47 protein-coding genes (1 of these 47 running past the window's edge) are annotated in these 57671 nt (G+C 66.1%); 32 read left to right on the top strand and 15 right to left on the bottom strand.

Translation table 11 applies throughout. The features are described 5' to 3' along the window. Positions 1–2696: the 3' portion of a TonB-dependent receptor plug domain-containing protein gene (locus PO768_RS04390; protein WP_272645067.1), read on the top strand. Its footprint begins 88 nt before the window's first position; 2696 of the gene's 2784 nt are visible here — the last part of the coding sequence; the start codon falls outside the window, past its left edge; the stop codon is at positions 2694–2696. Beyond that, positions 2696–4816 (top strand): prolyl oligopeptidase family serine peptidase, encoded by a 2121-nt coding sequence (locus PO768_RS04385; protein ID WP_272645066.1) that lies wholly within the window; start codon positions 2696–2698, stop codon positions 4814–4816. The genes PO768_RS04390 and PO768_RS04385 overlap by 1 nt, the downstream gene beginning before the upstream one ends. Before the next feature lie 32 nt (positions 4817–4848). Here PO768_RS04385 and PO768_RS04380 read toward each other — a convergent pair whose 3' ends face one another. Continuing rightward, on the bottom strand, positions 4849–5793 hold the full coding sequence (locus tag PO768_RS04380) for a 4-hydroxyproline epimerase (protein WP_272645065.1): 945 nt from the start codon (positions 5791–5793) through the stop codon (positions 4849–4851). A 106-nt stretch (positions 5794–5899) separates the two neighbouring features. Between PO768_RS04380 and PO768_RS04375 the strand changes: the two genes are divergently transcribed. The 3 genes from PO768_RS04375 (at position 5900) to PO768_RS04365 (ending at position 8245) form a co-directional block, all read left to right on the top strand. Then, positions 5900–6631: an AraC family transcriptional regulator gene (locus PO768_RS04375; RefSeq protein WP_272645064.1), complete on the top strand. Its 732-nt coding sequence runs from the start codon at positions 5900–5902 to the stop codon at positions 6629–6631. A 190-nt stretch (positions 6632–6821) separates the two neighbouring features. Then, positions 6822–8039 carry a M24 family metallopeptidase gene (locus PO768_RS04370; RefSeq protein WP_272645063.1) on the top strand — a complete coding sequence of 406 codons (1218 nt, stop codon included), beginning with the start codon at positions 6822–6824 and terminating at the stop codon, positions 8037–8039. A 74-nt stretch (positions 8040–8113) separates the two neighbouring features. After that, a complete protein-coding gene (locus PO768_RS04365; RefSeq protein ID WP_272645062.1) occupies positions 8114–8245 on the top strand; it encodes a GNAT family N-acetyltransferase in 132 nt (43 codons plus the stop codon). A gap of 50 nt (positions 8246–8295) precedes the next feature. Here the strand turns inward: PO768_RS04365 and PO768_RS04360 are convergent, their stop codons facing one another. Further along, positions 8296–9219, bottom strand: coding sequence for an AraC family transcriptional regulator (locus tag PO768_RS04360; protein ID WP_272645061.1), 924 nt, complete (start codon positions 9217–9219; stop codon positions 8296–8298). A 123-nt stretch (positions 9220–9342) separates the two neighbouring features. On the opposite strand from PO768_RS04360, the gene PO768_RS04355 reads away from it, so the two are divergent. Genes PO768_RS04355 through PO768_RS04340 form a run of 4 tightly spaced genes read left to right on the top strand, consistent with a single transcriptional unit; the run spans position 9343 to position 12896 of the window. Next, positions 9343–9813, top strand: a complete 471-nt coding sequence (locus PO768_RS04355; RefSeq protein ID WP_272645081.1) for a (2Fe-2S)-binding protein — start codon at positions 9343–9345, stop codon at positions 9811–9813. Beyond that, entirely contained in the window at positions 9810–11996 is a 2187-nt protein-coding gene (locus PO768_RS04350) for a xanthine dehydrogenase family protein molybdopterin-binding subunit (RefSeq protein ID WP_272645060.1), read from the top strand. The genes PO768_RS04355 and PO768_RS04350 overlap by 4 nt, the downstream gene beginning before the upstream one ends. A 10-nt stretch (positions 11997–12006) precedes the next feature. Further along, the gene (locus tag PO768_RS04345; RefSeq protein ID WP_272645059.1) at positions 12007–12576 is read left to right on the top strand and encodes a hypothetical protein; all 570 of its coding nucleotides are present in this window, start codon (positions 12007–12009) and stop codon (positions 12574–12576) included. A gap of 50 nt (positions 12577–12626) precedes the next feature. Next, a complete protein-coding gene (locus PO768_RS04340) occupies positions 12627–12896 on the top strand; it encodes a hypothetical protein (RefSeq protein WP_272645058.1) in 270 nt (89 codons plus the stop codon). 24 nt (positions 12897–12920) lie between these two features. Here PO768_RS04340 and ugpQ read toward each other — a convergent pair whose 3' ends face one another. The 5 genes from ugpQ to ugpB all read right to left on the bottom strand — a co-directional run bounded on the left by ugpQ (position 12921) and on the right by ugpB (position 17929). Further along, positions 12921–13661 carry a glycerophosphodiester phosphodiesterase gene (gene ugpQ, locus PO768_RS04335; RefSeq protein WP_272645057.1) on the bottom strand — a complete coding sequence of 247 codons (741 nt, stop codon included), beginning with the start codon at positions 13659–13661 and terminating at the stop codon, positions 12921–12923. A 3-nt stretch (positions 13662–13664) separates the two neighbouring features. After that, positions 13665–14735, bottom strand: a complete 1071-nt coding sequence (locus PO768_RS04330) for a sn-glycerol-3-phosphate import ATP-binding protein UgpC (RefSeq protein ID WP_272645056.1) — start codon at positions 14733–14735, stop codon at positions 13665–13667. Between the two features lie 66 nt (positions 14736–14801). Next, positions 14802–15656, bottom strand: a complete 855-nt coding sequence (gene ugpE / locus PO768_RS04325; RefSeq protein ID WP_272645055.1) for a sn-glycerol-3-phosphate ABC transporter permease UgpE — start codon at positions 15654–15656, stop codon at positions 14802–14804. Position 15657: 1 nt separating this feature from the next. After that, a complete protein-coding gene (ugpA, locus tag PO768_RS04320) occupies positions 15658–16545 on the bottom strand; it encodes a sn-glycerol-3-phosphate ABC transporter permease UgpA (protein ID WP_272645054.1) in 888 nt (295 codons plus the stop codon). A 79-nt stretch (positions 16546–16624) separates the two neighbouring features. After that, positions 16625–17929: a sn-glycerol-3-phosphate ABC transporter substrate-binding protein UgpB gene (ugpB, locus tag PO768_RS04315; protein ID WP_272645053.1), complete on the bottom strand. Its 1305-nt coding sequence runs from the start codon at positions 17927–17929 to the stop codon at positions 16625–16627. A gap of 498 nt (positions 17930–18427) precedes the next feature. Between ugpB and PO768_RS04310 the strand changes: the two genes are divergently transcribed. Beyond that, a complete protein-coding gene (locus PO768_RS04310; RefSeq protein WP_442953172.1) occupies positions 18428–22348 on the top strand; it encodes a DUF3683 domain-containing protein in 3921 nt (1306 codons plus the stop codon). 12 nt (positions 22349–22360) lie between these two features. On the opposite strand, the gene PO768_RS04305 is transcribed toward PO768_RS04310, so the two are convergent. From PO768_RS04305 to PO768_RS04295, 3 genes are all read right to left on the bottom strand, one after another. Beyond that, positions 22361–24307 carry a Cache 3/Cache 2 fusion domain-containing protein gene (locus tag PO768_RS04305; RefSeq protein ID WP_272645052.1) on the bottom strand — a complete coding sequence of 649 codons (1947 nt, stop codon included), beginning with the start codon at positions 24305–24307 and terminating at the stop codon, positions 22361–22363. Positions 24308–24619: 312 nt separating this feature from the next. After that, on the bottom strand, positions 24620–25609 hold the full coding sequence (locus PO768_RS04300) for a Bug family tripartite tricarboxylate transporter substrate binding protein (RefSeq protein WP_272645051.1): 990 nt from the start codon (positions 25607–25609) through the stop codon (positions 24620–24622). A gap of 71 nt (positions 25610–25680) precedes the next feature. Continuing rightward, positions 25681–26115 carry a hypothetical protein gene (locus PO768_RS04295; RefSeq protein WP_272645050.1) on the bottom strand — a complete coding sequence of 145 codons (435 nt, stop codon included), beginning with the start codon at positions 26113–26115 and terminating at the stop codon, positions 25681–25683. A 242-nt stretch (positions 26116–26357) separates the two neighbouring features. Between PO768_RS04295 and PO768_RS04290 the strand changes: the two genes are divergently transcribed. Continuing rightward, positions 26358–26801 carry an HIT family protein gene (locus PO768_RS04290; RefSeq protein WP_442953171.1) on the top strand — a complete coding sequence of 148 codons (444 nt, stop codon included), beginning with the start codon at positions 26358–26360 and terminating at the stop codon, positions 26799–26801. Between the two features lie 4 nt (positions 26802–26805). Here PO768_RS04290 and PO768_RS04285 read toward each other — a convergent pair whose 3' ends face one another. Next, complete coding sequence (locus PO768_RS04285) at positions 26806–28833, bottom strand: M13 family metallopeptidase (RefSeq protein WP_272645049.1); 2028 nt, start codon at positions 28831–28833, stop codon at positions 26806–26808. Positions 28834–29137: 304 nt separating this feature from the next. Between PO768_RS04285 and PO768_RS04280 the strand changes: the two genes are divergently transcribed. The 21 genes from PO768_RS04280 to PO768_RS04180 all read left to right on the top strand — a co-directional run bounded on the left by PO768_RS04280 (position 29138) and on the right by PO768_RS04180 (position 52094). Next, a complete protein-coding gene (locus PO768_RS04280) occupies positions 29138–30964 on the top strand; it encodes a S8 family peptidase (RefSeq protein WP_272645048.1) in 1827 nt (608 codons plus the stop codon). Positions 30965–31064: 100 nt separating this feature from the next. After that, on the top strand, positions 31065–32969 hold the full coding sequence (locus PO768_RS04275; protein WP_272645047.1) for a PhoX family protein: 1905 nt from the start codon (positions 31065–31067) through the stop codon (positions 32967–32969). Between the two features lie 49 nt (positions 32970–33018). After that, complete coding sequence (locus PO768_RS04270; protein WP_272645046.1) at positions 33019–33321, top strand: type II toxin-antitoxin system HigB family toxin; 303 nt, start codon at positions 33019–33021, stop codon at positions 33319–33321. Positions 33322–33348: 27 nt separating this feature from the next. Continuing rightward, positions 33349–33720, top strand: a complete 372-nt coding sequence (locus PO768_RS04265) for a helix-turn-helix domain-containing protein (protein WP_272645045.1) — start codon at positions 33349–33351, stop codon at positions 33718–33720. Positions 33721–33776: 56 nt separating this feature from the next. Further along, positions 33777–34190: a gamma-butyrobetaine hydroxylase-like domain-containing protein gene (locus PO768_RS04260; RefSeq protein ID WP_137944098.1), complete on the top strand. Its 414-nt coding sequence runs from the start codon at positions 33777–33779 to the stop codon at positions 34188–34190. A gap of 13 nt (positions 34191–34203) precedes the next feature. Further along, positions 34204–34935, top strand: a complete 732-nt coding sequence (gene ubiE, locus PO768_RS04255; RefSeq protein ID WP_272645044.1) for a bifunctional demethylmenaquinone methyltransferase/2-methoxy-6-polyprenyl-1,4-benzoquinol methylase UbiE — start codon at positions 34204–34206, stop codon at positions 34933–34935. A gap of 493 nt (positions 34936–35428) precedes the next feature. Next, the gene (locus PO768_RS04250) at positions 35429–36430 is read left to right on the top strand and encodes an EpsD family peptidyl-prolyl cis-trans isomerase (RefSeq protein ID WP_272645043.1); all 1002 of its coding nucleotides are present in this window, start codon (positions 35429–35431) and stop codon (positions 36428–36430) included. Beyond that, positions 36430–37272 (top strand): polysaccharide export protein EpsE, encoded by an 843-nt coding sequence (gene epsE, locus PO768_RS04245; protein WP_272645042.1) that lies wholly within the window; start codon positions 36430–36432, stop codon positions 37270–37272. The genes PO768_RS04250 and epsE overlap by 1 nt, the downstream gene beginning before the upstream one ends. A gap of 15 nt (positions 37273–37287) precedes the next feature. Then, the gene (gene epsF, locus PO768_RS04240) at positions 37288–38718 is read left to right on the top strand and encodes a chain length determinant protein EpsF (RefSeq protein ID WP_272645041.1); all 1431 of its coding nucleotides are present in this window, start codon (positions 37288–37290) and stop codon (positions 38716–38718) included. A gap of 4 nt (positions 38719–38722) precedes the next feature. Continuing rightward, complete coding sequence (locus PO768_RS04235) at positions 38723–39622, top strand: polysaccharide biosynthesis tyrosine autokinase (protein ID WP_272645040.1); 900 nt, start codon at positions 38723–38725, stop codon at positions 39620–39622. A 10-nt stretch (positions 39623–39632) separates the two neighbouring features. Beyond that, positions 39633–40517: an exosortase B gene (xrtB, locus tag PO768_RS04230; protein WP_272645039.1), complete on the top strand. Its 885-nt coding sequence runs from the start codon at positions 39633–39635 to the stop codon at positions 40515–40517. After that, positions 40514–41218, top strand: a complete 705-nt coding sequence (gene epsI, locus PO768_RS04225; protein WP_272645038.1) for an exosortase-associated protein EpsI, B-type — start codon at positions 40514–40516, stop codon at positions 41216–41218. The genes xrtB and epsI overlap by 4 nt, the downstream gene beginning before the upstream one ends. 37 nt (positions 41219–41255) lie before the next feature. Continuing rightward, a complete protein-coding gene (locus PO768_RS04220; protein ID WP_272645037.1) occupies positions 41256–42536 on the top strand; it encodes an oligosaccharide flippase family protein in 1281 nt (426 codons plus the stop codon). Between the two features lie 27 nt (positions 42537–42563). Beyond that, a complete protein-coding gene (locus PO768_RS04215; protein ID WP_272645036.1) occupies positions 42564–43796 on the top strand; it encodes a Coenzyme F420 hydrogenase/dehydrogenase, beta subunit C-terminal domain in 1233 nt (410 codons plus the stop codon). After that, on the top strand, positions 43793–44986 hold the full coding sequence (locus PO768_RS04210) for a polysaccharide pyruvyl transferase family protein (protein ID WP_272645035.1): 1194 nt from the start codon (positions 43793–43795) through the stop codon (positions 44984–44986). The genes PO768_RS04215 and PO768_RS04210 overlap by 4 nt, the downstream gene beginning before the upstream one ends. Positions 44987–44988: 2 nt before the next feature. After that, positions 44989–46437 (top strand): O-antigen ligase family protein, encoded by a 1449-nt coding sequence (locus PO768_RS04205; protein ID WP_272645034.1) that lies wholly within the window; start codon positions 44989–44991, stop codon positions 46435–46437. Between the two features lie 36 nt (positions 46438–46473). Further along, complete coding sequence (locus tag PO768_RS04200; RefSeq protein WP_272645033.1) at positions 46474–47559, top strand: acyltransferase family protein; 1086 nt, start codon at positions 46474–46476, stop codon at positions 47557–47559. A gap of 2 nt (positions 47560–47561) precedes the next feature. After that, a complete protein-coding gene (locus PO768_RS04195) occupies positions 47562–48596 on the top strand; it encodes a glycosyltransferase family 2 protein (RefSeq protein ID WP_272645032.1) in 1035 nt (344 codons plus the stop codon). 17 nt (positions 48597–48613) lie between these two features. Further along, positions 48614–49825, top strand: coding sequence for a glycosyltransferase (locus PO768_RS04190; protein WP_272645031.1), 1212 nt, complete (start codon positions 48614–48616; stop codon positions 49823–49825). A gap of 8 nt (positions 49826–49833) precedes the next feature. Next, positions 49834–50964, top strand: a complete 1131-nt coding sequence (locus PO768_RS04185) for a glycosyltransferase family 4 protein (RefSeq protein WP_272645030.1) — start codon at positions 49834–49836, stop codon at positions 50962–50964. After that, positions 50961–52094 carry a DUF1972 domain-containing protein gene (locus tag PO768_RS04180; RefSeq protein ID WP_272645029.1) on the top strand — a complete coding sequence of 378 codons (1134 nt, stop codon included), beginning with the start codon at positions 50961–50963 and terminating at the stop codon, positions 52092–52094. Before PO768_RS04185 ends, PO768_RS04180 begins: the two co-directional genes overlap by 4 nt. A gap of 18 nt (positions 52095–52112) precedes the next feature. On the opposite strand, the gene PO768_RS04175 is transcribed toward PO768_RS04180, so the two are convergent. The 4 genes from PO768_RS04175 to PO768_RS04160 all read right to left on the bottom strand — a co-directional run. After that, positions 52113–53735, bottom strand: a complete 1623-nt coding sequence (locus tag PO768_RS04175) for a glycoside hydrolase family 99-like domain-containing protein (RefSeq protein ID WP_272645028.1) — start codon at positions 53733–53735, stop codon at positions 52113–52115. Next, complete coding sequence (locus tag PO768_RS04170; protein WP_272645027.1) at positions 53732–53956, bottom strand: hypothetical protein; 225 nt, start codon at positions 53954–53956, stop codon at positions 53732–53734. The genes PO768_RS04175 and PO768_RS04170 overlap by 4 nt, the downstream gene beginning before the upstream one ends. Before the next feature lie 108 nt (positions 53957–54064). Beyond that, complete coding sequence (locus PO768_RS04165; protein ID WP_272645026.1) at positions 54065–55501, bottom strand: DUF1501 domain-containing protein; 1437 nt, start codon at positions 55499–55501, stop codon at positions 54065–54067. After that, positions 55498–57671: DUF1800 family protein (locus PO768_RS04160; protein ID WP_272645025.1), on the bottom strand; the 2174-nt coding region annotated here is incomplete at its 5' end. The genes PO768_RS04165 and PO768_RS04160, both read right to left, overlap by 4 nt.

The following is a 57671-nucleotide window of genomic DNA, read 5'->3' as shown; positions in this document are numbered from 1 at the left end:
ACGCCGACAAGACGCTGGAACGCGTCGTCGTCACCGGCTCCAATATCAAACGCACGCTGGCCGAGACCTCGCAGCCGCTGCAGCTGATCTCGCGCGACGAGATCAAGGCCTCGGGCGCGCTGACCGTCGGCGAGGTGCTGGGCAATCTCACCGGCAACGACCGCGGCGCGCTCAGCGACCTGGGCGGCGCCAACTCCTGGGCCAGCGGCGCCTCGGGCATCTCGCTGCGCAATCTGGGCCTGGGCGGCACGCTGACCCTGCTCAACGGCCGCCGCCTCTCCAGCTACGGCTTTGCCGACGGCCTGCAGCTGAACTTCACCAATATCGACGCGATCCCGGCCAATCTGATCGAGCGCGTCGAGATCCTGAAGGACGGCGCCTCGGCCATCTACGGCTCCGACGCCATCGGCGGCGTCATCAACATCATTACGAGCAAGGACTTCACTGGCGTCGCGCTGAACGCCAGCGCCCAGCAGTCGCTGCGCCGCAGCTTCCTGGCCCGCGACAAGTCCGGCTCCGTCACCGTCGGCCATGGCCATCTGGACAGCGAGGGCTACAACGTCTACGGCCACCTCGAGCTCTACCAGCGCGGCAGCTACAAGGACAGCGAGGTGCGCCCCCTGCTGCCCGGTTGGTACACCGACGAGAACCCCGGCCGCCTGCAGAAATCGTCCGGCTCCTTCCCGGGCAACTACAGCGGTATCGACCCGGCCACCGGCAAGACCTTCACGACGGCGGCCCCGGGCTGCGCGGCGGAGAGCCTGGTCGGCGGCGTCTGCCTCTACGACTACTGGAAGGGCAGCGACGCCCGCCCCGCCACCGAGCGCGTCACCGGCATGCTGGGCGGCCGCCTCAAGCTGGGCAGCGATCTGACGGCCTTTACCGAGCTGCAGTTCGCCGACATCAAGGCCAAGTACCACACCGCGGCACCGCGCAGCCAGGCCGCGGGTTTCACCCAGACCTGGTACGACTCGCTGAAGGGCGAGCTGCAGTCCTGGAGCTACCCGGCGCTGCCTGTGGGTCATCCGAACAACCCGTACAGCTTCCCGGTCACCCTGGCCTACCGCTTCGTCGACAACCCGGAGATGTTCAAGAACGTCGGCGCGTCGACCGATCACCGCTTTGTGCTGGGCATCGAAGGCATGTTCGCCGGCTGGGACATCAACACGGCGATCGGCACCATGGGCTCGCGCGCCACGCAGCGCCAGCGCCTCTACCTGGACCGCTTCGGCTATACCGAGGCCGTGCTCAGCGGCGAGTACAAGTTCGGCCAGACCAATCCGCAGTCGGTGCTGGACAAGATGTTCCCGGAGATGGGCTCGACCGGCCGCTACCGCCAGCGGTTCGCCGACTTCAAGGGCTCGCGCGAGATCGCCCAGCTGCCCGGCGGCCCGCTGATGCTGGCCGTGGGCGCCGAGCTGCGCCACGAGGAGTTCGTTCACCGCAGCATGGACAACATCCTGCAGGCGCGCATCGTCGGCTTCTCGGGCGTCGCCATCGAGGGTAAGCGCGATATGGCCGCGGTGTTCACCGAGCTGGCCTTGCCCATCACCAAGCAGCTGGAGGCCACGCTGGCGCTGCGCGGCGACAAGGTGTTCGATGGCTTCGGCGCCGTCACGCCCAAGGCCTCGCTGGTGTTCCGTCCGTTCCAGGCGCTGATGCTGCGCGGCACGGTGACTCAGGGCTTCCGCGCGCCCAGCCTGCCCGAGACCGGCAATGGCGGCGCCTCCTGGTTCAACAGCAGCATCGTCGATCCCAAGCGTTGCACCACCGCCCGCGCGCTGCGCGACGCGCTGAAGACCGGCAACGCGGCCGATCAGATCGAGGCCACGCTGGCCTTCAACGCGGGCTGCGCGGCCGGCTTCCCTTCGGCCGTCACGCCCAATCTCGATCTCAAGCCCGAACGCTCCAGCAACGCCACGCTGGGCATGGTGCTGCAACTGGCGTCCAACGTCAGTGCCTCGATCGACTACTACTCGATCAAGCGCCGCAACGAGATCGGCGTGCCCGACATCGCGCAGATCCTGGAGACCGAGGACCAGAGCCCGGGCCTGGTGCCGCGCGATCCCGTCTCGGCGCAGGACCAGCTCTGGTCGCAGCGCGCCAAGGAACTGACGGGCAAGGACATCGGCTTCGCCGCCGGCCCGATACGCACGATGCGCCTGCAGTACCGCAACCTCTACAAGACCAAGGTCAGCGGCTTCGACATCGATCTGCGCAGCAAGTGGAACCTGGGCGACTGGGGCAAGTTGGATGCCGGCCTGGAGGCCAATATCCAGTCCAAGCTGCTGTACTGGGACCTGAATGCGAACGCCTACCGCGTCAACCGCGTCGGCTACAACGGCGTGCCGCGCGAGCGCCTGGTGCTGAAGGCCAACTGGGCCCGCGGCGACTGGAAGCTGGGGACCCGCACCTACTTCAGCGGCTCCACCAAGCTGGCCTGGGACGAGAACGATGATGACTGGTACCAGGCCTCGGGCTGCGCCGAGCGCAAGGAGCCGGACAGCCATTGCCGTATCGCGTCCTGGACCAGCACCGACCTGTGGTTGCAGTACAGCGGCATCAAGCGCTGGACGCTGTCGGTCAATCTGTCCAATGCCTTCAACGAGCAGCCGGCCGTCTACCGCCGCGCCAGCAGCACGCTGCCCGGCCTGAACGAGCGCGTGCTGAAGCTCAGCGCCGAGGTGAAGTTCTGATGATGATCAAGCAAGCACGACTCCTTCTTGCGCTGCTAGCGGCCTTCGCCGCCGCGCCCCTGGTCCGCGCCGCACCGCCCGCCGACCTGCCCGATCCCTATCGCTGGCTGGAGGAGGTGGACGGCGAGCGCGCCCTCGGCTGGGTGCGCGGCCAGCAGCCGAGCCTGGCGCCGCTGCTGCAGGCGCCGGGCTTCTCCCGGCTGGAGGCCGCTCTGGCCGAGGTGATGGCCTCGCCGGCCAGGCTGGCGCCGGCCGAGCAGCTGGGGCCGCAGGTCTACAACTTCTGGCGCGATGCCGAGCACCCGCGCGGCCTCTGGCGCCGCAGCGCGCCCGAGGCCTATCTGCAGGGCCGGCCGCAATGGGAGACCGTGCTGGACCTCGACCAGCTCGCCAAGGCCGAGGGCGAGCGCTGGGTCTGGGCCGGCGCCAACTGCCTCGCGCCGCAGGCCAGGCGCTGCCTGGTCAGCCTCAGCCGCGGCGGCGGCGACGCCCATGTGCTGCGCGAGTACGACACGGTCGAGCGCCGCTTCGTGCCGGCCGCCGAGGGCGGCTTCGCGCTGCCGGAGGCCAAGGGCGGCGCGGGCTGGATCGATGCCGACACGCTGGGCGTCTACACCGACTTCGGCGCCGGCAGCCTGACCGCTTCCGGCTACCCGCGCCAGCTGAAGCTGTGGCGGCGCGGCAGCCCGCTGAGCGAGGCCAAGCTGCTGCTGGAAGGCGCCCGGGACGAGGTGGGCCTGTGGGCCTGGGGCGAGCGCCTGCAGGGTCGGCAGCAGTTCGTGCTGGAGCGCCGCACCAGCTTCTTCGCCGGCAAGCAGTACCTGCTGCGGGACGCTCAGCTGGTCGAGCTGCCCAAGCCCGACGATGCCCAGGCCCGGCTGTTCGGCACCATGGCGCTGATCGAGCTGCGCTCCGACTGGGAGCAGGGCGGCCGCCGCTATCCGGCCGGGGCCTTGATCGCGACGCCGCTGCAGGCCTGGCTGGACGGCAGCCCGCGCTTCAGCTTGCTGCACGACCCGGCCCGCGACGGGGCGTTGCAGAGCCTGACAGTTCTGCGGGACGCGCTGCTTGTCGTCGGCATGCGGGACGTGCGCCAGAGCCTGAGCGAATGGCGCCCCGCGGGCCGGCATTGGCAGCGCCGCGCCGTGCCCACCGGCCCGCTGGAAAGCCTCTGGATCGCCGCGCTGGCCGGCCAGAGTTCCAATCGCTACCTGCTGACGCGCAGCGGCTTCCTGGAGCCCGCGCGCCTGCAGGCCGCCGAGGTCGGCCGCACGACGCGGCAGACGCTGCAGCAGCTGCCCGCCTTCTTCGGCGCTGGCGGCCTGGAGGTGCGCCAGCTGCAGGCGCGCTCCGCCGATGGCACGCCCATTCCCTACTTCATCGTCGCGCCGCGCGGCCCCGCGCCCAAGCAGGGGCGACCCACGCTGCTCTATGGCTACGGCGGTTTCGAGATCTCGATGAAGCCCGGCTACAGCGGCATCCTGGGACGCGCCTGGCTGGCGCGCGGCGGCGTCTATGTGCTGGCCAATCTGCGCGGCGGCGGCGAGTTCGGCCCGCGCTGGCACCAGGCGGCGCAGCGCGAGCACCGCCAGCGCAGCTTCAGCGACTTCATCGCGGTGGCCGAGGATCTGCAGCGCCGCGGCATCACGCGGCCGGAGAAGCTGGGCATCATGGGCGGCAGCCTGGGCGGGCTGCTGACCTCGGTGGCGATGGTGCAGCGGCCCGAGCTGTTCGGCGCCGTCGTCAGCCAGGTGCCGCTGACCGATATGCGGCGTTATCACGAGATGCTGGCCGGCGCGTCCTGGATCGAGGAATACGGCAACCCCGACATCCCCGAGCAATGGGACTACATCGGCAAGTACTCGCCGTATCACAACGCCGCGCCCGGCAGGCGCTATCCGCCGGTGCTCTACACCAGCTCGACGCGTGACGACCGGGTGCATCCCGGCCATGCCCGCAAGATGGTGGCCCGGCTGCAGGAGCAGGGCCATGAGGTGCTGTACTGGGAGAACATCGAGGGCGGCCATGCCGGCGCTGCGACACCGGCGCAGCAGGCGCGGCTGTGGTCGCTCAGCTATGGCTTCCTGCAGCAGCGGCTGATGGGCGGGCTGGCGAACTGACGCGGCCGAGGTTGCGCGCCGAGCGGCAAGGCTCAGCGCGCGACGACACCCCAGGCGAAGGGGTCGTCGGCCTCGATCAGCAGGCGGCCTTCGCCCGAGAGATGAGCGCGTCCGGTGATGCGCGGCACGATGCGGCCCTGCTCGGTCGGCGCGTAGCTGCCCTCGAACAGACTGCCGATGACGCTCTCCATGCGAAAGACCTCGCCGGGCGCCAGCTTGCCGTCGGCCGCCAGGCAGGCGAGCTTGGCGGACAGCCCGGTGCCGCAAGGCGAGCGGTCGTAGGCCAGGCCGGGGCAGAGCACGAAGTTGCGCGCGTCGTGGGCCGGATCGAGGGGCGCGGCGTTCAGCTCGATATGGTCGATCTCGGCGCCGTCCGCGCCGCTGATGCCGGCGGCCGTCAGCGCCTCGCGCAGCGCGGCGGTGTAATGGGTCAGCTCGCGCCAATGGGCATAGTCCAACGGCAGCGGGCAGTCCCGGCTGATGAAGAACCAGTTGCCGCCCCAGGCCACGTCGCCGCGCACGGTGCCGTGTCCAGGTACCTCGACCTCGATGCCCGCCGCATGCCGGTAGCTCTCGACATTGGCAATGCTGACGCGGCCGTCGGCGTGCAGCTCGGCGGCGACGGTGCCGACCGGTGTGTCGATGGCATGCCGCCCCGGCTGGATGCGGCCCAGATGGGCCAGGGTGCGCACCAGGCCGATGGTGCCGTGGCCGCACATGCCGAGCACGCCGACATTGTTGAAGAAGATCACCGAGGCCACGGAACCGGGGTTCTCGGGCGGCAGCAGCAGCGCGCCGACCATGGTGTCCGAGCCGCGCGGCTCGCAGGCAATGGCGCCGCGCCAGCGGTCATGCTCGCGCACCAGCGCGGCGCGGCGCTCGGTCAGGCTGCCGCGGTCCAGGCCGGGCAGGGGAGACAGGACCACGCGCGTCGGTTCACCGCCGGTATGGGAGTCGATGTAGTCGATGTGTTGCATGCCGGCAGCATGGCGCGAAAGCCCGGCGCCATCTAGCCACGATCCGGCCATGCACATGCGGAAGTCGGCACAATAAATCCGGCCAGGAGTTCCTATAGTTGAGCCCATGAGCCAGCCCCTGCCCACCCAGGTCGATGCCGAGCAGCTGCAGTGCCTGATGGATACGCTGCCGGCCACCGTGTTCTTCATCAAGGACCTGAACGGCCGCTACACCCATGCCAACATGACCCTGGTGCGGCGCCTGGGGCTGTCGCGGCGCGAGGACGTGCTGGGGCGCACGCCGCTGGAGCTCTTCCCGCAGCGCCTGGGCGAAGCCTATGCCTCGCAGGACCGGCGCGTGCTGGCCGGCCAGTCCATCGCCAGCCAGCTGGAGGTGCATCTGTTTCCGAACCGCGCCTCCGGCTGGTGCCTGACCCACAAGAAGCCGCTGCAGGACCGGCCGGGCGGCGCGATCCTCGGCCTGATGGGCGTCTCGCATGATCTGCAGCAGCCTGACGGCCGCCACCCGGGTTTCGCGCGGCTGCGCCGCGTGCTCGACCATATGGAGACGCATTTCGGCGAGAGCGTGCGCATGCAGGCGCTGGCCAGCCTGGCGGGGCTGTCGCTGTCGCAACTCGAACGCCAGTTCCACCGCGTCTTCCACCTGACGCCGCAGCAGTGGCTGACGCGGCTGCGCATCGAGGCCGCGATGAGCCTGCTGCGCGGCGGCGACAGCATCGCCTCGATCGGCCTGGCCTGCGGCTTCAGCGACCAGAGCGCCTTCAGCCGCCAGTTCAAGGCCTCGGTCGGTGCGACCCCGCGGGACTACCGGCGCATCATGCTCGAGGCGCGCGCCTGAGTGTCATTCCGGTGCACACACCAGATGCGGAAATTGGCATAGCCGCGACGCGCCCCAAGCTCTAGCATCGTGAGAGCGCCGCGCGCTCATTCTCCCCACGTCCGCATCGGGCGCCCTGGCCGCGCCTGCGTGAATGCCCGGCTGCTGGCTTGCTGAGCCTTCACTCGCTTCGATCAACAAGGAACCCTCGATGAACGACCAGATCGGCCACCTCACGACCGCGCAAGCCCAGGCGCAGTTCGACACCCGCCGGCAAAGTCTCCCGGCGCGCCCGCCTGCCATCAGTGCCGCCGAGTATGCCGCGCGCCTGGCCAAGGCGCGTGTGCTGATGCAGGAGGCTGGCGTCGAAGCGCTGCTGGTCACGGCGGGGCAGTCGCTGCGCTATTTCACCGGTATCGGCTGGGGCGCCAGCGAGCGCCTTGTCGCGATGCTGCTGACCGCCGAGGACGAGCCGCTGCTGATCGCGCCGGCCTTCGAGGAGGGCTCGCTGGACGCGGTGCTGCGCATGCCGGCGGGCAAGCGGCTGTGGGAGGAGCACGAAGACCCGTACGCGCTGGTGGTGCGTGCGATGGCCGAGCGCGGCGCGCGCACGCTGGCGCTGGACCCCGAGGCTGCCTTGCGCATCAGCACCGGGCTGGGCCGCCACCTGGAGGTGGGACTCGTCGTCGACGCCCAGCCCATCATCGACGCTTGCCGCATGTGCAAGAGCGCCGCCGAACTGGCGCTGATGCAGCACGCCTGCGACATCACGCTGCAAGTCCACCGCCTGGCCGCCGGTATCGCGCGCGAAGGCCTTGGCACCGATGAGCTGCTGCGCTTCATCGACCAGGCGCACCGCGCGCTGGGTGCGGACGGCGGCTCCACCTTCTGCATCGTGCAGTTCGGTCATGCCACGGCCTATCCGCACGGTATCCCCGGCGTGCAGCATCTGCGCCGCGACGAGCTGGTGCTGATCGACACCGGCTGCAGCATCGAGGGCTACAACTCGGACGTGACGCGCACCTGGATCTTCGGCGAGGCGAACGAGGCGCAGCAGCGCATCTGGGCGCTGGAGCGGGCCGCCCAGCAAGCCGCCTTCGACGCGGTGCGCCCCGGCCTGCCTTGCGAGGCGGTGGACGCCGCCGCGCGCCGGGTGCTGGAGGCCGCCGGCCTCGGCCCCGACTACCGCCTGCCGGGGCTGCCACACCGTACCGGCCACGGCTGCGGCCTGTCCATCCACGAGGCCCCTTATCTCGTGCGCGGCAACCAGCAGCCGATGGCGCCGGGCCACTGCTGCAGCAACGAGCCGATGATCGTCGTGCCGGGACAGTTCGGCGTGCGGCTGGAGGACCACTTCTACGTGACGGAGCACGGCGCGCAGTGGTTCACGCCGCCATCGATCGCGATTGATCGGCCGTTCGCCGACTGAGGCGAAGCGCCCGTGTCGTCAGCCGGGGTGACGATGAGCTAAGCCGCAGGGCCTTCGCAGTCACCGCATCGGTGATGATGCCGTCCACCCCGTTGCCGATCAGCCGCAGCCGCGCGGTGGCCGAGCGCTGCGGCTTCGAGTTCGAGGGCGTGCTGCGGCGCGATGCCCTGTACCCGAACGGGGAGGCCCGGGATACGCGGGTGTAATCGAGGATTGGGTGAAGGGGGCGGGCAGACATCTCGGTCGGTAGCACAGATCAGTGGCCCTCCTTCTCGCCGTCCCGCGGGTCTGGCAGTCGCCTCGGCACTGACTCGGCGACTCGCCCGCTGCGGTATTGGGCGGGGCTGACGCCAAGCAGCCGGCTGAACGCGGTCGCGAAATGGCTGGGGCTGGAAAAACCGACCGCTGATGCAATGGCCGTGATGCTGGCGGAGGAACTCGTGAGCAAGTGCTGACCCCGGGCCAGCCGAAAGCGCAGGACGTACTGCCACGGTGTCGTACCGAAGCTGGTCTTGAAGCATTCCAGGAAGCGGGCCATGGACTGGCCGGTCACCGCTGCCAGCGCCTCCACGGTGATGGTGCCGCCGACATGTGCCTCGATGTAGTCGCTGAGAAGACCCTTCTGCCGGGCCGAGAAGGTCTGCGCGGACGGTCGGGGTGGCGCCGACGGCCCGGCGCAAAGCAGCACATCGGCCAGATGCAGGCGCAGCGTGTCCAGCAGGGCCTGCTGCATCATCAGGCCCATGTCGTCGGTCCGCTGCGCCAGCGACGCGAGCCGCAGGCTTGCCTGGTGCAAAAAGGCGTCGCGATGCCCGACTCTTGCTCGGGGTTCGCCCGCATTCGGAAGATCCGCCGGGATGTGGAATTCGACGAAGCTGACCTGGTCGCCCCGGGCCAGTGCGGCGTACTGGCAGCCGGCCGGGATGACCCAGCAGTCGCCGACGGCGGGCAGCATGTCGGTGGACGGTCCCACGGAAAAGACCGATTCCATCTGCTGCAACTGACCGGCCAGATGCACCACGACGGTGTGATGCGCCTCTCGGAAACACCAGTCGGTGGGCGCCTGGACATCCTCCGTGACCACATGGGCCGAAAAATCGGGCCGCAAGAGCTGCTGACGCGAGACCATGACGCGCGGTCTCTGCGCTCTCAGACCGTCCCACACTGCTTGTTCGGCCACAGGGCGCCCTTGAAAAAAGCTGGGTTGAATTTGAAAGTGTCAGAAGAATTGTGAAGGCGCGCCTCGACGCTTGTCCATAGCATTTGCCGTATCGATGGGCCTCGAATTCGGGGGTGAATGCAAATGACGACACTGATGATCAATGGCGCCGCCCGTGAAATCCAGGCGCCCGATGACCGACCTCTGCTGTGGGTGCTGCGCGAAGACCTGCAGCTCACCGGCTCCAAGTTCAGCTGCGGTGCGGCGCTGTGCGGCGCCTGCACCGTGTTTGTGGACGGCCAGCCGGTGCGCTCCTGCGTGACGCCGGCCGAAGCACTGACCGGCAAGTCGATCACGACGATAGAAGCGATCGGCGCAACGGCGATCGGCAAGCGTGTGCAGGAGGCCTGGGTGAGCCTGAGCGTCCCGCAGTGCGGCTACTGTCAATCGGGCCAGGTGATGGCGGCGGTGGCCCTGCTGACGTCTAACCCGAAGCCGACCGATGCCGATATCGACCAGGCCATGTCGGGCAATATCTGCCGTTGCGGCATGTATCCGCGCATGCGGGCTGCGGTGCACCAAGTTGCGGCACAGCTGGCGGGAGCAAAGCCATGAGCGCGGCCGCCACCACCGCCACCACGCGGCGCGGCTTTCTGCAACTCAGCGCGCTCGCCGGCGGCGGCCTGCTCGCCGGCTATGTGATGCCCGCTGCTATACCCGGCATGATGCGCAGCGCGAGCGCGCAGGCCGCCGCAACCGGCGCGCTGCAGCCCAACGCCTTCGTGCGCATCACGCCAGACAATATCGTCACCGTGATCGTCGGCCATACCGAGATGGGGCAGGGGGTGGCCACCGCGATCCCGATGCTGGTGGCCGAGGAGCTGGACGCCGACTGGAGCCGCGTGCGCTGGGAGCAGTCGCCGACCGATCCGGCCTATGCCAACCCCTTGCTGCACCAGCAACTCACCGGCGGCAGCGTCACGACGCCGGCGCAGTACGAGCCGCAGCGCCGTGCCGGCGCGGCGGTGCGCGCGGTGCTGATGCAGGCGGCGGCGCGGCGCTGGCAGGTGGAGCCCGCCTCGCTACGCACCGAGAACAGCCGGGTGATCCATGCCGCCAGCCAGCGCAGCGCCAGCTATGGCGAACTTGCCAGCGAGGCGGTCGGCATCGCGCCGCCGGCCGCGCCGGCGCTGAAGGATCCGAAGGACTTCAAGATCATCGGCAAGCCGGTGCGCCGGCTCGATGCCTGGCCCAAGGTGGACGGCTCGGCCAAGTTCGGCATGGATGTGCAGATCCCCGGCATGCTGACTGCCCTGATCGCGCGCCCGCCGCTGTTCGGCGGCAAGTTTGCCCGGTACGACGCGACGGCGACCCGGGCCGTCGCCGGGGTGGTCGGCGTCTACGAGGTGCCGGAGGGCATTGCGGTGGTCGCGAAAGACTTCTGGAGCGCCAAGCGCGGCCGCGATGCGCTGATGCTGTTCCAGGACCCCGTCGCCGGCGAACGCGTCTCGTCGAGCGACCAGCGGGCCATCTATCGGAACCTGATGGGTCAGGATGGCACGCCGGCACGCATCGACGGCGATGTCGCGCAGGCGCAGAAGACGGCCGCCAAGACTCTGAGCGCCGACTACCACTTTCCGTATCTGACCCATGCCACGATGGAGCCGCTGCATGCGGTGATCGACTACCGCGGCGCCGACCGGGCCGAGGTCTGGATGGGCACGCAATGGCCCGAGGGCGAGCAGAACGTCACGGCGGCGATCCTCGGGTTGAAGAAGGAGCAGGTGAAGGTCCACACCATGCTGACGGGCGGGGGCTTCGGCCGGCGCTCGTCGCTGGGCTTCGATGTCATCACCGCGGCGGCGCATGTCGCGAAGGCGCTCAAGCAACCGGTCAAGCTCATCTGGACCCGCGACCAGGACATCCAGGGCGGCTACTACCGCCCGGCCGCCTACTGCCGGATGAACGCCACACTGGATGCCAAGGGCCGGATTACCTCTTGGACTGACCGCATCGCGGTGCAGTCGATCGCGACCAGCACGGTGATGGAGGGCTTCATCGTTAAGAACGGCGTCGACCATCTTTCGGTCGAGGGGGCGGACAGCCTGCCTTATGCGATCCCGAACGTGAAGGTCGATCTGCACACGCCGCGCTACCAGGTGCCGGTGCTGTGGATGCGCTCGGTGGGGCACTCGTTCAATGCTTTTGCGGTCGAGTGCTTCCTCGATGAGGTGGCCGCTGCGGCCAAGCGGGACCCGTTGCAGCTGCGTCGCGAATTGCTCAAAGGCAAGCCGCGACACCTGGCGGTGCTCGATGCGGTCGCCAAGCTGGCGAACTGGTCCCGGCCACCCAAGGCCGGCGTACATCGAGGCATCGTCGTGCACGAGTCCTACAACAGCTATGTGGCCAATGTGGTCGAGGCCAGCGTCGGCGCCGGCAAGACGCTGGCCGTGCACCGCGTCTGCTGCGCGATCGACTGCGGCGTCGCAATCAACACCGATCTGGTCATTGCGCAGATGGAGTCGAGCATCGTGTTTGCCTTGTCGGCGGCGCTGTGGGGCGAGATCACGCTCGACAAGGGCGAGGTCGAACAGTCGAACTTTGACGACTACCCGGTGATGCGCATGTACCAGACGCCCAAGATCGAGGTGGTGGTCGTGCCCAGTTTCGAGAAACCGGGCGGGGTGGGGGAGCCGGGCGTGGCCGTCGTCGCTCCGGCGCTGGCCAATGCGATCTTCGCGGCCACCGGCGAGCCGGTGCGCTCGCTGCCGCTGAAGCACTCGTTCCGCATCGCCTGAGGACCCGGCCATGAACATCATCCGCAAACTCCTCGCTCCTCTGGCCCTGTGGTCGTTGCTGGCCCCGCTGGCCGCGCTGGCGCAGCAGCCCCAACCTCCTTCGCCAGAAAAACTCTTCGACCCGATTGCCAGTGTGCTGCAGCATCCGCGCTGCCTGAACTGCCATATGGCGGAGAAGCCGTTCCAGAAGGATGCCCAAGTGCCGCATGCGCAGATGATTGTGCGCGGCGCCGACGGCAAGGGCGCACCGACGATGCGCTGCGCCGCCTGCCATCAGGACAAGAACAGCGCCGACGGCAGGGTGCCCGGCGCCCCGCACTGGCACCTCGCGCCGACGTCGATGGCCTGGGAAGGCCTGAGCCGTGCGCAGCTCTGCCGCAGCATCAAGGACCCGGCCAAGAACGGCAATCGCCAGACCATGGCACAGGTGATCGATCACATGAAAGTCGATCCGCTGGTGCTGTGGGCCTGGAACCCCGGCGATGGCCGCAGCACGCCGAGCCTGAGCCATGCGGACTTCGTGAAGGCTTTGGAGACCTGGGCAGCGGCGGGCGGTGCTTGCTCAGCCGGTGCGAAGTAGCCAGACAGGGACGCTGCCATCGTGGAGCGCCTCCCGACCGAGGATTTGAGATGCATGTATTGATGGTGATAGTCGCCGGCTTGGTTTTGCTGGGGGTCTTCGTGCTGTTCGGCTGGCTCTGGGGCGCCAGCGCGGCGGGCATGGCGCTGGCCGCCAAGGCCTTTGTGCCGGTCTGGCTGGTGGTGGCTGGCGTCAATATGTGGGTCGGCGTCAGCCATGCGGGCTACACCGTGCGCCAGGAGTCACCAATCCTGCTGCTGGTCTTCGCCGTGCCGGCCGTGGCTGCCGGTATCGCAATCTGGCAGCTGACACGCGGCTGATCCGGCCTGCAGGGCATTGCGGGATCACCCCGCAGGCGAGAACCTGTCCACCGCATCGGTGATGATGCCGTCCACCCCATTGCCGATCAGCCACTCGGCCGAGGCGGGGTCGTTGACGGTGTAGACCAGGGCCTTCAGCCCGGCCGCATGCAGCTGCTCGACCAGGGCCTGGTTCATCAGCGCATAGTTCGTGATCACGGCGCGGCATTGCAGGCGCAGGGCTTGATCCAGCCAGCCATCCGACAGCTGGTCCAGCAGCAGGCCGCGAGGCAAGTCCGGCGCGGTCTCGCGGGCGCCGGCCAGGGCCTCGGGCTGGAAGGAGCTGAACAGCGGCAGCAGGCCCGAGCCGGCCCACAGGCGCAGCACCTCGCGACCGACGACCTGTCCGGTGACGAGTTCCTGGCCCGGCGTCGGCTTGATCTCGATGTTCAGCGCGAATCGGTTCGCGATGACATAGCGGGCCAGCGCGTCCAGGCTGGGAATCGGCTCGCCCGCATAGGCGCGGCTGTGCCAGGCGCCGGCATCGATGCGCGCGAGCTCGGCCCAGCCGCGTTCACCGGCCACACCGCGCTCGGGCGTGGTGCGGTTCAGCGTCGCGTCATGCAGCAGGAAGGGGATGCCGTCGGCGCTCAGCTTCACATCGCACTCGAAGGCGCGATAGCCATGCCGTGCACCCTCGCGGAAGGCGGCCAGCGTGTTCTCCGGTGCGAGCTTGCCGGCGCCGCGATGGGCGATCCAGAACGGCATCGGCCAGGAGGCGCTCATGACTCAGCTCCCGACGCGCTTTTGCGTCTGCGCGTCGAACCAGTGCAGCTGCTTGTCGCTGAGCTCCAGCATCAGCATGTCGCCGACGGCCGGCGGCACCAGGGTGCCGTCGATGCGCAGGGTGAACTGCTCGCTGCCCAGCCGTCCATAGACCAGGCGCTCGGCGCCCAGCATCTCGATCATCTCGACCTTCAGGGGCCAGCCGCTGCTGGCATTCCAGTGGTCCAGATGCTCGGGGCGCAGGCCCAGGATCAGCTCGCCATCGCGCGGCGCGGGGGCCGGCAGGGCCAGGGTGATGCCGCCGACCGTGAAGCTGTTGCCCTTGGCCTGGCCCTTCAGCAGATTCATAGGCGGCGAGCCGATGAAGCTGGCGACGAAGGTGGTGGCGGGGCGCTGGTAGACCTCCTCGGGTGTGCCGATCTGCTCCATATGGCCGCTGTTCATCACGATCATGCGCTGTGCCAGGGTCATGGCCTCGACCTGGTCGTGGGTCACGAACAGCGAGGTCACGCCCAGCTCGCGGTGCAGCTTCTGAATCTCCAGACGGGTCTGGGCGCGCAGCTTGGCGTCCAGATTCGACAGCGGCTCGTCGAACAGAAAGACCTGCGGGTTGCGCACGATGGCACGGCCCATCGCGACGCGCTGACGCTGGCCGCCGGACAAGGCGCGCGGCGTGCGGTCCAGCAGATGGCCCAGCTCGAGGATCTTGGCGGCCTTGTCGACGCGGGTCTTGATCTCGGCTATCGGCACCTTCTTGATCTTCAGGCCGTAAGCCATGTTCTCGAACACGCTCATATGCGGGTAGAGCGCGTAGTTCTGGAACACCATCGCGATATCGCGCTCGGCCGGCTCGATGTCGTTGACCACGCGCGGGCCGATGGCGATCTCGCCGCCGGAGATCTCCTCCAGCCCCGCCACCATGCGCAGCAAGGTGCTCTTGCCGCAGCCCGAGGGGCCGACGATGACGATGAACTCGCCATCCTTGATCTCGGCGTTGACGCCGTGGATGACCTGATTGGCCTTGGGGCCGTGGCCATAACGCTTGACCACATTGCGAAGGGAAATGCTTGCCATCTTGTTCTCTAGTCAGTTGGGGACAGAGCTTGCCGCCACGCGGCGGCGGTCTGTACCACAAGTCCATTATTTTTCCGTGTCAACCAGGCCCTTGACGAACCACTTCTGCATCAGCATCACGACCAGCGCCGGCGGGATCATCGCCAGCAGCGCGGTAGCCATCACAACGTTCCACTCGGTGTAGGACTCGCCGGCAACCAGGCGCTTGATACCCATCACGACCGGGTACATATCTTCCTGGGTCGTCACCAGCAGCGGCCACAGATACTGGTTCCAGCCGTAGATGAACTGGATCACGAAGAGCGCAGCGATGCTGGTGCGCGATAGCGGCAGCAGCACATCCTTGAAGAAGCGCATCGGGCCTGCGCCGTCCATGCGCGCAGCCTCCACCAACTCGTCCGGCACCGTCATGAAGAACTGCCGGAACAGGAAGGTGGCAGTGGCCGAGGCGATCAGCGGCACGGTCAGCCCGGCATAGCTATTGAGCATGCCCAGATCGGAGACGACCTGGTAGGTCGGACCGATGCGCACCTCGACCGGCAGCATCAGCGTGATGAAGATGGCCCAGAAGAAGAACTGCTTGAAGGGGAAGCGGAAGTAGACGATGGCAAAGGCCGACAGCAGCGAAATGGCGATCTTGCCGATGGAGATCACCAAGGCGCTGATCAGGCTGACCTTCAGCATCGGCAAAGCCGCCGGAATCGTGCTGCCGGCGCTGGTCTTGCCGCCGAAAAGCGCGAGCTTCCAGGTCTCCAGCGAATGGTCGCCGGGCAGCAGCGAGAGGGGGCGGCTCTGCGCGATCTGCTCGGAGCTCTGGGTCGAGGCCACAAAGGTCAGGTAGACCGGGAAGGCCACGATCAGCACGCCGAGTATCAGCGTCAGATGGGCCAGCAGAGTCAGGGCGGGACGTTTTTCGACCATATCAGTACTGCACTTTCTTCTCGACAAAACGGAACTGCAGCACGGTGAGCGCGATCACCACCACCATCAGCACCACCGATTGCGCGGCCGAGCCGCCCAGGTCCATGGCCTTGAAGCCATCGTAGTAGACCTTGTAGACCAGGATGGACGTGTCCTTGCCGGGACCACCATGGGTGGTCGCGTCGACGATGGCGAAGGTGTCGAAGAAGGCGTAGACAACGTTGATCACCAGCAGGAAGAAGGTGGTCGGCGAGAGCAGCGGGAACACAATCGTCCAGAAGCGCCGCCAGGGGCTGGCACCATCGATGGCCGCCGCCTCGATCAGCGATTTCGGGATCGACTGCAGGCCAGCGAGGAAGAACAGGAAGTTGTAGGAGATCTGCTTCCAGACCGCGGCGACCACGATCAGCGTCATGGCATGGTTGCCGTTGAGCAGATGGTTCCAGTCCATGCCGGCGGCTTGCAGCATGTAGGAGACCACACCGATTGACGGCGCGAACATGAACAGCCACAGCACGCCCGCGACCGCCGGCGCCACGGCATAGGGCCAGATCAGCAGCGTCTTGTAGGCCATCGCGCCCTTGATCACGCGATCAGCCATCACGGCCAGAAGCAGCGCGATGGCCAGACCACAGACGGCTACCAGCGCGGAGAAAAGGGCGGTGATCTTGAATGAGGCCAGATAGCTCTCGTCACTGAAGAGCTGGCGGAAGTTCTGCAGTCCTACCCATTCGGTGGACATGCCGAAGGCATCTTGCTGCTGCAGCGATTGCAGCAGTGCCTGGCCTGCGGGCCAGAAAAAGAACACGGTGATGACGATGAACTGAGGCGCGATCAGCACCCAGGGCAGCCATCCCGATTTGAAAAGCACGCGTTTCTCTACGGACATTGGTGTCCCTTCCCAAAAACATCATCCCGCCGCCCCGGTCAGGCCAGGGCGGCGGGTCGTTTTTTCTCAGCCCAGGGGCTTACTTATTGGCTTTCTGGAAGCGCTCCAGCTGCTCGTTGCCGCGCTTGACCGCAGCGTCCAGGCCTTCCTTGGCGCTCTTCTTGCCGCCCCAGACCTGTTCCATTTCCTCGTCGATGATGGTGCGAATTTGGACGAAGTTACCCAGGCGAATGCCGCGCGACTTGTCGGTGGTCTTGCGAATCATCTGCTCGACCGACACATCGGTGCCAGGGTTGGCCTTGTAGAAGCCACTCTTCTCGGTCATGTCGTAGGAGGCCTTGGTCAGCGGCAGGTAACCGGTGCGCTGATGGCTCTTGGCTGCCTCCTCGGGCTTGGAGAGGAAGGCGAAGAACTGGGCCACGCCCTTGTACTCCTCGGCCTTCTTGCCCGACATCACCCACAGGCTGGCGCCGCCGATCACGGTGTTTTGCGGCGCGCCGGCCACATCGTGGTAATAGGGCAGGCTGGAGATGCCGAAGGCGAACTTGGCATTGCGCTTGGTATTGCCGTACAGCGCCGAGGAACCGGTGGTCATCGCGCACTCGCCCGACACATAGGTCGCGTCGGCCGCATTGCCGCGGCCCTTATAGACGAACAGGCCTTGCTTTGCCATATTGGCCATATTCTCGATATGGCGCACATGCAGCGGCGAGTTGAAAGTCAGGCGCGTGTCTACGCCACCGAAGCCATTGCCCTTGGTCGCGAACTCGACGTTATGCCAGGCCGAGAAGCTCTCCAGCTGGGTCCAGCTCTGCCAGCTGGTGGTGAACGGGCACTTGTGGCCGCTGGCCTTGAGCTTGGCAGCCACCAGGGCCACTTCGGACCAGGTCTTGGGCGGCTGGTCGGGGTTCACGCCGGCGGCCTTCAGAGCGTCCTTGTTGTAGTGCAGCACGGTGGTCGAGCTGTTGAAGGGGAAGCTCAGCATCTGGCCGTTGGGGGCCGTGTAGTAGCCAGCCACGGCAGGCACATAGGCGCCCGGATCGAAGCTGACGCCGGCCTTCTTCATCACTTCGCCCACCGGCACGACGGCGCCCTTGCTGGCCATCATCGTGGCCGTGCCGACCTCGAAGACCTGCAGGATGTGCGGCGCATTGCCGGCGCGGAAGGCGGCGATCGCGGCCGTCATCGACTCGTCATAGCTGCCCTTGAAGGTGGGCACGATCTTGTAGTCTTTTTGGCTGGCGTTGAAGTCCTTGGCGAGGTCATTGACCCAGTCGCCCAGGGCGCCGCCCATGGAATGCCACCACTGGACTTCGGTTTGTGCCTGGGCGCTGGACGCGATGCCGGCGGCCAGCAGCGCGGCGACGAGGTGTTGTGCTTTCATTGTCTTGGATGCTCCGTTATTTGACAGGGCTGGTGTGGATCATCTGGATCACAGCATGAGCCAATAAGCTTATGTGTCAATTGTGACATCCGTGTTGTGACATGCTCATTGCGTGCGGGCAATAGGGCCTGGCCCGGATGTGGTGCCCGATGCGCCTGAACACGGCGCCGGCGTTGTAATTTGGTGCGCTGTCATTGGTGTGCGCGCCACAGCCGCCTGCCCAATCCGCCCCAAACAGGTCTGCCCGGCAGGGGCTCTCGGCCGTGCGCAGGGCGGGCATGTTGCACTGCGGTAGGATCACGGACCCGACGCGAGTGGGGTTGGCTGCCGGTGTCATGCCGGTGTGCGCACCTGATGAGGCTGCCGCCCGCATCCCCGCCAGCAGGTCACAAGCCCGGCGCGTCGATGCAGATCGAACGAGAGATTTCCAGCTTTCGCCGGGTGTTCCGTCTTGACCGGCTGCCCGGCCAACCAAGGGTGCGCAAGCGCCTGGCCGCCATGAATGCACCGCATCCGCTGATGCCTGTCGACCCGACCCACACCGCCGCCGCCGGGCATGAGGACGCCCCGCACGCCGCCCGGCTGCGCGAGATTCCCTACAACTACACCTCCTTCTCCGACCGCGAGATCGTCATCCGTCTGCTGGGCACGCGTGCCTGGGAGCTGTTGAACCGGCTGCGCGAGGAACGCCGCACCGGCCGCTCGGCCCGGATGCTGTACGAGGTGCTGGGCGATATCTGGGTGGTGCAGCGCAACCCCTATCTGCAGGACGACCTGTTGGACAACCCGAAGCGCCGGGGCCAGTTGATCGAAGCGCTGAACCACCGGCTGCACGAGGTCGAGAAGCGCCGCGACCCGGCCAGCGACCCTCAGCGCGACGCCTCGGTGGGCGAGCTGCTGGCGGCGGCGCGCCGGGCGGTGCAGCAGTTCTCCAGCCAGTTCGACGAGGTGGCCGAGCTGCGCCGGCGCGCCACTCGCCTGCTGGGCAAGCGCACCGCCAAGGACAATATCAAGTTCGACGGCCTGTCGCGCGTCTCGCATGTGACCGACGCGACCGACTGGCGGGTCGAGTACCCCTTTGTCGTGCTGACCCCGGATACCGAGGCCGAGATGGCCCATCTGGTCAAGGGCTGCATCGAGCTGGGCCTGACCATCATCCCGCGCGGCGGCGGCACCGGCTATACCGGCGGCGCCGTGCCGCTGGTATGGAACAGCGCGGTCATCAATACCGAGAAGCTTGAAGCGCTGCGCGGCGTCGAGGTGATGGCGCTGCCCGGCGTCGACAAGCCGGTCGCGACGATCTGGAGCGAGGCCGGCGTCGTCACCCAGCGCGTGGCCGACCTGGCCGAGCAGCATGGCTATGTGTTCGCGGTCGATCCCACGTCGGCCGAGGCCAGCTGCGTCGGCGGCAATGTGGCGATGAATGCCGGCGGCAAGAAGGCCGTGCTGTGGGGCACGGCACTGGACAATCTGGCCAGCTGGCGCATGGTCACGCCCGAGGCGAAGTGGCTGGAGGTCATCCGGCTCAACCACAACCTGGGCAAGATCCATGATGTGGAGACGGCCAGCTTCGAGCTGCGCTATTTCGATGCCAGCGGCAAGAAGCTCGAGCGCACCGAGGTTCTCAACATCCCTGGCCGCACCTTCCGCAAGGAGGGCCTGGGCAAGGACGTTACCGACAAGTTCCTGGCCGGCCTGCCCGGCATCCAGAAAGAGGGCTGCGACGGCCTGATCACCAGCGCCCGCTGGGTCGTGCATAAGATGCCCGCCCATGTGCGCACCGTCTGCCTGGAGTTCTTCGGCAACCCGAAGGACTGCGTGCCCTCCATCGTCGAGATCCGCGACTTCATGTTTGCCGAGGCGCAAAAGCCCGGCGGCGCCATTCTTGCGGGCCTGGAGCATTTGGACGACCGCTATCTGAAGGCGGTGGGTTACGCCACCAAGAGCAAGCGCGGCGGCCTGCCCAAGATGGTGCTGGTCGGCGACATCGTCGGCGAAGACGCCGATGCGGTAGCGCGGGCGACCTCCGAGGTGGTGCGCCTGGCCAACGGCCGCAGCGGCGAGGGCTTTGTCGCGATCAGCGCCGATGCGCGCAAGAAGTTCTGGCTGGACCGCAAGCGCACCGCCGCGATCTCCAAGCACACCAATGCCTTCAAGGTGAACGAGGACGTCGTGATCCCCTTGCCGCGCATGGGCGAGTACACGCTGGGCATCGAGCGCATCAATATCGAGCTCTCGCTGCGCAACAAGCTGGCCCTGGTGGACGAGCTGCAGGCCTTTTTCGAGCGCGGCAATCTGCCGCTGGGCAAGACCGACGATGCCAGCGAGATCCCCAGCGCCGAGTTGCTCGGCGACCGCGTCGCGCAGGCGCTGAGCCTGCTGGCCGAGGTGCGGGCGCAGTGGCAGCAGTGGATGCAGGAGCTGGATATAGCCCGTGGCGAGGAACGCAGCTTCTTCGACCAGCTGCAGGACCACAGCCTGCGGGCCTCGTGGAAGACCCAGATCTTCAAACCGCTGCAGGACATCTTCAGCGGCGGCGCCTTCGCGCAGATCCTGGACGAATGCAAACGCATCCACAAGGAAGTGCTGCGCGGCCGGGTCTGGGTGGCGCTGCACATGCATGCCGGCGACGGCAATGTGCACACCAATATCCCGGTCAACTCCGACAACTACCAGATGCTGCAGACGGCGCACGAAGCCGTCGCCCGCATCATGAAGCTGGCACGCAGCCTGGACGGCGTGATCTCGGGCGAGCACGGCATCGGCATCACCAAGCTGGAGTTCCTCAGCGACGCCGAGCTGGCGCCCTTTGCCGACTACAAGGCAAGGATTGACCCCGAGGGCCGCTTCAACAAAGGCAAGCTCTTGCGCCTGGGCGGCCCCGAGTCGCTGACCACCTATGCCGATCTGACCAATGCCTACACCCCGAGCTTCGGGCTGATGGGCCATGAGTCGCTGATCATGCAGCAGAGCGATATCGGTGCGATCGCCGACAGCGTCAAGGACTGCCTGCGCTGCGGCAAGTGCAAGCCGGTCTGCGCGACTCATGTGCCGCGCGCCAATCTGCTCTACAGCCCGCGCAACAAGATCCTGGCGACCTCGCTCTTGGTCGAGGCCTTCCTCTACGAGGAGCAGACCCGCCGCGGCGTCTCGATCAAGCACTGGCAGGAGTTCGAGGATGTGGCCGACCATTGCACGGTCTGCCACAAATGCGCGAATCCCTGCCCGGTCAAGATCGACTTCGGCGATGTGACGATGAATATGCGCAATCTCTTGCGCAAGATGGGCCAGAAGAGCTGGCGCCCCGGCAATGCCGCCGCGATGCTGATGCTCAATGCCACCAATCCCGAGACCATCAAGCTGGCACGCAGCGCGATGGTGGGCGTGGGCTTCAAGGCCCAGCGCCTGGCCCACGACCTGCTGAAGACTTTTGCGAAGAAGCAGACCGCCGCGCCGCGCGCGACCCTGGGTGCCGCGCCGATCAAGGAGCAGGTGATCCACTTCATCAACAAGAAGCTGCCGGGCGGCCTGCCGAAGAAGACCGCGCGGGCGCTGCTGGATATCGAAGACAAGGACTACGTCCCCATCATCCGCAACCCCAAGGCGACGACGGCCGAGACCGAGGCGGTGTTCTATTTCCCGGGCTGCGGCTCGGAGCGCCTGTTCAGCCAGGTGGGCCTGGCGACCCAGGCCATGCTCTGGCATGCCGGGGTGCAGACCGTGCTGCCGCCGGGCTATTTGTGCTGCGGCTACCCGCAGCGCGGCTCGGGCCAGTTCGACAAGGCCGAGAAGATCATCACCGACAACCGGGTGCTGTTCCACCGCGTCGCCAACACGCTGAACTACCTGGACATCAAGACCGTGGTGGTGAGCTGCGGCACCTGCTATGACCAGCTCCAGGGCTATAAGTTCGAGGACATCTTCCCGGGCTGCCGCATCATCGACATCCACGAATACCTGCTGGAGAAGGGCATCACACTCGACAGCAAGCAGGCCTTCCTCTACCACGACCCCTGCCACAGCCCGATGAAGCTGCAGGACCCGATGAAGACGGTCAAGGCCCTGGTCGGCGCCGAGGTGGTCAAGAGCGAGCGCTGCTGCGGCGAGAGTGGCACGCTGGGTGTCACTCGTCCCGACATCTCGACCCAGATCCGCTTCCGCAAGGAGGAGGAGCTGCGCAAGACCGAGACCCAGTTGCGTGAGAGCGGCAAGGTCGCGGCTGCCGAGAACCTGAAGATCCTGACCTCCTGCCCGAGCTGCCTGCAGGGCCTGAGCCGTTATGGCGGCGACCTGCAGAACGGCCTGCTGGAAGCTGACTACATCGTCGTCGAGATGGCCAACCAGATCCTCGGCAAGGACTGGATGCCGGAGTACGTGGCCAAGGCCAACGCCGGCGGCATCGAGCGCGTGTTGGTCTGAACGGGCGGCTGATCAGACGCGAAAACGGCCGACCTGCTGCACGAGCTTGTCGGCCTGCTCCTGCAGGCTCTCGGCGGCGGCCGTGCTCTGCTCCACCAGGGCCGCGTTTTGCTGCGTGCCCTGATCCAGATCGGCCACGGCCGCGTTGATCTGGCCCACGCCGATGGCCTGCTCGCGGGCGGCGGTCGAGATCTCACCGATGATGCCGGCCACGCGCTTGACGCTGCCCAGGATCTCCTGCATCGCCGTGCCGGCCTCGCCGACCAGGCGGGCACCGGACTCGACCTTCTCGCCGCTGCTGCTGATCAGGCTGCGGATCTGCTTGGCCGCTTCGGCGCTGCGCTGCGCCAGCACCCGCACCTCGCTGGCCACCACCGCGAAGCCGCGCCCCTGCTCGCCGGCGCGGGCCGCCTCGACGGCGGCGTTCAGCGCCAGGATATTGGTCTGGAAGGCGATCGAGTCGATGGTGCCGGTGATCTCGGCGATTTGGGCGCTGGCGCCGCGGATCTGCTCCATGGTCTGCACCACCTGCGCCACCACCTGGCCGCCATGCTCGGCCGCCTGGTCGGACGCGCCGACGAACTGATGCGCCTGCTCGGCGGCGGCCGCCGTCTGGCTCATCGAGCCGGACAGCTCTTCCATCGCGCCGGCCGTCTCCTGCAGGCGGCTGGCCGACTGCTCGGTGCGCTGCGACAGATCGCGGCTGCCGGCCGCCACCTCGGCGCTGGCCAGACCGATCTGGTCGCTGGCGCGCGAGACCTCGGCAATCGTGCCCGCGAGCTGCTGGCGCATGGTTTCCACGCCGGTCGCTAGCGCGCCGATATCGTCGCGGCGTGCGACACCGACCGGCTGAGTCAGATCACCGTCGGCAATCGCTTGCACCGCGCCGTTCAGCGCTTCCAGCGGCTGGCCCACCCAGCGGCGCAGCAGCGCGGTGATGCCCAGGCCCAGCACCAGCACGGCCAGCATCATCAGGCCCCACAAGGCCTGCAGCGAACGGTAGTGCGCGGCCAGCGCGGTCGATTGCGAGGCCTCGGGCACCACCCACCAGCCGGTGCCCTCGCTGCGCTGCGCCACCGCGAAAGCGTCGTCATGCTTGTCGTTGTACAGGGCCGGGGCCTCGCTGAGCAGGCCCTTGGGCGCCTCGGCCAGCGCTTTCAGCAGGCGTTCGGCACCATCCGGCAACAGCTCGGCCAGCTTCTTGCCCTGGGCGCTCGGATGGGCGCGCAGATAGGCGTCGGCGGCCGACTTGGCCGGGTCGATGATGTAGAGGCCGCCGCTCTCGTAGAGCTTCACGGCCTGGGCCATCGCCACCAGCTCCTGCTGCAGGCCGCGCATATCGAAGCCGACGAAGAGGATGCCGACCACCTGGCCCTGGGCGTCCTTGATGGCCTGGTAGCGCGTCATGAAGGGCACACCGAACAGCGTGGCCGGGCCGACATAGCTGCCGCCGGCCATCATCTTGGCGAAGGCCGGATGCTGGCTGCCCAGCAGCGTGCCCATCGCGCGCGAGCCATCCTGCTTGGTCAGCGAGGTGGTGATGCGCATGAAGTCCTCGCCCTTGCGCGCGAAGATGGTGGCCACGCCACCGGTCTTGGCGCTGAAGCGATCCACCAGACCCAACTCGCCGGCCAGGGCCTGGCCCTCGTGCGTCAGCTCGGCCTCGCCTTGCAGCGCGAAGCTGCCGGTCAGCTCGGCGGCCAGCACCGCGTAGAGCCGGTCGGCCGATTGACGGGCGGTGCGGTCCAGCGCATCGGCTACCCGCGCGACGGCGGCGGCCTCGCTGGCCATGTAGTCAACGCTGCGCTGGCGCGCCTGCTCGGTCAGCAGCCAGGAGATCAGGGCGCAGATGGCGATCAGCAGGGTGGCGATGCCCAGGCAGGTGATCAGCGAGACGCGGCGCGCCACGCTGGCGTAGCCCAGGGTCGCTGCACGGGGGTCGGAGTTGTCGATTCTCATGATGCTCTTCGGTGGCGAGCCAGGCATTGCGATGCGCACGCGCGGCTCTCGCTGCAGCCGGGTGGGCTCAGCGGGGTCTATGCATGGGGATCGGTGCCATGCCGCAGAACGAGCCCTGAGGGCGTGCTCGCCTTGTCTATGCGGCTGGCGCTGGTGCTTGGAAGAGAGGCGCGGTCCGCGCATCGCACTCGCCCGATCGGGCAAGGGCGCAATGTACGGCAATCGCCCCGCCCCGGGGGCGCCGAGCTATCAGAAACCCGGATCTCGTGGCTTGATCTCGATCAATCCGTGAAAAATTTGCAGGCCCGTCGTTCAGTCGGCCGCGAGCTTGCGCTCCCGGATCAGCGCATGCCAGAACTGGGTTTCCTGCTGCACGAAGCGGCCCAGCGTCGGCCCGTCGCTTGGGGCCACTTCAAGGCCGAAGTCTTCCAGCCTGGCCTTGACCTCAGGCAGTGCGATGGCCTTCTGCATCTCGGCGGTGAGCCGCTTGACGATAGGCTCGGGCGTGCCCTTGGGTACGAACAGCCCCTGCCAGGCCGCCACGTCCACGCCCTTGAGCCCCAGCTCGGCAAAGCTTGGCACCTCGGGCAGCTGCGGCACGCGCTTGGGCGACAGCACGGCCAGCGCCCGGAGCTTGCCGGCGCGGATATGCGGCAGGCCGGCGGCCGTGTCCAGAATGCCCATGGGCAGTACGCCGGCGATCAGGTCCTGGGTCGAGAAGGCCGTGCCGCGGTAGGGCACATGGACGATGAAGCTGCCGCTGCGCTCCTTCAGCAGCTCCATCGCCAGATGGTGCGGGCTGCCGATGCCTGGCGAGGCATAGCTGTACTTGCCGGGGCTCTTGCGCACCTCGTCCAGCCATTGGCGGGCGCTGCTGAAGCCGGAGTTCGGATTCACGACCAGGATCAGCGGGAAGCGCGCCATGAAGCCCACCGGCGTGAAGTCGCCGGGGGCATAGGGCAGCTTCTTGTACATCGCGCTGTTGAACACCATCGCGCCGTTGTCGCCGGTCAGCAGGGTGTAGCCATCGGCTGGCGCCTTGGCCGCCACATCGGTACCAATCATGCCGCCGGCGCCGGGCCGGTTCTCGATCACCAGGGTCTGGCCCAGCTGCGCGCCCAGTGCCGGGGCGAGCTGGCGCGCCAGGAAGTCCGAGCCGCCGCCGGCCGGGTAGGCCACGACCCAGCGTATCGGTTTGCTGGGCCAGGTGTCGGCCTGAGCCGCCAACGGGGCCAGGGCCAAAAAAGCCAGTCCAAACGGGGCAAGGCAGAACAGGCGGCGGGTCATCAACGGAGTGGGCATCAGCAGTCCTTGGCGGTGGGCAGGCAACACAGTGCCGCCCATCTTAGAGGGCCACCGCCGCCGCTGCGCTGTCAGTTCTCCTGCAGCGCCACGCGATAGCTGCCGTCTTCGTCTTTCGGCGCCACGAAGCTGATCTCGAAGCTGTAGAGCTGGCCGTCCGTGGCCTGCTTGGTGCACTGCATGGCATTGACCGCACGGCGCACGGCGGTACGGTAGGCCAATGGCCCGCCCTGCGACTTGACCTCGGTGGTGTCCTCGCCCTGCAGGCGGAACGAGACGCGCACCGTGGCCTCCTGCTCTTCGAGGTGCCAGGACCTTTCCAGTGCCTCTTGCAGTGTGGCGGCGACGCCCGGGCAGCTGCGGCTGACATCGCGGCGCACCGGTTCGCCTTGCTTGCCGCTGACTTCGACGCGCTTGAGCCCCTCGGGTTGAGACTGGGCTTGGGCCAGGCCGGCGAGCAGAAGCAGTGCGGTGGCGCTCAGTGTGCGGTACAGGGTCTTGGTCATGGGGATCTCCTTGATCGATGGCTGTCGGTGGGTGCGAAGAACCGGAGCGCTGGCTCCGGAACATGGGCACAGCCTAGGGTTGCCCCTGGGGTCGGACCAAGGTCACCGCGACCAAATGCCAAAGCCGGAGGATGATCGACCGGATTTCGCGACGAACTGATTTCGTCACAAACCCCGCTGCGACGGGCCTTGCGTGCCGGAAGTCATGACGAAGCCGCGTGGCCGGTTACAGTGCCTCTGCCATGGACATCACCACTCAATCCGACTGCCCGCTGTGCCGCGACGACGGCGGTCTGCTGGTCGCACAAACCCCGTTGTGGCGCGTGATCCGCGCCGAGGAGGCCGCGTTCCCGGCTTTTTATCGCCTGATCTGGCGCGCCCATGTGGCCGAGTTCAGCGATCTCGACGCCGTCGCTCGCTTGGCCTGCATGGAAGCCGTCAACCGCATCGAGAGGCTGCTCAGGCAAGACCTGGCCCCGACCAAGATCAATCTCGCCAGCCTGGGCAATGTCGTGCCCCATCTGCACTGGCATGTGATCGCCCGCTTCGACTGGGACAGCCACTACCCGAACCCGGTCTGGGGCAGCGCTCAGCGCCCCGCCGATGAGGCCCGACTGGCGGTGCTGCGTCAGCGCCTGCCGGCGCTGGACGCGGCCATCGCGGCCGCCGTGACGGCCGCGGACTGAGCCCTCACCAGACCCTGATCGGCTCGGCCGCCACCATCGCGTCACCGGGTTTGCAGGCAAAGGCCTGGGCAAAGGCCGGCAGATTGGACATCGGGCCCAGCACCCGGTACTTGGGCGGCGAGTGCTGGCCGGTGCGCAGCTGGTTGATCAGCAGCTCGTTGCGCATCTTGGTGCGCCAGATCAGCGCGTTGGACAGGAAGAAGCGCTGCTCGGGCGTGTAGCCGTCGACCTTGTCGCGGGCGCCGCTGCGGGCCAGTGCGCGCTGCAGGCCCTCGAAGGCGATCGGCATGCCGGCGATGTCGGAGATGTTCTCGCCCAGCATCTGCTGGCCGTTGATGCGCTGGCCCGGCAGCGGCTCATAGCCGCTGTAGAGCGCGGCCACCTGCGCGGCCCGGGCCTGGTAGGCGGCCGCGTCCTCGGGCGTCCACCAGTCGGCCAGATTGCCGACGCTGTCGTACTGGCGGCCGCGGTCGTCGAAGTGGTGCGTGATCTCGTGGCCGATCACCATGCCGATGCCGCCGTAGTTGACCGCGTCATCGGCCCGGGCGTCGAAGAAGGGCGGCTGCAGGATGCCGGCCGGAAAGATGATCTCGTTGAGCCCGCCGGCAAAGGCGTTGACGATGTGCGGGCTGGTGGTCCAGCGCGAGCGGTCCACCGGCCGGTCCAGATCGGCCAGGCGCTGGGCGCTCTGCCAGGCGCTGACGCGCAGCGCATTGCCGGCGTAGTCATCGGCCTTCAGTTGCAGTCCGGCATAGTCGGGCCAGCGCTCGGGCGCGCCTATCTTCAAGGCCATCGCGTCGAGCTTGGCCAGCGCGCGCTGCTTGGTCGGCGCGCTCATCCAGGCCAGGCCCTCGATGCGGCTGCGCATCGCTGCCTTGATATCGGCCACCAGTTGCAGCGAGCGCGCCTGCGCCTCGGCCGGGAAGGCTTTGGCCACGAAGAGCTCGCCCAGGGCCAGGCCCACTGGCGCGCTGCCGGTGCGCCCGCCGATGCTCACGATCACGTCTTCGCTGCGCGGCGCTGGCGCCTTCAGCCCGGCGATGGCGGCGCCGTGATAAGCGAAATGTGCGTCGGCAAAGACCTTGGGCAAGCGCGCCGCGCTGGCGTCCAGCAGGCGCAGGCTCAGATAGCTGCGCCAGACGGCTGGCGCGGCGTCGGTCGCCAGCTCGCCCAGTCGCTGGGCGAACTCGGGCTGGCCCATGATGAAACGCGCCACGCCTTCGGGCCGGCCGGTGTAGGCGGCCAGATAGGCGGCCCAGTCGAAGCCCGGCGCGGCCGCCGCCAGTGCCTTGGCATCGAAGGGGTTGTAGTTGGCGTTCGGTTCGCGCAGCTTGACGCGGGTGCGCGAGGCCTCGGCCAGCCGGGTCTCGAAAGCCATCAGCGCCTCGATATCGGCGGCCTCGGCCGGCAGTCCGGCGGCCGCCAGCAGCGTCTTGGCGTAGGCGCGATAAGCGGCCTGCAGGCGAGCCGAGACCGCATCGCTCTTGAAATAGTCCTCACGGTCGGGCAGGCCCAAGCCGGCCTGGGCAAAGATCAGCGCATGGCGGCGCGTGTCCTTGGGGTCGTGCCAGACATAGGCGTTCAGCGGTGCCGCCACCTGCACCCGGTTCAGTGCCGCCAGCGCCGCCGGCAGATCGGCCGGCCCGCGCAGCGCCGCGATCTGGGCCAGCAGCGGCCGCAAGGCCTTGAGGCCGCCGGCCTCGATGGCGGCCAGGTCCATGCCGCTGGCATAGAAGGCCGCCACGGCTTTCAGCCCCGGGCTGGTCTGCAGCGCCGGTTTGGCGATCAGCTCGTCCAGGCCTTGCTGCAGGATGGCGTCATTGGCGATGCGCAGATCGATGAAGCTGCCGATGCGCGCGCGACCGTCGGGCAGCGGCGTGGCGGCGTCCCAGCGGCCGTTCACAAACTCGTAAAAGTCATTGCAGGGGGCAACATCGGGCGACAGATTCTTGAGGTCCAGCGCCTGCGCCGAGGGCAGGGCGAAGGTGCCGGCGATCAGCAGGGCGGCGGCGATTTTTGTCAGGCGTGGCATCGGTTTTGGTGCGATCTTGGATGAGCCGGCCAGCGTAGCGGCAAGCAGCGCTGTCGGCCATCGGGACCGCCATCGGCGCCCGGGTTTGCCCGCCCTGCAAGGGTTGACAGGTGGGCGATATGCGCCCGTTTGGCGTGCCTACACTGCGCCCACTTTCGCGGGCCGGGTCCGGAACCGGCCCGCGGAAGCCACTGCCGCCGCCGGGCTATCCGCTCGTTCTGGCGGAGATCAGGCTCCCCACCGGGGGCCAGCCAGGGCGTCATGCCGCGCAAGGCCAAGCGCCCGACTTCGGAGAGTTTCATTCATGCACTCACTTCGTCGATTCCGTGCCGGCCGCAAGCCGGTCTTGCTGGCGCTGGCGCTGGCCGCTGCCGGTGCCGCCCAGGCCGGCCAGTCCGCCGCCGAGGCCGATGACCCGGGGCTGCGCGCCGTGCCGAGCAGCGAGACCGATCGCCTGATCATCAAGTACCGCGATGCCAGTGAGGCCGTGCTGGAGCGCGGCCAGCTGGTGACCCGGGCCCGGGTGCTGGAGGCCGGCACCTTGAGCCAGCGTGTCGAGCGGGCTCGCGGCCTGGTCTCGCAGCGCGGCCTGAAGCTGCAGCTGCTGCGCCAGAGCGGCGTCGGCGCCCATGTGATGGGCCTGGACCGCGCCCTGCCGCTGGCCGAGATGCAGGCGCTGGCGGCCCGGCTCAAGGCCGAGGACCCGGACATCGAGTACGCCGAGCCCGACCGCAAGATGTATGCGCTGCTGACGCCCAATGACAGCCAGTACAGCCAGCAATGGGATCTGTTCGAAGCCACCGGCGGCATCCGCGCGCCGGCCGCCTGGGACTTGGCCACCGGCGCCGGCGTCGTGGTGGCGGTGATCGACACCGGCATCCGCCCCCATGCCGATCTGTCCGGCCAGACCGTGGCCGGCTACGACATGATCGCCAATGTGCCCACCGCCAATGACGGCGGCGGCCGCGACGCCGACCCCAGCGACCCGGGCGACTGGAGCAGCGCCGGCCAGTGCGGCGCCGGCAGCGGCGCGCGCAACAGCAGTTGGCACGGCACCCATGTGGCCGGCACCATCGCGGCGCGCACCAATAACGCGGCCGGCATCGCCGGCATTGCCTTCAACGCCAAGCTGCAGACGGTGCGGGTGCTGGGCCGCTGCGGCGGCTACACCTCGGACATCGCCGACGGCATCATCTGGGCCTCGGGCGGCAGCGTGCCCGGCGTGCCGGCCAATGCCACGCCGGCCAAGGTGCTGAACCTGTCGCTGGGCGGCGGCGGCAGCTGCGACAGCACGACCCAGAGCGCTGTCAACGGGGCCCGCTCGCGCGGCTCGGTGGTGGTGGTGGCGGCCGGCAACTCCAATGCCAATGCCGCCAACTTCAGCCCGGCCAGCTGCTCGGGCGTGGTCACGGTGGCCGCGACCGACCGCTACGGCGCGCGCGCCCCGTACTCCAATTACGGCGCGGTCGTGGCGCTGGCCGCGCCCGGCGGCAACACCGGCGCGGGCACCAGCAACGGCATCCTGTCCACCTTGAACACCGGCACCAGCACGCCGGCCGCCGACAACTACGCCTTCTACCAGGGCACCTCGATGGCCGCCCCCCATGTGGCCGGGGTCGCGGCCCTGATGTTCAGCGCCAAGCCCAGCGCCACGCCCGACCAGATCGCCGCCGCGCTGAAGAGCAGCGCGCGCGCCTTCCCGGGCACTTGCAGCCAGTGCGGCAGCGGCCTGCTGGACGCGCACGCGGCGGTGCTGGCCATCAGCGGCCCCCCGCCGTTGCTGGACGAAGTCGAGCCCAATAACAGCCTGGCCCAGGCCAATGCGGTGGCCGCGCCGCGCAGTCTGCGCGCGGTGCTGTCCAGCAGCACCGATTCGGACTACTTCCGCGTCAGTCTGCCGGCCGGGCGCACCCTGTCGGCCAGCCTGCCCATGCCCAATGGCAGCACCGACTACGACCTGCACATCGTCAACAGCGCCGGTACCGTGGTCGCGCGCAGCGAGCGCGATGTCGGCCTGACCGACAGCGCCAGCTACCGCAACGCCGGCAGCACGACTCAGAACTTCTATGTGCGGGTCTACTACTACAGCGGCAGCACCAATGTGAACTACTCGCTGAGCCTGAGCTGGTAAGTCGTCATGGCGCCTTGGTCGGCGCGGTCTGTCATGGTTTTGTCATCGTTGGCGGGTCAAGCTCGCGGTTTTGGCATCCACCCAGACGAGGCAGACCGCAATGGCCAAGGATTTCCTGACGATGGAAGACAGCAACCGCAGCGCCAACACCAGCATCCACGAGGTTTCCGACCCGGCCCGCCGCAGCTTGCTGCGCGGCGGCCTGGGTCTGGGCCTCGGCGGCCTGCTGGGTCTTGGCGGCTGCGCCAGCGGCGGGGTCCTGGGTGGCCCGCTGCTGGGTTTCAAGAGCGTGCCGGTGTCGACGGCGGATGCCATCGTGGTGCCCGAGGGCTACAGCGCCCAGGTGATCGCGGCCTGGGGCGAGCCGGTCGGGCTGTCGGGTGAGGACAGCGCCTTTCGCTTCGACGGCAGCAACACGGCGGCCCAGCAGGAAACCCAGCTGGGCATGCACCACGACGGCATCCATTTCTTCGCCCAGGAGGGCTCCAAGTCCGGCCTGCTGGTGATGAACCATGAATACAGCGACGATGGCCTCTTGCACACCGACGGCATGCAGAGCTGGAACGCCCAGAAGGTGCGCAAGGCCCAGGCCGCACACGGCGTCTCGGTGATCGAGGTACAGCAGCAGCCCAGCGGACGCTGGGAGCTGGTGCGGCCTTCGCCCTGGGCGCGCCGCATCACCGCCTACACGCCGATGCAGCTGGCCGGCCCGGCCGCCGGCCACGCGCTGATGCAGACCGCGCAGGACGCCAGCGGCCGCCGCGTGCTGGGCACGCTGAACAACTGCGCCAGCGGCATCACGCCCTGGGGCACCTACCTGACCTGCGAAGAAAACTTCATCAACTACTTCAAGGGTCCGGACGCGCCCGATGCGCACCAGCGCCGCTGGGGCCTGCGCAAGGGCGACCCGGCCGGCTACCGCTGGCACGAGCACGACGAGCGCTTCGACGCGGTCAAGCATCCCCACGAGCCCAACCGTTTCGGCTGGGTGGTCGAGATCGACCCCTTCAACCCCAGCAGCGTGCCGGTCAAGCGCACCGCGCTGGGCCGCGCGGCCCACGAGGGCGCGACGGTGGCGGTGACCCAGGACGGCCGCGCCGTGGTCTATATGGGCGAGGACGCCCGCTTCGAGTACATCTACAAATTCGTCAGCCGCGACAAGATTCGCCCTGGGGGCTTGGCCGCCAATAGCGAGTTGCTGGACCACGGCACGCTCTACGTCGCTCGCTTCGACGCCGATGGCACGGGCCGCTGGCTGGCGCTGAGCCAGGGCCAGGGCCCGCTGAGCGCGGCTGCCGGCTTCGCCGACCAGGGTGAGGTCGTGATCAAGAGCCGCCAGGCCAGCGATCTGCTGGGTGCTACCAAGATGGACCGGCCCGAATGGATCGCGGTGGACAAGGAGGGCTATGTCTACTGCACGCTGACCAATAACAGCAACCGTGCCGGCGACAAGCAGCCGGCTGTCGATGCGGCCAATCCGCGCGCCAACAACAGCATGGGCCACATCATCCGCTGGAAGGAGCAGGGCGATTTCGACGCCACGACGCTCGCCTGGAACCATTTCGTGCTGGCCGGCGACCCGGCCAACGAGCGTGCCGAGGCCAAGGGCAATATCAAGGGCGATGCCTTCGGCTGCCCCGACGGCCTGTGGGTCGATGGGCGCGGCGTGCTGTGGATACAGACCGATATGTCCACCTCGGCGATGGGCAAGGGCGATCTGGCCCGGCTGGGCAATAACTGCATGCTGGCCGCCGATCCGCGCAGCGGCGAGGTGCGGCGCTTCCTGACCGGCCCGGCCGGCAGCGAGGTCACCGGTGCGACGATGACGCCCGATGGCCGCACCATGTTCATCAATATCCAGCACCCGGGCGAGAGCCCCAGCGAGCGCAGCGACCCGGCCCAGCCGCGCCGCTTCTCCAACTGGCCCGACCAGCGCCCCGACGGCCGGCCCCGCTCGGCCACCGTGGTGGTGCGCAAGCTCGATGGTGGGGTGATAGGCAGCTGAAGGGCAGGGCTGTTTGGGCTGGGTCCCATTTTGGGACTAAACTCCGGCCATGCGCGTCATCGCTGTCAAGCAGCTGCGGGATTTCTGGCTGCGTCATCCCGATGCCGAGCAGGCGCTGAGGGCTTGGTTCGACGAGGCCAGCAAGGCCCGCTGGCTGACGTCACAAGATATCAAGCGAGCTTATGCCAGTGCCAGTTTTCTGGCAGGGCGACGCGTCGTGTTCAATATCAGGGGCAATCAGTACCGGCTGGTGGTTGCGGTGGCCTACCGCTATGAGGCGGTCTACATCAAGTTCATCGGCACCCACGCGCAGTACGACGCCATCGATGCCGCCAGCGTCGAGACCGAGTGAAGAGAGAGCGCGCCAGAAAGGCAGACCATGGACATCCGACCCATCCGCACCCCGGCTGACTACGAACAGGCCTTGCGCGCCGTGGCGCCATTCTTCGATGACGAGCCCGACCCGGACAGCGAGGCCGGCGCCTATTTCGAGGTGCTGCTGACCCTGATCCAGGCCTATGAGGCGCGGCATCATGCGATCGAGCCGCCGGACCCGGTCGAGGCCATCAAGTTCCGCATGGAGCAGCAAGGCCTGAGCCCGCGCGACCTGGAGCCGATGATTGGCCGCAGCAACCGGGTCTACGAAGTGCTGAACCGGCGCCGCCCGTTGACTCTGGTGATGATACGGCGCCTGCACGCGGGACTGGGCATCCCGGCCGAGAGCCTGATCCGGGAGTCGGCGCCAGCCTGAGCGACCGAGTTCATGCCGGCTACACTGGCGCCCTCGCTCGCGCAGCAGTCTCACCCATGGCCGGCCTCACCCCCAACTCCCCCACACCCACCGACATCACCGTGCACCAGCAGTCGCGGGTGCTGGAGATCGCTTTCTCCGACGGGGCGCGCTTCTCGATTCCCTTCGAGCTGATGCGCGTCTACAGCCCCTCGGCCGAGGTGATGGGCCATGGCCCGGGCCAGGAAACCCTGCAGACCGGCAAGCGCGAGGTGGGCATCACGGCGCTGGAGCAGGTCGGCCACTACGCGATCCGCCCGCAGTTCAGCGACGGCCATGACAGCGGCCTGTTCTCCTGGGACTATCTCTACCAGCTCGGCGCCGAGCAGGCCCGGCTCTGGGCCGACTACGAGGCCAAGCTGGCCGCTGCCGGCAAGGGTCGCGACGATGCCATGCCGGCCAAGGGCGGCAGCGCCTGTTCGTCGCATTGAGGAATAAGTACCTATGAGCAGCACCCACTTCGGCTTCCAGACCGTCGACGAGCGCGAAAAGGCCAGCCGCGTGCGCGGCGTGTTCGATTCCGTCGCCTCCAAGTACGACGTGATGAACGACCTGATGTCCATGGGCATGCACCGGGCCTGGAAGGCTTACACGGTGGCCGTGGCCAATCTGAAGCCGGGCGAGCGCGTGCTCGACATCGCCGGCGGCACCGGCGATCTGTCGCGCGCCTTCGCCAAGAAGGTCGGCGAGACCGGCATGGTGGTGCACACCGACATCAATGAGGCCATGCTGCGCCAGGGCCGCAACCGCCTGCTCGATGAGGGCCTGGTGCTGCCCACCAATCTCTGCGACGCCGAGAAACTGCCCTACAAGAACGAGAGCTTTGATCTGGTCAGCGTGGCCTTCGGCCTGCGCAATATGACCCACAAGGACCAGGCCCTGGCCGAGATGTGCCGGGTGCTCAAGCCCGGCGGGCGCCTGCTGGTGCTGGAATTCTCCAAGGTGGCAGCGCCGCTGCAAAAGCCTTATGACTGGTACTCCTTCAAGATCCTGCCCAAGCTGGGTCAGATGATTGCCGGCGATGCCGAGAGCTACCGCTACCTGGCCGAATCGATTCGCATGCACCCGGCCCAGGCCGAGCTCAAGGCCATGATGAAGACGGCCGGCTTTGGTCATGTGGCCCCGCACCACCTCCGCGCCGGCATCGTCGCGCTGCACGCCGGCATCAAGTGCTGAGGCAGGGTCGAAGCGAGCCGGCTCGCTGACGCCTGCCTAAGAACGTTTCGCATCTCGCGCGAAGCCTGCGGCCTGCAAGGCTGAGTTGAATCGGCCCACCCTCCGGGCCGACGAGCTTTCTGCAAATCACCCACCCCCCGATCCACGGGGGTGGCCGGAACTCGGCGTGACTAAATGGATCAGTCATTCAGTCGACCGGTCAACAATATGCCGGAGAGGCCGGAATTCCGGGTTTTCCCGGTGCTTCACAAAACAATGACGAGGGGTTCCCGACGGCTGGACTGCGGTCCGGGAGGGCGCGATCGAACAGGTTTCCTGTAGCAATATGGAACCGGATCACGCCTTAGGGGGGGGTCAATTGTCATTTTGCAAAGTTACACTCGCCGACTGCCACCGGGCGCCATTGTGCGCTGCAACATAGCGCCGTCGGAGAGCCCCGGGGTGCACGCTCTCACCCGAGAGTCAAAAACAGAAAGTCATAGCTATGAATCTGATGAAGCAAGAGCAGCCGCGCGGTCTGAGCGGCATGCGCGCCAGCGCGATTGCCCTGACAGCGGTGGCGGTTGTGCTGCTGGCGGCCTGCGGCGGCGGTGACAAGAAGGACAAGGCTTCGCAGACGGCTGCCAAGGTCAACAAGGAAGAGATCACCGTTCATCAGATCAATTTCGTGCTGCAGCGCCAGCAAGGCTTGAAGCCCGAGCAGGCCGAGGCGGCCAGCAAGCAGGTGCTGGAGCGCCTGATCGAGCAGGAACTGGCGGTGCAGAAGGCCGAAGACCTCAAGCTCGACCGCGACCCGCGCGTGGTCCAGCAGATCGAGGCCGCCAAGCGCGAAATCATCGCGCGTGCCTATGTCGAGCGCTTGGGTGAAGGGGCGGCCAAACCCACGGCCGAGGAGGTTTCAAAGTATTACAACGAGAAACCCGCGCTGTTCAAGGAACGCCGTATATATAGCCTGCAGGAATTGGCTATCGAGGCCAAGTCCGAGCAGATTCCCGAGATTCGCGCCAAATTGCAGGCGGCCAAGAATATGGCCGAGTTTGCCGAGTATCTGAAGGCAAGCGATATTCGTTTTGCCGGTAACCAGGCCGTGCGTGCCGCCGAGCAGCTGCCGCTGGCCAGCCTGGACGCCATCGCCCGCATGAAGGACGGCGACTCCGCCGTCACCGCCTCGCCCAACGGCCTGCAGGTGCTGTTTCTGGTGGGCTCGCGCAGCCAGCCGGTCGACGAGGCCCGCGCCCGTCCGGCCATCGAGCAGTTCCTCAGCAACCAGCGCAAGTCGGAGCTGGTCGTGAAGGAAATGAAGGCCATGCGCGAAGGCGCCAAGATCGAATATGTCGGCAAGTTCGCCGAAGGCACGCCGCCCGCTGCTGCAACTCCTGCTGCGGTGACGACGCCAAGCCCCGCCGCACCTGCTGCCGAGGTTGCCGCCCCGGCCGCCCCTGCCGCCAGCGGCCTGGACGCCAATGCCATCTCCAAGGGAATGGGTCTCAAATAATGATGTATCGCAGCTCGCCCCAAATTTTCGCCGTCGTCCTGGCCGTTGCCGGCCTGCTCGGCGCCGCAGCCCCGGCCTCGGCCCAAACCAGCGCCTCCGCGCCGGCCACCGCCACCGCTGAATACCGGCTCGGTTCCGGCGATGTGCTGCGCATCAGCGTCTACCAGAACCCCGACCTGACGCTGGAGACCCGCGTCTCCGAGGCCGGCGTGCTGAGCTTCCCGCTGCTGGGCACGATCAAGATCGGCGGCCTCTCGGTCACCCAGGCCGAGAAGCTGATCGCCGATGGGCTGAAGAGCGGCAACTTCGTCAAGCAGCCCCAGGTCACCATCGTCGTGCTGCAGGTCAAGGGCAACCAGGCCAGCGTGCTGGGCCAGGTCAACCGCCCCGGCCGCTTCCCGATCGAAGTGGCCGATATGCGTCTGACCGATCTGCTGGCCAATGCCGGCGGTGTGGCGTCCAGCGGCGCCGAGATCGTGATCCTGAGCGGCACCCGCAACGGCCAGGCCTTCCGCACCGAGATCGATCTGCCCGCGCTGTTCGCCCCCGGCGGCCGCAGCCAGGACATCCTGGTGCAGAACGGTGATGTGCTGTGGGTCGACCGCGCGCCCATGGTCTACATCTACGGCGAGGTGCAGCGCCCCGGCGCGATGCGCCTGGAGCGCGGCATGACGCTGATGCAAAGCCTGGCCACCGGTGGTGGTCTGACCCAGCGGGGCACCGAGAAGGGCATCCGCGTGCACCGCAAGGGCGCCGACGGCAAGGTCCAGATCTTGCAAGCAGCGATGGATGAAGCGCTGAAGGATGGCGACGTGGTGTATGTGCGCGAGAGCTTGTTCTAAGGCAGGACCATTGCAATGACATTCAGACAATTTCTCTCCATCCTCATCGCCCGCAAATGGCTGTTCCTGGCCGTCTTGCTGGCGGTGGTGATTCCGGCCGTGGTCATTAGCCTGCTCTTGCCCAAGCAATACACGGCAACCGCCAGCGTCGTCATCGACGCCAAGCCTGATCCGCTGTCCGCGATTGCCTTCCAGTCGATGACCAACCCTGCCGTGATGGCCACCCAGGTGGACATCATCCAAAGCGATCGGGTCGCCCGCCGTGTGGTGCGCGAGCTCAAGCTCACCGAGAACACGCAGATCCGCGAGCAATGGCAGGATGCCACCCAGGGCGAGGGCGATATCGAGACCTGGCTGGTTGAGCGGTTCCAGAAGGATCTGGATGTCAAGCCCTCGCGCGAATCCAGCGTCATCAACATCTCCTACCGCGCCCCTGATCCGCGTTTCGCGGCCGGCCTGGCCAACGCCTTCGTGCAGGCCTATATCGCCACCGCAGTCGATCTACGCGTTGACCCGGCCAAGCAGTACAGCACCTTCTTCGACAACCGGGCCAAGGAAGCGCGCGACGCGCTGGAGCAGGCACAGAACCGGCTCAGCGCCTTTCAGCGCGACAGCGGCGTCGTGATGACCGACGAGCGCATGGACATCGAGAACCAGCGCCTCAACGAGCTGTCCAGCCAATTGGTGATCCTGCAGTCGCTGGCCGGCGAGGCCACCAGCCGTCAGGCGCAGGCGAATGCCGGCTCCGCCGACAAGATGCAGGAGATCACCAGCAACCCGGTGGTGTCTTCGCTGCGCTCCGACCTGTCGCGCCAGGAAGCCCGTCTGCAGGAACTCAGTGCCCGCCTGGGTGACCGCAACCCGCAAGTGGTGGAGCTCAAGGCCAGCATCACCGAACTGCGCGAGCGCATCGAGAGCGAGATCAAGCGCCTGTCCGCCGGTGTCGGCGTCAGCGGCAGCATCAGCCGCCAGCGCGAGGCCCAGACGCGCGCCGAGCTCGAAGCCCAGCGCAACAAGGTGCTGCGCATGAAGCAGGTGCGCGACGAGGGCGCCCTGATCCTGCGCGATGTCGAGAACGCCCAGCGTGCCTACGACGCCATCCTGCAGCGCCTGACCCAGACCAGCCTTGAGAGCCAGGCCACCTCCAGCAATGTCAGCCTTCTGAATTCGGCCGTGCCGCCGCTGGAGCCCTCATCTCCGCGTGTGCTGCTGAACTCGGTGCTGGCGCTCTTCGTGGGCCTGCTGCTGGCCACCGGCGTCGGGTTGGGGGCCGAACTGCGCGACCGCCGCGTGCGCGACACCGACGATATCGAAGGCCTGCTGGGCCTGCCCGTGATCGGCCTGCTGCCCGGCCCCAACAGCCACAGCGCCGCCGGCAAGAAGAAGGATGCTGCAATGCATCAGCGCCTGATCGGCCACATCGCCTCGCCCACCAAAGCCGCCTGAACCTATGTCCAATTTCAAAGATTCGACCTTGAATGGCGAGCGCGGTGCGCAGGATGCCAAGCCGGCGCTGCAGGACCGCTCCATCGGCCACATCATTGCCGAGGCCAACAACCTCACGGCCGAGCAGGTCGAGCGCATCCTCGCGCACCAGCGCGCCAAAGGCCTGAAGTTCGGCGAGGCTGCCGTGGCCCTGGGTCTGGCCAAGGGCGAGGACGTGCTGTGGGCCCTGAGCCAGCAGTTCCACTACCCCTATGCGCCCGGTGGCGGCAAGCTGCCCAGCGAGGACCTGGTGCTGGCCAACAAGCCTTTCAGCCATCAGGCGGAGGCCTTCCGCGTGCTGCGCAGCCAGATCAATATGCAGCTGTTCAATGCCGATGAGCCGCGCCGCGCCATCGCCGTGATCAGCCATGACAGCGGCGATGGCAAGACCTTCTTCGCCGCCAATATGGCGATTGCCTTCAGCCAGCTCGGCGGACGCACCTTGCTGGTGGACGCCGATATGCGCAACCCGCGCCAGCATTCGGTCTTCGGCATCGAGAACAACTCGGGCCTGTCGGGCATCCTGTCCGGCCGCTCCGAAGCCAATGTGATACGCCCGGTGGCCGATCTGCCCAGCCTCTTCGTGATGCCGGTTGGCACCCAGCCGCCTAATCCGATGGAGCTGGTCGAGCGTCCCGCCTTCGGCCTGCTGATGCGCGAGCTGGTGTCCAAATTCGACTACGTCATCGTGGACACGCCGGCCGCCACCTACGGCGCCGACTATGCCGTCATTGCCGCCCGCTGTGGCGCTGCGCTGGCGCTGGCCCGCAAGGGCACGACGCGCGTCAACGCGGTGCATGATCTGGTCGCCACCCTGAAGAACAGCCCTGCCAAGCTGGCCGGGGTCATCATGAACGAGTATTGAGGTGACCCCGATGAGCGCAGCACTGGCACCGGCCGACAAAGGCCGCGCCCATTTGGTGCCCTGGCTGATCGCCGGGCTCGGCCTGGTGGCCATGTATGGGCCCACGCTGGTGAGCCTGTTCAACGGCCTCTGGGCGACCGATGAGCAAGGTCATGGTCCCATCGTGCTGGGTGTCACGATCTGGCTGATCTACCGCAAATGGGGCGAGCTGATGGATGTCAGCAGCTCGCCGCCGAAACCCATGCTGGCCTGGATTCTGCTGGTGCTGGGCGGCATGGCCTATGCCATCGGGCGCTCACAGGGCATCTGGCTGTTCGAGGTCGGCTCGGCCATCGCGATGGTGTGCGGCATCGTGCTGCTGCTGCGCGGCCCGCGCCAGCTCAAGGCCATCGGCTTCGCGATCTTCTTCATGTTCTTCATGATCCCGCTGCCGGGTGCCGTGGTGGACGCGCTGACCCAGCCGATGAAGATGGCCGTCTCCTATGTGGCCGAGAACATCCTGCACGCGGTCGGCTACCCGATCAGCCGCACCGGCGTGATCCTGCAGATCGGCCCCTACCAGCTGCTGGTGGCCGATGCCTGCGCCGGTCTGCACACGCTGTTCACGCTCGAAGCGCTGGGCCTGCTGTACCTCAACATCGTCCGCTACGCCTCGCTGTTCCGCAATGTGGCTCTGGCCATCCTGATCGTGCCGATCAGCTTTGCGGCCAATGTCATCCGCGTGATGGTGCTGACCCTGATCACCTACCACTTCGGCGACGAAGCCGGCCAGGGCTTCCTGCACGGCTTTGCCGGCATGGTGCTGTTCATGAGCGCACTGATGCTCATCATCGCCACCGACAGCCTGCTGCGCTTTGGCAGCGGCCGTCTGAGCAAGGAGCAAGCAACATCATGAACAACACGCCCAAAAGCCAGGTCCGGCGAGCCAGCGTGGCGCTGGTGCTGATGGCCGCTGCGGCGGCCGTCGGCTGGAAGCTCACACCCACGACCCGCATGGCCACACTGCACGGCGAATTCGAGCTGGAGCAGATCATCCCCAGCCGCTTCGGCGACTGGCAGCAGGACACCACCATTGTGGGCGGCGTCGTGAATCCGCAGCAGGAAGAGCTGCTGAACCAGCTCTACAGCCAGATCCTCTCGCGCACCTATGTCAACAGCCGTGGCCAGCGCATCATGCTGAGCATTGCTTACGGCAACGACCAGCGCGACAGCATGCAGATGCACTACCCCGAGATCTGCTACCCCGCGCAGGGCTTCCAGCTCAAGAGCAACAAGCCGGTGGATCTGCAGCTCGCCGGCACCGCGATCCCCGCGCGCCGTCTCGAGACGGTGCTGGGCAACCAGCGCTACGAACCTGTCACCTACTGGACCGTGATTGGCGAGAAGGCGGTGCGGGGCGGCATCAACAAGAAGTTCGCCGAGATGGAGTACGGCTTTCGCGACCTGATCCCCGACGGCCTGCTGTTCCGCGTGTCCACGATTGACCGCGACAGCGTCGGCGCCTTTGTCTTGCAGGATCAGTTCGCCGCGCAGATGCTGGCCGCACTGACGCCGCAGCAGCGCCAGCGCCTGGCCGGTTCCGGCCTGTCGTCCTGAATCGAATGCCGGCGGTTCGCCGCAGATATGCCAACGAATGTCACTTGTTCGCAACCTCGCCCTGATGGGCACCAGCACGGCCCTGCGTCTCGGTTTCGGGATGCTGACCTTCGTCGTGATGGCGCGCCTGCTCGGGCCGGCGCAATTTGGGGTGCTGATGCTGTGGCTGTCGGTGGCCACCCTGCTGTCGCTGATCGCCAACTACGGCCTCGCACCCTACCTGCTGCGTGAGATTGGCGCTGTTCCGGCCTCGGCCCGCAGCATCATGTCCGAGGTGCTGTCGGCCAAGCTGCTGCTGACCGCACTGGTGCTGCTGCTGGCCCTGGCGAGCCTGCCCTGGGTCAGCCCCGATTTGCGCCTGATCTTCGCGCTGCTACTGGCCGCACAGCTGGCCGAATCGCTGACCGAGTTCTACAACGTCGGCTACCGCGCCACCAACCGCTTTGCCGAGGAAACCCGCATCGCCTCCATCGCGGTGCTGGCCCAATTTGCCGTCGTGACGCTGGCGCTCTGGTGGCGCGCCGAGCCACTTGTCGCGGCGGGAGCGTTTCTTGCGTCCCGTCTGCTCGTGCTTGCCATTACCAGCCTTGCTCAGCGCGCTTACTTCAAGGGCATGCGGCCTGCGCCGCTGGCCAAGGCCTGGACCTGCGTGATGCGCACCAAGTCCTACGCCATCGATTTCAGTTTGCAGAGCCTGATCGGCCAGATCGACAGCGTGGTGCTGAACCACTTCATCGGCCCGGTGGCCGTGGGCCTTTATCAGGCCGGCATGCGCCTGTTCAATGGCGGAGCGCAAGCGGCGGGCATTCTTGCCAACGTCTTTCTGCCGAGAGCAGCCGCCACCTCGGGTGACAAGCAGCGCTTCCGGGCCGAGTCCGGGCGTATCCAGTGGGCCTTTGTCAGCGTCGGGCTCGCCTTCGGGCTGGCCCTGGCCTTGCTCGCCGAGCCTCTGGTTGCGCTGTTGTTCGGTGCCGATTACGCACCGCTGGCCGCCGTGCTGCCCTGGTTCGGCCTGCTCTTTTTCGTGCGTTTCTTTGCCGCCTCCTGGGGCGTGCTGCTGACCTCGGCCGGTCAGCAGAACTACCGTGCGGCGATCAACGTCGTGCAGTGGCTGGTAGTTGCCGCGCTGAGCTGGGTGGCCGTGCCGCAGTACGGCATGGTGGGCTGGCTGGCGTGCCTCACGATAGGCAATGCTCTGCTGGCATTGGCCTACATCGCGCGCGGCTTGCAGCTCTCCGGTCTGGGCTGGCGGCAACCCGCCATCGCGACTGCCGCCGCCGCCAGCTTCATCCCCTTTCTGCACCTGCCGAAGCTCTAGGCCGTGCCCAGCAATCCCCGTTCATCCATGTCAGCTTCCGCCACCACCCCATCCATCATTCAGACCGTCGCCGAGAACGGGCTTTGCGCCGGCTGTGGTCTATGCCAGTCGGTGGCGGGCGAGGCGGTGGTGCAGATGCGTTTGAGCAGCGCCGGCTATTTGCGGCCCTATGTCCGTGCGGCGCTGTCTGAGCAACAGGCGCGCGTGCTGCGCGATGTCTGCCCCGGCATGCATGTCGGCCACGCGCCGCAGCCCGACGCAGCGCCCCAACATACTTTGTGGGGCCCGCTGGTCGGCGTGCGGGCCGGTCACTCGCTGGATCCCGAGATCCGGCGCCAGGGCTCGTCCGGCGGCGGCATCTCCGCCATCGCGAGCTGGCTGCTGGACACCGCCCAGGTCGACTTCGTGGCCCAGATCGCGGTGAGCGACGCAGACCCGCTGCGCAACGAGATGCGGCTCAGCCGCAGCCGCGCCGAAGTGCTTGCCGCCGCCGGCTCGCGCTATGCACCGTCCGCGCCACTGGCCGGGCTAGACGCTCTGCTGGCGCGTGGCGAGCGCTTTGCCTTCGTCGGCAAGCCTTGCGACGTGGCCGCGCTGCGCCGCTATGCGCTGCATGACGCGCGCGTGGACCGGCTGGTGGTCTGCATGATCTCCTTCATGTGCGCCGGCATTCCCAGCATCAGGGGCACTCACGAACTGCTCGACAAGCTCGGTGCCGACCGCAGCCAGCTCAAGAGCTTCCGCTACCGGGGCGACGGCTGGCCCGGCATGGCCAAGGCCGTCACGCATGATGGCAAGGTCTACGAGACCGATTACAACAGCTCCTGGGGCACGGTGCTGAACAAGCATCTGCAGTTCCGCTGCAAGATCTGCCCCGACGGCACCGGCGAGTTCGCCGACATCGTCTGCGCCGATGCCTGGTATGGCAAAGACGGCTACCCCGACTTCGCCGAGCGCGACGGCCGCAGCCTGATCCTCAGCCGCACCCGCCGGGGCGAAGCTATGGTCAGCGCGGCGATGGCCGCAGGCGCCCTGTCGGCTGACGAGCTGCCGGTGTCCGATATCGCCCGCATGCAGCCCTACCAGGTCAACCGCAAGCAGATGGTGCTGGGCCGTCTGCTGGCCACCTGGCTGGCGCGCCGCCATGCGCCGCGCTACCGTCGCATGGGTCTGCTCAAGGCCGCGCTGCAAGCCAACAAGATCGAATGGTTGAGGAATGCGTGGGGCACTTTGCGCCGCGCCAAGGGAGAACAGTTGTGAGCACGAACAACAAGTCAGCGCCGAAGCGTCGCGTGACAGTGGGCCTGATGTGGCATTCGCTCGGCTCGGGCAATCTGGGCGTGGGGGCCCTGACCGAATCGAATATCGCCATCGTGCGCGGCGTTGCCGAAAAGCTGGGCCTGGCCCTGCGGTTCGTGGTGCTGGGCACCAGCGACGCCGGCGTGCCCGAACTGGCCGCCGAACTGCGAGCCGCTGGCCATGAACTAGAGGTCACCCGCATCCGCGTCTTCCGCAGGGAATTCCGCGAGGCCGTGCGCCGCTGCGATCTGGTGCTCGACATCGGCGAGGGCGACAGCTTCGCCGACATCTATGGCCTCAAGCGTTTCATGTTTTACTGGCTCAGCAAGAACATCGTCTGCTTGCTGGGCAAGCCACTGATACTGTCGCCGCAGACCATCGGCCCCTTCGATGGCGCCATCGCCCGCATCCTGGCCCAGCAGGTGATGCGGCGCTGTGCCCGCGTGTTCGCGCGCGACAATCTTTCCACCGCCTATCTGAAGCAGCTTGGCATCAGCGGCAATGTGGACGAGGCCATTGACGTGGCCTTCCGCCTGCCCTTCATCCGGCCGGCACGGCCGGCGGACGGCAGGGTCCGCGTTGGCATCAACGTTTCCGGCCTGCTCTTCAATGGCGGCTATACCGGCAACAACCAGTTCGGTCTGAGCATCGACTACGCCGCCACCCTGAGGGCGCTGCTGGCCGATCTGAGTGCACGCCCCGAGGTTGAGGTGCATCTGGTCAGCCATGTGATCGAGCCTCACATGCCGATCGAAGACGATGTGCATGCCGCCAAGATCCTCGCTACCGAGTTCCCGGGCGTGATCCTCTCGCCCGTGTTCACCCGGCCCTCGGAAGCCAAGTCCTATATCGCCGGCATGGATTTCTTCACAGGCGCACGCATGCACGCCTGTATCGCCGCCTTCTCGACCGGCGTGCCGGTGGTGCCGATGGCCTACAGCCGCAAGTTCAATGGCTTGTTCGGCACGCTGGGTTACGCGCATGTGGCCGACTGCAAGGTCGAGTCGCAGGTGCAGGTGCTCAAGCGAATCGACGACGCGCTGCGCGCGCGTGAGCAAGTGAAGCAGCAGGTCGATGTGGCGCTGCAACTGGTAGCGGAGCGGATTACTCGTTACGAGGACGTGCTTGCGCGCGCCTTGGTGAAAGGCTGAGTATGGCAATCAAATCGCCTGCGCTAGAACTGCGCCGATTGCCCAGTATGGGTGGTATCGGGCAGGCTGCCGCATTGTTGGGATTGCTGCTGTTTGCTGCCTTCCTAGGGCTGATATGTGTATTTCTGCCGTGGCAATATGTAATTATATTGTGTCTGGCATCGGTATTCCCGCTATTGGCCTGGTTTTCCCCGTGGGCTGGTCTATTTTTCTATTTACTTATTGCATTGCTGTCCCCAGATTTGAAGATTGCAGATCTGGCGACAGTAGTTTTGTTGATAATATTTTCTTTGAAAATAGTATCAACAAGTTCTAAGTTTTTTTTACCTCGACAGTATCTAGTTCCATTTTTGATTTTTATAGCAGGAACTTCAATATCTCTTGTTCTTGCATTTCTTTTTTACAGAAACCAGGTTCCGTACATCTACCGTGATGGGCGATCTTTTCTATATTGGTTGTGGTTGCCGGCCCTCTATTGGTTAACGAATTCGACACCTGCCGGTTTTCGGAAATTAGCACGGACCCTGGCTGCGGTGGCCGCATTAGTTTCTATCTTCGCAATATTTCAATGGGCAACTGGCATTCAAGTTATTGCCAGCGGCCGAGTTGGTGCGCTGGAAACAAATGGTGATTATCAGACGGCATTGACGCGAGTTCAAATGCCTGGGTTCATATTTGTCATGCTAGCGCTTGTCTGGGTGATAGTTGCGTTCGCGTATGGGCGAAAAAAGTGGTTTGTGGCTGCGCCAATAATTTCTATATTACTGTTGGCTCTTTATGTGAATTTCGGCAGAGCATTATGGATTTGGTCAGTAGCAGCCCTATTTCTTTGCCTGTTCTTTGTCGGTGCCAAGCGAGCGACACTGATGCTAATCTCCTTGACCATAATTGGTGGCGTCGGCACCGTTGGTTTGTCAATATTTAAGCCTAGTATCGCAAATTCTATATCTGAAAGAATATTCAGCATCGCGGACGAAGGTGGAAATAGAACCTCATTGGGTTGGCGGAAATTGGAGAATGAGGCTGCATCTAGCCGAATTGCTAGCTCGCCAGTTTTCGGGGTTGGCCTTGGGGGGGAGTATAGAAAATGGGTTCCAGAATTGCGTTTGTTTGAGGAGCACACTCGTTATGTACACAATAGTTATTTGTTTATGGCATTGAAGGTTGGCTTGCCGGCGACAGTTTCTATTTTGTGGCTAATTTTTATGTCTTGGCGTGCGGGGTATAGGTCTCTAGGGTCGACAAAAGCTGAAGATCTGCCATTAAAAACAGCCGCCCTTGTAACGCTGCCTGCAGTGCTGGGGCTTTGTTTTACCCAGCCGGAATTAATGAATTCCTTTAGCATAATATTCCTCTCTGCACTTCTCGTTATTCTTGTTAGTGGAAATTCGATTCCTGGTGATGATTCGCTTCGTCAATCTAGATATAGAACAAAGTACAACTCTATCTGATGTTGTGCGGGGGCGCCTTCTCTTTCAAATCTTGATATGACTAAAGATAGAGGTAGAGATTTTGAATGGATCGAAATACTTCGCTATCCGCTAATGGTGGGAGTCGTTCTCGTCCATGCCTATGATCCTGTCAATCGGTACGGCGGAGGTCTCTCATCTTTGCAGGGGCGCAGTGAAGTATCAGATGCAGTCATGTACTTTATTTCCCAGGTCGTCTCGCGACTTAGCGTTCCTGCGTTCTTTGTCTTTGCAGGGTATTTTTTTGTTCGAGCCAGTTATGGGTGTGGCTTCCACGGGTGGATAGCTCAAGTGCGAAAGCGCGTTCGAACGTTAGTCCTGCCATTTCTTTTCTGGGGACTAATGGTATTAATCGTTTTCTATTTGGGGCAGCAAACAGGTGTTGTTCCGATAGGCCCACAAAGTCGGGTCGGTGAAATTTCCAGTTTGCCCTGGACTTCTTTAGTGGATTTGTGGGTTGGCGTAACTCGCTCACCGATCGCGTATCAGTTCTGGTTCATGCGTGATTTGATCCTGTGCGTGTTCCTTTCTTTGCCGTTGGTATTTCTGTCTGAAGCTGTCTACTTCTTGTTTATCCTAATTCTGGGCGTTGCTTGGTTCTTCGGGGTGTCGATTGTTGATATTCCGTCAATGGCCGCTGTATTTTTCTTCTGCTTGGGAGGATACATAAGTATTGAAGGTGCGCGTATTCGATTTGGTGATGCTGGGTGGGTCATGTTATTGGCTACGCTGGCCCTGATGGTTATGGATCTCGCGTTTCGATATTCCGCTTGGAATGACTATATTCATCGACTTTTTCTGTTGCTGGGAGTAATGTCACTGTATTCTGCTTCTAACTGGATACTTCAGTTTAAGCGGCCTTCTAAGTGGCTTCTTCGTCAAGCCCCAACCGGATTCCTTTTGTTTGCTCTTCATGAGCCGGCCCTCTTGGCGCTAAAGAAGTTTTTCTTTGGTATTTGGGGCAGTGCTCCCGAGCCGTGGATGATTTTGTTGACATATTCATTTCCCGTGCTTGTTATCCTGATTGGCGTCGATCTGGCTTATCGATTGCTTTCTCAGCGTGCGCCCCGTTTGTTAGCGTTTGTGACTGGCGGGAGGACCTAACCATGGACGTGATGAGCTGCGGCGCGAATACGGACAGGGCTAGAGGGCTGGTAGCGGTTGTACTTTTAAACTGGAACGGCTGGCGCGACACGATCGAGTGCCTGGAGAGCCTTTTTGCCGAAGGGGCCACGCCCTGTCGCGTGCTGGTCTGTGACAACGCTTCGCGTGATGAGTCGCTGGCGCAGTTGCGGGCCTGGGGCCAGCAGCGCTTCGGCGCGCAATGTAGGTCGCTGACACGTGCCGAAGCTGAGGCTGGCGGGCAGTTGGGCCCGGATCTGCGTCTGGCTCTCATTGAGAACGGTGCCAATCTGGGTTTCGCCGCTGGCAATAACGTTGGCATCCGCCTCGCGCTGCGCGATCCAGCCTGCCAGCATGTCTGGGTACTCAACAACGACACCGTCGTCCAGCCTGATGCTTTACAGCTTGCACTGGACCGCATGGCGGCCCACCCGGAAATTGGTCTGTGCGGCTCGACCCTCCTGTACTTCGATGAGCCGCAGATGGTGCAGGCCTTCGGCGGCGCGATCTACTCGCGCTGGAGCGGGCGCTCACGGCACGTGGGTGCCTTTAAAACGCTGGCCGATGTACCGGCGAATGGGAGCGCGCTAGAGCTGCAGTTTTCGTATGTGGTGGGCGCGGCCATGCTGGCCAGCCGTGCCTTCCTGGAGCGGGTGGGCCTGATGCGCGAGGACTACTTTCTCTATTGCGAAGAGATTGACTGGGCCACGCGCGGCGCAGCGGCCGGCTTCAAGCTCGGCTATGCGCCGGCCAGCCTGGTCTTCCACAAAGAGGGGGCGTCCATCGGCACGGCCGCCAGCGGCGGCTCGCCACTGTCGCTGTACTACCTGTTCCGCAACCGGCTGCGCTTTACCTGGTGGTTTCATCGCCTGTTCATGCCGACCGTGCTGTGTTGGTGCCTGCTGGATGTGGCCAAGCTGCTGCTGCGCCGGCGCTGGCCCCAGGCCAGGGCTGCGCTGCGCGGCCTGCTGCAACTGCCGCGTCCGGCCGCTGTGGCGCCTGCCGCGCGCAGCGCTTGAGGCAGGAGGTCCTCCCCATGCGCATTCTCTGTATTGCCAACGATGTTCCGCTGCCGGCCAATAGCGGGGGCCGTGTCGATGTGTGGCGCCGCATGAAGGCGCTCAAGTCGGCAGGGCATGACCTGACCCTGCTGTGCTGGATCGATGCAGGCCGCGTCGATCCGCCTTCAGCCGCCGTGCTGGCCGATCTGGCCACGGTTTGCAGCGCCGTCAAGATCCTGCCCATCACCCGCTCGCCGGGCGAGCTGGCCGGCCGGCTGCTGCAGCTGTGGCGCTGGCCCAGCCATGTGGCGTCGCGCTGGGTTACCTCGCGGGGCAGCGATCTGGCCGGCTGGGCCGTCGCCTGCGCGCCTGATGCGGTGCTGCTGGACGGGCTTTACGGCGGCGCCGTGGCCCTGGACCTGGCCCGGCGCCTGGCCGTGCCGCTGATTTACCGCTCGCACAATGTCGAGCACCGCTACATGAGCGAGCAGCGCCAGCGCGAGCAGCGCGGCCTGCGCCGCCTGGGCCTGGCGGCCAACTGCCTCGGCCTGGAGCGCTTCGAGCGCGAGGTGATCGCGCGTTCGCAGCGGGTGATGGACATCTCGCAAGAGGACGCGGCCTTCTGGCGAAGCCAGGGCCACGGGCAGATCGTCTGGGTGCCGACCCTGGTGGACGCCGGCTTTGCCGAGCGTCTGAGCCGCGCGCCGGGACACAAGGCCCATGATTTGCTGTACTTCGGCAATCTCAACACGCCCAACAACGTGGAGGCGCTGGGCTGGCTGGTGCAGCAGGTGCTGCCGCTGCTGCCGCAAGCGGAGCTGCGCATCGCGGTGGCCGGCTCGCGGCCCACTGAGGCCGTGCGCGCGCTGCTGGCCAGCGATGCGCGCATCACTTTGATCGAGAACCCCCCCGATATGGCGGCGGTGGTCGGCGACGCGCGCGTGCTGGTCAACACCATGCTGGCCGGCAGCGGCGTCAATCTCAAGAGCGTCGAGATGCTCTTCTCCGATGCAGCCCTGGTCAGCACGCCGGTGGGGGTCAAAGGCATGCCCGAGGCGGCCAAGGACTGCTTTGCGGTGGCGGCCACGCCGCAGGCGTTTGCCCTTGCGATCACGCAGGCGCTGGCTGCCTCCGCGCCGCCGGCGGCAAAGCGGGCTGCGGCGCGTCGGCTGTTTTCGGCCGAGGCTTTGCTCGCGGTGATGAATGACCTGACCCCCCGGGTCCCAACGAAGGCAGTACTCTCTTGATGCAAACGATGAACAGCCGCCCCCGCCCCCGCATCGGTGTGGATTTGCACGTTTTCGATGGCAAGTTCCAGGGCTCGCGCAGCCACCTGATCGGCATCTTCGGCGAGCTCACAAGGCTTTGCCCTGAGTTCCAGTTCGTCTTCCTGCTCGAAAAGACGGCGGAGCTGGGCCGCCTGCCCGGCTTCTCTGAGCCCAATGTCGAGCGCGTGCACATGCCCCATGCCGGCGCGCTGAAGCGCCTGGGCCTGCAGTTGCCGGCCCAGCGTCGCGCGCTGAAGCTGGATCTGCTGCACACGCAGTATGTGATGCCGCTGCAACCGGCGCGCGGCAATGCGGTGACGATTCATGACGTGCTGTTCGAGCCCTATCCGCAGTTCTTCGGGCGGCTCTTCGTACTGCGCTCGCGTTTGCTGATGCGCTGGTCGGCCCGCGCTGCCGATCTGCTCTTCACCGTCAGCGACTATTCGCGCGCCGAGATCGCGCAGCGCTATGGCGTGCCGGCTGAAAAGATCGGGGTGCTTCACAACGCGGTGGATCGTCAGGTCTTTTTCCCGGGCGAAGCCGGTGCCGAGCGGGTGCGCGCCCGCGGCTTGCAGCCCGGTGGCTATCTGCTGACCGTGGGCCGCATCGAGCCACGCAAGAACCATGCGGCCCTGCTGCGCGCCTACCGGCTGCTGCCGGGTACACCGCCGCCGCTGGTGATCGTGGGCCAGCGCGATTTCGGCTATGGTGACTTCGAGACCGAGCTGGCGCAGATGCCTGCCGGCCGCCAGGTGCTGCTGCTGGACGATGTGGGCGACGGCGAGTTGCCGGCCCTGTACCGGCATGCGCAGATCTTCGTCTACCCTTCGTTCGCCGAGGGCTTCGGCATGCCGCCGCTGGAAGCGCTGGCCAGCGGCGTGCCGGTCATCACCTCCGATTCGACGGCCATCCCCGAGGTCATCGGCGATGCCGGGCTGTTGATCGACCCGCTGGATCCGCAGTCGCTGCAGGCGGCGCTGTCGCGGCTGCTGGCGGATGCGGCGCTGCGCGCGCAACTGGTACAGCGCGGCCTGGCCCGCGCCGACGTCTTCACCTGGCGCCGCTCGGCCGAGCATCTGGCCGCCGCGTACCGAAAACACTTCTCCGAGAAAGCGTGATTCACGTGTCCGACAACAAGCGCACCTTGCGAATCCTGGGCACGCGCGGCGTGCCGGCCGCCCACGGTGGTTTCGAGACCTTTGCCGAGTACCTGGCCCTGCATCTGGTGGCGCAGGGCTGGCGCGTCATCGTCTATTGCCAGGAGGAGGGCGCTGGCCCGGTATTCGAGGACCGCTGGCAGGGCGTGGAGCGTGTGCGCATCCCGGTCGAGGGCAGCGGCCCGCGCAGCACCATCGCGTTCGACTGGAAGGCCACTGCCCATGCTGCGGGCCACCGCGACCTGTGCCTCACGCTGGGCTACAACACGGCGGTGTTCTGCGCGCTGCTGCGTCTGAAAGGCATCCCGAACGTCATCAACATGGACGGCATCGAGTGGTCACGCGCCAAGTGGGGGCCTGTGGCCAAGACTTGGTTCTGGATGAATGACTGGGCCGGCTGCTGGCTGGGCAACCATCTGGTCGCCGACCATCCGGAGATCAAAGTTCACCTGAGCTCGCGGGTGAATCCGAACAAGGTCACCACCATCGCCTACGGCGCCGACCGCATCACCAGCATGCCCGAGGCGCCGGTGCGCGCCCTGGGCCTGGAGCCCGGGCAATACCTGACCCTGGTGGCGCGGCCCGAGCCCGAGAACTCCATCCTGGAGGTGGTCAGCGGCTTCTCGCGCAAGCCGCGCGGCATGCGGCTTGCGGTGCTGGGCAACTACAGCGAGGCCAATGCCTATCACCGTGCCGTCAGGGCCGCCGCCAGCGACGAGGTGAGCTTCCTGGGCGCCATCTACGACAAACCGGTAGTGCAGGCGCTGCGCTTCCACAGTGCGGCGTATGTGCACGGCCACCAGGTGGGTGGCACCAACCCTTCGCTGGTGGAGGCTCTGGGGGCGGGCAATGCGGTGATCGCTCATGACAACCGCTTTAACCGCTGGGTGGCGGGCGAGGGCGCGCGCTATTTCGGCAATGCCGACCAGTTTGCGGCGGTGCTGGACGAACTGCTGGGCCAACCACAAGGCTCACAGGCCTTTCATGCCATGGGCGAGGCCAGTGTGGCGCGCTTCGAGCGCGGGCTGACCTGGCCGCAGGTCCTGGGCGAGTATGAGCAGATGCTGGCTCGCTATCTGCCCAAGGCCTGAGTCCTCGCGCCGCCGCCCTCAGTTTGCACCGAACACGTCGCGGACCTGTTCTAAGTACTGGAAGCGATCGACCTTAGTGGGTTCGATGAAGGATCCCTCGCCGAACTCGTTCCAGCAGCAGATGACGCCCATGCGCTGGCTCCTAGCCGGCTGTTCGTCCATCTTTTGGCGTGCCGCGAGCAGGTGGGCCCGAAACTCAGCTGGCGTGGCGCGGCTATCGTCATGGAGATGGTCGGTGCTACCGCCCCAAGGGCGCTTGTCCCAACCCGAACTCATGGGTATGACAAACAGGCCGCTTGAGTTGGCGAGCATCCAGTCCCACTGGTTGCGGTAGGACAGGTCCAACTCGGCGTAGCTACGCGAGACATTGGTAGGCCTATATGGCGCCAGGGCGATACTTGCCGGGCTGTGAAAGTTGTAGGCCGAAAAACCGGCGTAGCCGCTGGTGCTTGAGTAGTCGAAGGTTTGCGAGCCGCCGCCAACGCCTCCGATGAAGCTGACGCCGCCCTGGCCCTCAGCCTTGGAGATTTGATCGGCAACGGCCATCAAGGCGGCAGGCGTCATACCTATTGCAGCGGCATTCTTGTTGAATATGTCGGCCGAGAACAGATGTACCACGGCCTTGCCATCAACCTTCAAATAGTCGCTCCTGAGGAAGTAGGTCTTTGCCCAAAAACGAAACAGCGTGCGGAACTGAGAGAGGGAGAACTTGTAGTCGGTGTGGTTGGCCCACATGATGGCGAACTCGACATTGGAACGTGTGCTGGTTGCCATGTAGGCGTTGATGCCCGCAGTCAACAAGGGCTGACTGTTGCGGCTCCAGAGGAAGTCAAAAACGACATAGTCCACTCCGTACTCGCGCATCCACTTCAATTGCTGGGTCATGATGCCAGGCGAGTCTTCGGCGTACCAGCCGAGCATGGGCTCGCGGTCGGTGTAGCCCTTGATGGACTCCCAGGGCAGCGGACGCGCGTTGCCGAGTTGGTTGTTTTTCCAGCCCGGGAAGTAGTAGGTGCCGATCTTGTAGGAATTTCTGGTCTCAACCGAGGTGGTGGCGGCATTGGCGGCATTGGCGGTGGCCTGCGGCACCCTGGCAATGTAGGTGCAGTTCGGCGCGGACCAAGTGACCACGCCGGCGTTGCAGTTCGCGGTGATGCTGCCGCGATACCCAGCTCGGGTATTGGCATAGCTGGCGCTGGCGCCGCTGGCGAGCGTGGCCTTGGCCACGGCGTAGCAGGCGTCACCGAAGGTCTTGCTGACGTTGAGCGTGCAGGAGCCGGTCGCGGCGGCCAGGGGTTGGGCGATGTCGCGGCCGGAGTTCGCCTCGGCGTAGACGGTCCCGTCATATTTGACAGCCGCCTGGGCCGTGTTGAATCCGTTGGCGCCCAGGGTGCTGGTGTCGGTAGCTGCTTCTGCCTTGACGTACTTCAGTGAACTGCCGGCTTCGGTAGGACGGATGGGAGCGGAGGTGGCGACTGAGGCGGCTGGGGTTGTGGCGATGAATGAGCTGTTCGGCTCTGTGCCCTGGGTGGTGACGCTGGCGATGGCATCGTCGCCACTACCGCTGCCTCCAAGCAAGGCGAAGGCGGCTATCAGGCTGATCCGCGGGAAATGTCGGGTGCTGGTATGGAGCTGCTTCATGTGTTTGACTTCGGGCTGTGAATGCCGGCGCCATGCAATTGGCTGCGCAACTTGTGCATTGTCGCCACATGGCCTCGCTCCTTGGATGCGATCAGCGTGTCGCCGCAACTCTCGACATTCAACCTCGCTTCTCGCCCGGCATTCGATGGTGTGATTGCGGTGCCGGCCGTGTCACCCGAACTGAAGCCGGCGTAGGCGGTATGGAACGTGCCTTCGTCCACATAGACGATGGCCTGCGTGGGCTGGTTGATGGCGCAGACGGACTCCGCTGCGGCGAGCGAATACGACGAGAGCGCAATCCAGCCTTGCTGTGTTGCAGCGACCCACCTTCAGAAGAGCACAGGCCCGGCGCTGAAATTGGGTAGCGTGGGCAGCACCAGCTGTTGCTCCGCCACGCTCAGCCCCATCCAGCCGGCCAGACTGCTCGCGAGCTGGGTGACGCCGAGGGTGGGGAGTAGGCGGCCGGAGCCGACGTCGGTGTCGGTGCCCAGTCCGGTGATGGGGAAGTTGCCGACGATCCTCTTGCCCTTGACGGCACCGCCGGTCACGAAGTGGTGGCTGCCCCAGCCGTGATCGCTGCCGTCACCGTTGCTCTGCAGCGTGCGGCCGAAGTCGGACGCGGTGAACAGCGTGATATTGTTTTGCAGGCCCATGCTGTTCAGCGCAGACATGAAATAGCTGATCGACTGAGCCACCTGGGCCATTTGTGTGGGCTGGTCGCGCATCTGGTGGGCGTGGGTGTCGAAACCGCCCATCTGCACCATGAATACCTGGCGCTGCATGCCCAGGGCCTGGTTGGCCGCAATGATCTGCAGCACCATGCGCAGTTGGCGGGCCAGGCTCAGCTTGTCCAGCGTGGTGCCGGTCGCATTGCCCGGCAAGATGACGGTGCCAGGGATGGCGGGCACGTTCACACCGGACAGGGCCCCCTGGAGCGCGGCGTTGGCGCTGAGGCTGCGCTGCATCACGCGGGAATATTCCATCTGCAGGCGGTCCGTGGCGGTGGCCGCGTAGGCCCGCTGCAAGGCGCCGCCGGCGCTGGTGGAACCGAAGATGCCGGTGCTACCCACGGCGTTGGCCGAGACCGGCCCTTCCACGCCGACCTGGTACTGGCTGACATTGCTGCCCGACAGGAACACGGCGTTGCCGCTGGCCGACACGGTGGTGAACACCGGATGCGCGTTGGCCGACATCAGGATGTCGCCCATGCGCCCACCCCAGCCCGAGCGGGCGCCTTCGGGGGCCAGGCTTTGCCAGGTGGACGCCTGGTCGTTGTGCGAGAACAGCTTGGCGGGTACGCCCGTGCCTGCGGTGTACTCGGCCTTGGTGATCGGCCGCACCAGCGGGCCCACATTGGCCACGATCGCGGCCTGGCCGGCCTCGTACAGGTCGCGCAGTGACGCGAGTTCCAGCGGCATGCCGAAGCTGCGCCCGCTGGCCTGGCCGGTGACGGTGATGCCTTGCAGACGGTTGGCTGCCCAGGCCAGCTCGCCCCGGGCCCCGGCGTATTCGGCATAGCCCGAGGCGTCGGTCGGTACCACCCAGTTGTGAGTGTCGCTGCCGCCGTTCATATACAGGCACACGATTGCCTTGTAGCCGGTGGTGGTGGCCGCCTGGCTGCTCTGGCTGGCCAGCGCGGCCAGGCTGGCCAGGCTGCTGACCAGGGGCAAGCCACGCTGGGGAATGGCCGCGCTGGCGGCCAGGCCGCTCACGGCACGAAGAAAGCTGCGGCGCGAGGCGTCCGCGCGGTAGGGTTTGCTAGTCATCGTTGCACCATGTATTCGGGTGAGGCCAGCGCCAGGAACACGGCGACGCGGGCGCGGTTGAGATGGCTGGACGCGGTGGTACCGCTCACGCTGACCATGGCGTCCATCAGGTCCTGCTTGAGCGTGCTGCTCATGCGGCCGGCATACAGCAACAGGTTCAGGCGCTCGATCACCGCCGCCACCTGACCGGTGGCGACCAGATCGGCCAGCGCCTGCATCTGCGCGACCACATCGCTTTGCGAGCCGTTAGAGCCCAGGCCGTTGCCGGCCATGCGTTCGGCCAGGTTCACCCATTGCGCGGTGGTGGCTTCATTGACGATCTGCATTTGCGGCACTGTGATGTTGTCCGCCGAAAACACTGTGTTCGGCGGCACATAACCCGGCCGGTAGTAGCCAAACACCGAGCCGGCGTACAGCGGGCGCTGGGCCAGCGCGTCGAGGTCGCTGACGATGGTGTACTGACCGCTGGCCGATGTGGCCTGCAGGCTGCGCATCCAGTGCGCCACGCGCAGCACCGGCTCTCGGAGCTTGCCCACGCTGCCGGCCAGCGGGTTGACGGCTTCGCTGTCCAGCAGGATGGCGCGGGCCACGGCGGCCAGATCGCCCCGCATGCCCTTGCCGTTGTTGTTGAACACGGCGGCCACGCGTGCCACGTAGGCCGGGCTGGGATGGCTGCTCACGAGATGCTGGATCAGCTGGCGGCTGATGAACGGGCCGACGTTGGGGTGGTTGAACAGGGCGTCCAGCGCCAGCTTCAGGCTGGCTTGGGCGCTGCTGCCGGCGGGAATCACGACCGCCTGCGGCTTGCCGCTGAATAGCCGCTTGTCGCTGCTCGAGTGCTGGCCGGGGTAGGCCTTCATCGGCAGGGTGTCGATGCGCTGGTCGCCGGCGGCGCTGAGGTCGGGGTTGCCGTAGCGGAAGGTGTTCTCGGTGAGTTGGCCTTCGGGGAAGCCCCAACTCCAGCCGGTGAACACCTTGGACATGGCCATCACATCGTCGTTGCTGTAGGTCTCGATGGGCTGGCCGCCGGCGCCAATCCGGGGGCTACCATCGATGTTCAGCTCGTGCAGGCCGATGGTGATGCGCTGCATCACCTCGCGGGCGATGTTCTCTTCGGGCATGGGGCCGGACGCCGCGCTCTCGGGCCGGTTACGTATGTGTGAGAGGTAGATGCCCATGGCCGGGCTGAGGGTGACGTTCTCCAGCAACGTGCGGAAGTTGCCCAACGCGTTGCGGTTGAGGGTGTCGACGTACTGCGCGTAGGCGCGGGCATGGTTGTAGAGATTGGAGTCGGCCTGCGAGACCATTAGGATCTGGTGCAACGCGAAGCCCATGCGCCGGCGCAACTGATCGGGGCTGGTGGCTGCGGCGGCCCAGAAGCGCTGGCTCACCCAGGCGGGCGTGTAGTTGGCGCCGCCTGGGCGGTAGGCATCGCCCAGGTTGTAGCGCGATTGCACGGCGTTCACCATGTCGGCGTTGAAAGGCAGGGCGATCTGCTCATCCAGCCATGCAGGCGCGCCGATCTGGGCGACGCGTTGCACCTCGCCCAAGGTGGGGCCGAAGCTGGCCTGCTGCAGGAAACGCGAGGCGGCCTGTTCGGCTGCGCTGGCGTTGCCGCTGGCAGCGGGCACGGTGAAGCGCAGCGCACCGTTGTTGTACATGGCACCGCTGCTCGCGCTGGTGGACGCGCCGTCGAACGCCGCCTCGCCGGCGCCGGCGTCGAACACCACATTGCTGGCAAAGGCGACCAGGGGGCCGCTGCTGGTGTTCACATACTGCACGAACAGATTGCGGTCCACGCCGTTGACGGCGGCGTCGTTGGTGTAGACGAGGTCAATGCGGCTGCCGGCCGAGAGCCGCGGTACGGCAAAGCGATAGTCGGCCGGTGTGCTGCTCCTCACCTCCACACTACCCACGATCACACCATCCACCCGCAACTGCATCATGGCGCCCACGCCGCCTGCCACATTGGCATAGGCGCGCACCGTTACCGTGTCGGTCAGGTTGGCGTTGGGCCAGGTGGCCGACAGATTGCCGCCGGTGTAGCTGACGCCGGCGCTGAAGGGGGTGATGAAGGTGGAGCCGGCGATCAGATAGCTGACATTGAGCTGGCGCTCGATGCCTCCGGCGCTGCCGGGGTTGGCGAAGGCCACGGCGACCTGGCTGCCAG

The organism is Paucibacter sp. XJ19-41 (assembly GCF_028462495.1).
Lineage (GTDB): Bacteria > Pseudomonadota > Gammaproteobacteria > Burkholderiales > Burkholderiaceae_C > Roseateles_E.
The sequence above is the reverse complement of the archived record's forward strand: the minus strand, read 5'-3'. Positions and strand labels throughout refer to the sequence as shown.

Coding starts and splice junctions, on each gene's coding strand:
- PO768_RS04385 (WP_272645066.1), top strand. CDS start 2,696: ATGATGATCAAGCAAGCACGACTCCTTCTTGCGCTGCTAGCGGCCTTC.
- PO768_RS04380 (WP_272645065.1), bottom strand. CDS start 5,793: ATGCAACACATCGACTACATCGACTCCCATACCGGCGGTGAACCGACG.
- PO768_RS04375 (WP_272645064.1), top strand. CDS start 5,900: ATGAGCCAGCCCCTGCCCACCCAGGTCGATGCCGAGCAGCTGCAGTGC.
- PO768_RS04370 (WP_272645063.1), top strand. CDS start 6,822: ATGAACGACCAGATCGGCCACCTCACGACCGCGCAAGCCCAGGCGCAG.
- PO768_RS04365 (WP_272645062.1), top strand. CDS start 8,114: ATGATGCCGTCCACCCCGTTGCCGATCAGCCGCAGCCGCGCGGTGGCC.
- PO768_RS04355 (WP_272645081.1), top strand. CDS start 9,343: ATGACGACACTGATGATCAATGGCGCCGCCCGTGAAATCCAGGCGCCC.
- PO768_RS04350 (WP_272645060.1), top strand. CDS start 9,810: ATGAGCGCGGCCGCCACCACCGCCACCACGCGGCGCGGCTTTCTGCAA.
- PO768_RS04345 (WP_272645059.1), top strand. CDS start 12,007: ATGAACATCATCCGCAAACTCCTCGCTCCTCTGGCCCTGTGGTCGTTG.
- PO768_RS04340 (WP_272645058.1), top strand. CDS start 12,627: ATGCATGTATTGATGGTGATAGTCGCCGGCTTGGTTTTGCTGGGGGTC.
- ugpQ (WP_272645057.1), bottom strand. CDS start 13,661: ATGAGCGCCTCCTGGCCGATGCCGTTCTGGATCGCCCATCGCGGCGCC.
- PO768_RS04330 (WP_272645056.1), bottom strand. CDS start 14,735: ATGGCAAGCATTTCCCTTCGCAATGTGGTCAAGCGTTATGGCCACGGC.
- ugpE (WP_272645055.1), bottom strand. CDS start 15,656: ATGGTCGAAAAACGTCCCGCCCTGACTCTGCTGGCCCATCTGACGCTG.
- ugpA (WP_272645054.1), bottom strand. CDS start 16,545: ATGTCCGTAGAGAAACGCGTGCTTTTCAAATCGGGATGGCTGCCCTGG.
- ugpB (WP_272645053.1), bottom strand. CDS start 17,929: ATGAAAGCACAACACCTCGTCGCCGCGCTGCTGGCCGCCGGCATCGCG.
- PO768_RS04310 (WP_442953172.1), top strand. CDS start 18,428: ATGAATGCACCGCATCCGCTGATGCCTGTCGACCCGACCCACACCGCC.
- PO768_RS04305 (WP_272645052.1), bottom strand. CDS start 24,307: ATGAGAATCGACAACTCCGACCCCCGTGCAGCGACCCTGGGCTACGCC.
- PO768_RS04300 (WP_272645051.1), bottom strand. CDS start 25,609: ATGCCCACTCCGTTGATGACCCGCCGCCTGTTCTGCCTTGCCCCGTTT.
- PO768_RS04295 (WP_272645050.1), bottom strand. CDS start 26,115: ATGACCAAGACCCTGTACCGCACACTGAGCGCCACCGCACTGCTTCTG.
- PO768_RS04290 (WP_442953171.1), top strand. CDS start 26,358: ATGGACATCACCACTCAATCCGACTGCCCGCTGTGCCGCGACGACGGC.
- PO768_RS04285 (WP_272645049.1), bottom strand. CDS start 28,833: ATGCCACGCCTGACAAAAATCGCCGCCGCCCTGCTGATCGCCGGCACC.
- PO768_RS04280 (WP_272645048.1), top strand. CDS start 29,138: ATGCACTCACTTCGTCGATTCCGTGCCGGCCGCAAGCCGGTCTTGCTG.
- PO768_RS04275 (WP_272645047.1), top strand. CDS start 31,065: ATGGCCAAGGATTTCCTGACGATGGAAGACAGCAACCGCAGCGCCAAC.
- PO768_RS04270 (WP_272645046.1), top strand. CDS start 33,019: ATGCGCGTCATCGCTGTCAAGCAGCTGCGGGATTTCTGGCTGCGTCAT.
- PO768_RS04265 (WP_272645045.1), top strand. CDS start 33,349: ATGGACATCCGACCCATCCGCACCCCGGCTGACTACGAACAGGCCTTG.
- PO768_RS04260 (WP_137944098.1), top strand. CDS start 33,777: ATGGCCGGCCTCACCCCCAACTCCCCCACACCCACCGACATCACCGTG.
- ubiE (WP_272645044.1), top strand. CDS start 34,204: ATGAGCAGCACCCACTTCGGCTTCCAGACCGTCGACGAGCGCGAAAAG.
- PO768_RS04250 (WP_272645043.1), top strand. CDS start 35,429: ATGAAGCAAGAGCAGCCGCGCGGTCTGAGCGGCATGCGCGCCAGCGCG.
- epsE (WP_272645042.1), top strand. CDS start 36,430: ATGATGTATCGCAGCTCGCCCCAAATTTTCGCCGTCGTCCTGGCCGTT.
- epsF (WP_272645041.1), top strand. CDS start 37,288: ATGACATTCAGACAATTTCTCTCCATCCTCATCGCCCGCAAATGGCTG.
- PO768_RS04235 (WP_272645040.1), top strand. CDS start 38,723: ATGTCCAATTTCAAAGATTCGACCTTGAATGGCGAGCGCGGTGCGCAG.
- xrtB (WP_272645039.1), top strand. CDS start 39,633: ATGAGCGCAGCACTGGCACCGGCCGACAAAGGCCGCGCCCATTTGGTG.
- epsI (WP_272645038.1), top strand. CDS start 40,514: ATGAACAACACGCCCAAAAGCCAGGTCCGGCGAGCCAGCGTGGCGCTG.
- PO768_RS04220 (WP_272645037.1), top strand. CDS start 41,256: ATGTCACTTGTTCGCAACCTCGCCCTGATGGGCACCAGCACGGCCCTG.
- PO768_RS04215 (WP_272645036.1), top strand. CDS start 42,564: ATGTCAGCTTCCGCCACCACCCCATCCATCATTCAGACCGTCGCCGAG.
- PO768_RS04205 (WP_272645034.1), top strand. CDS start 44,989: ATGGCAATCAAATCGCCTGCGCTAGAACTGCGCCGATTGCCCAGTATG.
- PO768_RS04200 (WP_272645033.1), top strand. CDS start 46,474: ATGACTAAAGATAGAGGTAGAGATTTTGAATGGATCGAAATACTTCGC.
- PO768_RS04195 (WP_272645032.1), top strand. CDS start 47,562: ATGGACGTGATGAGCTGCGGCGCGAATACGGACAGGGCTAGAGGGCTG.
- PO768_RS04190 (WP_272645031.1), top strand. CDS start 48,614: ATGCGCATTCTCTGTATTGCCAACGATGTTCCGCTGCCGGCCAATAGC.
- PO768_RS04185 (WP_272645030.1), top strand. CDS start 49,834: ATGAACAGCCGCCCCCGCCCCCGCATCGGTGTGGATTTGCACGTTTTC.
- PO768_RS04175 (WP_272645028.1), bottom strand. CDS start 53,735: ATGAAGCAGCTCCATACCAGCACCCGACATTTCCCGCGGATCAGCCTG.
- PO768_RS04165 (WP_272645026.1), bottom strand. CDS start 55,501: ATGACTAGCAAACCCTACCGCGCGGACGCCTCGCGCCGCAGCTTTCTT.